The organism is Burkholderia sp. AU33423, assembly GCF_002223135.1.
Taxonomy (GTDB): domain Bacteria; phylum Pseudomonadota; class Gammaproteobacteria; order Burkholderiales; family Burkholderiaceae; genus Burkholderia; species Burkholderia lata_D.
In genome coordinates this window covers 1,704,253-1,760,490 of sequence record NZ_NKFH01000007.1, presented here as the reverse complement: position 1 = coordinate 1,760,490, position 56,238 = coordinate 1,704,253, and the positions used below count along the sequence as shown (strand labels likewise).

52 protein-coding genes and 1 riboswitch (2 of these 53 cut by a window edge) are annotated in these 56,238 nt (G+C 67.2%); of the genes, 24 read left to right on the top strand and 28 right to left on the bottom strand.

Translation table 11 applies throughout. The annotated features are described in order from the left end of the window. On the bottom strand, window positions 1-1,479 hold the 5' portion of the coding sequence (locus CFB50_RS26470; protein WP_089447731.1) for a TonB-dependent receptor domain-containing protein. It extends 450 nt beyond the left edge of the window; only the first 1,479 of its 1,929 coding nucleotides appear in the window; the start codon lies at window positions 1,477-1,479; its stop codon lies off the left edge, out of view. 342 nt (window positions 1,480-1,821) lie between these two features. After that, window positions 1,822-2,014, bottom strand: a riboswitch (cobalamin riboswitch). A gap of 89 nt (window positions 2,015-2,103) precedes the next feature. Further along, complete coding sequence (locus CFB50_RS26465) at window positions 2,104-3,162, bottom strand: AraC family transcriptional regulator (RefSeq protein ID WP_089447730.1); 1,059 nt, start codon at window positions 3,160-3,162, stop codon at window positions 2,104-2,106. A 167-nt stretch (window positions 3,163-3,329) separates the two neighbouring features. Here CFB50_RS26465 and CFB50_RS26460 point away from each other — a divergent pair, with 167 nt between their 5' ends. The 5 genes from CFB50_RS26460 to CFB50_RS26440 are packed head-to-tail and all read left to right on the top strand — an operon-like array spanning window position 3,330 to window position 7,075. Next, complete coding sequence (locus CFB50_RS26460; RefSeq protein WP_089447729.1) at window positions 3,330-3,674, top strand: hypothetical protein; 345 nt, start codon at window positions 3,330-3,332, stop codon at window positions 3,672-3,674. Continuing rightward, on the top strand, window positions 3,664-4,296 hold the full coding sequence (locus tag CFB50_RS26455) for a Dabb family protein (RefSeq protein ID WP_089447728.1): 633 nt from the start codon (window positions 3,664-3,666) through the stop codon (window positions 4,294-4,296). Before CFB50_RS26460 ends, CFB50_RS26455 begins: the two co-directional genes overlap by 11 nt. A gap of 49 nt (window positions 4,297-4,345) precedes the next feature. Beyond that, window positions 4,346-5,338, top strand: coding sequence for an NADP-dependent oxidoreductase (locus tag CFB50_RS26450; RefSeq protein WP_089447727.1), 993 nt, complete (start codon window positions 4,346-4,348; stop codon window positions 5,336-5,338). A 31-nt stretch (window positions 5,339-5,369) separates the two neighbouring features. After that, window positions 5,370-6,245 carry an SDR family NAD(P)-dependent oxidoreductase gene (locus tag CFB50_RS26445; RefSeq protein ID WP_089447726.1) on the top strand — a complete coding sequence of 292 codons (876 nt, stop codon included), beginning with the start codon at window positions 5,370-5,372 and terminating at the stop codon, window positions 6,243-6,245. Between the two features lie 5 nt (window positions 6,246-6,250). Continuing rightward, window positions 6,251-7,075 carry an SDR family NAD(P)-dependent oxidoreductase gene (locus tag CFB50_RS26440; RefSeq protein WP_089447725.1) on the top strand — a complete coding sequence of 275 codons (825 nt, stop codon included), beginning with the start codon at window positions 6,251-6,253 and terminating at the stop codon, window positions 7,073-7,075. Window positions 7,076-7,110: 35 nt separating this feature from the next. Here CFB50_RS26440 and CFB50_RS26435 read toward each other — a convergent pair whose 3' ends face one another. From CFB50_RS26435 to CFB50_RS26420, 4 genes are all read right to left on the bottom strand, one after another. Further along, the gene (locus CFB50_RS26435; RefSeq protein ID WP_089447724.1) at window positions 7,111-7,359 is read right to left on the bottom strand and encodes a hypothetical protein; all 249 of its coding nucleotides are present in this window, start codon (window positions 7,357-7,359) and stop codon (window positions 7,111-7,113) included. 117 nt (window positions 7,360-7,476) lie between these two features. Continuing rightward, entirely contained in the window at window positions 7,477-8,451 is a 975-nt protein-coding gene (locus CFB50_RS26430; protein ID WP_089447723.1) for a threo-3-hydroxy-L-aspartate ammonia-lyase, read from the bottom strand. Between the two features lie 61 nt (window positions 8,452-8,512). Then, window positions 8,513-9,151 carry a helix-turn-helix transcriptional regulator gene (locus tag CFB50_RS26425; RefSeq protein WP_069251654.1) on the bottom strand — a complete coding sequence of 213 codons (639 nt, stop codon included), beginning with the start codon at window positions 9,149-9,151 and terminating at the stop codon, window positions 8,513-8,515. 63 nt (window positions 9,152-9,214) lie between these two features. Then, window positions 9,215-9,718 carry a YbaK/prolyl-tRNA synthetase associated domain-containing protein gene (locus CFB50_RS26420; protein ID WP_089447722.1) on the bottom strand — a complete coding sequence of 168 codons (504 nt, stop codon included), beginning with the start codon at window positions 9,716-9,718 and terminating at the stop codon, window positions 9,215-9,217. Between the two features lie 514 nt (window positions 9,719-10,232). Between CFB50_RS26420 and CFB50_RS26415 the strand changes: the two genes are divergently transcribed. The 4 genes from CFB50_RS26415 to CFB50_RS26400 all read left to right on the top strand — a co-directional run bounded on the left by CFB50_RS26415 (window position 10,233) and on the right by CFB50_RS26400 (window position 14,241). Further along, on the top strand, window positions 10,233-10,820 hold the full coding sequence (locus CFB50_RS26415) for a TetR/AcrR family transcriptional regulator (RefSeq protein WP_143750964.1): 588 nt from the start codon (window positions 10,233-10,235) through the stop codon (window positions 10,818-10,820). Between the two features lie 239 nt (window positions 10,821-11,059). Beyond that, on the top strand, window positions 11,060-11,911 hold the full coding sequence (locus CFB50_RS26410; protein WP_089447720.1) for a hypothetical protein: 852 nt from the start codon (window positions 11,060-11,062) through the stop codon (window positions 11,909-11,911). A 286-nt stretch (window positions 11,912-12,197) separates the two neighbouring features. Next, window positions 12,198-13,199, top strand: a complete 1,002-nt coding sequence (locus tag CFB50_RS26405; RefSeq protein WP_306427281.1) for a proline dehydrogenase family protein — start codon at window positions 12,198-12,200, stop codon at window positions 13,197-13,199. A gap of 133 nt (window positions 13,200-13,332) precedes the next feature. After that, window positions 13,333-14,241: an alpha/beta hydrolase gene (locus tag CFB50_RS26400; protein WP_089447718.1), complete on the top strand. Its 909-nt coding sequence runs from the start codon at window positions 13,333-13,335 to the stop codon at window positions 14,239-14,241. Between the two features lie 174 nt (window positions 14,242-14,415). On the opposite strand, the gene CFB50_RS26395 is transcribed toward CFB50_RS26400, so the two are convergent. Then, entirely contained in the window at window positions 14,416-14,835 is a 420-nt protein-coding gene (locus CFB50_RS26395; protein ID WP_089447717.1) for an NUDIX hydrolase, read from the bottom strand. A gap of 214 nt (window positions 14,836-15,049) precedes the next feature. Between CFB50_RS26395 and CFB50_RS26390 the strand changes: the two genes are divergently transcribed. Genes CFB50_RS26390 through CFB50_RS26380 form a run of 3 tightly spaced genes read left to right on the top strand, consistent with a single transcriptional unit; the run spans window position 15,050 to window position 16,761 of the window. After that, window positions 15,050-15,814: an alpha/beta fold hydrolase gene (locus CFB50_RS26390; RefSeq protein WP_089447716.1), complete on the top strand. Its 765-nt coding sequence runs from the start codon at window positions 15,050-15,052 to the stop codon at window positions 15,812-15,814. A 13-nt stretch (window positions 15,815-15,827) separates the two neighbouring features. Further along, entirely contained in the window at window positions 15,828-16,388 is a 561-nt protein-coding gene (locus CFB50_RS26385; protein ID WP_089447715.1) for a GNAT family N-acetyltransferase, read from the top strand. A 7-nt stretch (window positions 16,389-16,395) separates the two neighbouring features. Further along, window positions 16,396-16,761 carry a hypothetical protein gene (locus tag CFB50_RS26380; RefSeq protein ID WP_089447714.1) on the top strand — a complete coding sequence of 122 codons (366 nt, stop codon included), beginning with the start codon at window positions 16,396-16,398 and terminating at the stop codon, window positions 16,759-16,761. A gap of 202 nt (window positions 16,762-16,963) precedes the next feature. Here CFB50_RS26380 and CFB50_RS26375 read toward each other — a convergent pair whose 3' ends face one another. Both CFB50_RS26375 and CFB50_RS26370 read right to left on the bottom strand, forming a co-directional pair. After that, a complete protein-coding gene (locus CFB50_RS26375; protein WP_089447713.1) occupies window positions 16,964-17,680 on the bottom strand; it encodes an EthD domain-containing protein in 717 nt (238 codons plus the stop codon). Between the two features lie 50 nt (window positions 17,681-17,730). Beyond that, window positions 17,731-18,243, bottom strand: a complete 513-nt coding sequence (locus tag CFB50_RS26370; protein ID WP_089447712.1) for a nuclear transport factor 2 family protein — start codon at window positions 18,241-18,243, stop codon at window positions 17,731-17,733. Window positions 18,244-18,455: 212 nt separating this feature from the next. On the opposite strand from CFB50_RS26370, the gene CFB50_RS26365 reads away from it, so the two are divergent. The 5 genes from CFB50_RS26365 (at window position 18,456) to CFB50_RS26340 (ending at window position 23,920) form a co-directional block, all read left to right on the top strand. Next, window positions 18,456-18,956: a nuclear transport factor 2 family protein gene (locus CFB50_RS26365; RefSeq protein WP_089447711.1), complete on the top strand. Its 501-nt coding sequence runs from the start codon at window positions 18,456-18,458 to the stop codon at window positions 18,954-18,956. A 55-nt stretch (window positions 18,957-19,011) separates the two neighbouring features. After that, complete coding sequence (locus tag CFB50_RS26360; RefSeq protein WP_069251647.1) at window positions 19,012-19,878, top strand: SDR family NAD(P)-dependent oxidoreductase; 867 nt, start codon at window positions 19,012-19,014, stop codon at window positions 19,876-19,878. 9 nt (window positions 19,879-19,887) lie between these two features. Next, complete coding sequence (locus CFB50_RS26355) at window positions 19,888-20,643, top strand: SDR family NAD(P)-dependent oxidoreductase (RefSeq protein ID WP_089447710.1); 756 nt, start codon at window positions 19,888-19,890, stop codon at window positions 20,641-20,643. 109 nt (window positions 20,644-20,752) lie between these two features. Beyond that, window positions 20,753-21,529 (top strand): glucose 1-dehydrogenase, encoded by a 777-nt coding sequence (locus CFB50_RS26350; protein ID WP_089447709.1) that lies wholly within the window; start codon window positions 20,753-20,755, stop codon window positions 21,527-21,529. A 525-nt stretch (window positions 21,530-22,054) separates the two neighbouring features. Further along, window positions 22,055-23,920, top strand: coding sequence for a phosphoenolpyruvate carboxykinase (GTP) (locus CFB50_RS26340; protein WP_089447708.1), 1,866 nt, complete (start codon window positions 22,055-22,057; stop codon window positions 23,918-23,920). Window positions 23,921-24,016: 96 nt separating this feature from the next. On the opposite strand, the gene CFB50_RS26335 is transcribed toward CFB50_RS26340, so the two are convergent. Genes CFB50_RS26335 through CFB50_RS26315 form a run of 5 tightly spaced genes read right to left on the bottom strand, consistent with a single transcriptional unit; the run spans window position 24,017 to window position 27,934 of the window. After that, window positions 24,017-24,925, bottom strand: coding sequence for an NAD-dependent epimerase/dehydratase family protein (locus tag CFB50_RS26335; protein ID WP_089447707.1), 909 nt, complete (start codon window positions 24,923-24,925; stop codon window positions 24,017-24,019). Between the two features lie 58 nt (window positions 24,926-24,983). Beyond that, entirely contained in the window at window positions 24,984-25,820 is an 837-nt protein-coding gene (locus CFB50_RS26330; RefSeq protein ID WP_089447706.1) for an SDR family NAD(P)-dependent oxidoreductase, read from the bottom strand. A gap of 37 nt (window positions 25,821-25,857) precedes the next feature. Then, the gene (locus CFB50_RS26325) at window positions 25,858-26,616 is read right to left on the bottom strand and encodes an SDR family oxidoreductase (RefSeq protein ID WP_089447705.1); all 759 of its coding nucleotides are present in this window, start codon (window positions 26,614-26,616) and stop codon (window positions 25,858-25,860) included. A gap of 40 nt (window positions 26,617-26,656) precedes the next feature. Next, window positions 26,657-27,514, bottom strand: a complete 858-nt coding sequence (locus tag CFB50_RS26320; protein WP_089447704.1) for an SDR family NAD(P)-dependent oxidoreductase — start codon at window positions 27,512-27,514, stop codon at window positions 26,657-26,659. 3 nt (window positions 27,515-27,517) lie between these two features. Continuing rightward, window positions 27,518-27,934: a nuclear transport factor 2 family protein gene (locus tag CFB50_RS26315; protein WP_089448422.1), complete on the bottom strand. Its 417-nt coding sequence runs from the start codon at window positions 27,932-27,934 to the stop codon at window positions 27,518-27,520. Between the two features lie 461 nt (window positions 27,935-28,395). Here CFB50_RS26315 and CFB50_RS26310 point away from each other — a divergent pair, with 461 nt between their 5' ends. Together CFB50_RS26310 and CFB50_RS26305 are read left to right on the top strand one after the other, a co-directional pair. Then, window positions 28,396-28,605 (top strand): hypothetical protein, encoded by a 210-nt coding sequence (locus CFB50_RS26310; RefSeq protein ID WP_089447703.1) that lies wholly within the window; start codon window positions 28,396-28,398, stop codon window positions 28,603-28,605. Window positions 28,606-28,924: 319 nt separating this feature from the next. Continuing rightward, a complete protein-coding gene (locus tag CFB50_RS26305) occupies window positions 28,925-30,421 on the top strand; it encodes an FAD-dependent oxidoreductase (protein ID WP_089447702.1) in 1,497 nt (498 codons plus the stop codon). Between the two features lie 101 nt (window positions 30,422-30,522). On the opposite strand, the gene CFB50_RS26300 is transcribed toward CFB50_RS26305, so the two are convergent. Further along, complete coding sequence (locus CFB50_RS26300) at window positions 30,523-32,187, bottom strand: acid phosphatase (RefSeq protein WP_089447701.1); 1,665 nt, start codon at window positions 32,185-32,187, stop codon at window positions 30,523-30,525. A gap of 481 nt (window positions 32,188-32,668) precedes the next feature. Between CFB50_RS26300 and ftsH the strand changes: the two genes are divergently transcribed. Both ftsH and CFB50_RS26285 read left to right on the top strand, forming a co-directional pair. Continuing rightward, window positions 32,669-34,651: an ATP-dependent zinc metalloprotease FtsH gene (gene ftsH / locus CFB50_RS26290; protein ID WP_089447700.1), complete on the top strand. Its 1,983-nt coding sequence runs from the start codon at window positions 32,669-32,671 to the stop codon at window positions 34,649-34,651. 87 nt (window positions 34,652-34,738) lie between these two features. Further along, window positions 34,739-35,206 (top strand): OsmC family protein, encoded by a 468-nt coding sequence (locus CFB50_RS26285; RefSeq protein WP_069251636.1) that lies wholly within the window; start codon window positions 34,739-34,741, stop codon window positions 35,204-35,206. A gap of 16 nt (window positions 35,207-35,222) precedes the next feature. Here the strand turns inward: CFB50_RS26285 and otsA are convergent, their stop codons facing one another. From otsA to CFB50_RS26265, 3 genes are all read right to left on the bottom strand, one after another. After that, window positions 35,223-36,629: an alpha,alpha-trehalose-phosphate synthase (UDP-forming) gene (gene otsA / locus CFB50_RS26280; protein ID WP_069251635.1), complete on the bottom strand. Its 1,407-nt coding sequence runs from the start codon at window positions 36,627-36,629 to the stop codon at window positions 35,223-35,225. Between the two features lie 666 nt (window positions 36,630-37,295). Then, window positions 37,296-38,915 carry a methyl-accepting chemotaxis protein gene (locus CFB50_RS26270; protein WP_089447698.1) on the bottom strand — a complete coding sequence of 540 codons (1,620 nt, stop codon included), beginning with the start codon at window positions 38,913-38,915 and terminating at the stop codon, window positions 37,296-37,298. Window positions 38,916-39,382: 467 nt separating this feature from the next. Further along, window positions 39,383-41,461, bottom strand: a complete 2,079-nt coding sequence (locus CFB50_RS26265) for a TonB-dependent receptor (protein WP_256979276.1) — start codon at window positions 41,459-41,461, stop codon at window positions 39,383-39,385. Window positions 41,462-42,039: 578 nt separating this feature from the next. Here CFB50_RS26265 and adhP point away from each other — a divergent pair. Then, window positions 42,040-43,068 (top strand): alcohol dehydrogenase AdhP, encoded by a 1,029-nt coding sequence (adhP, locus tag CFB50_RS26260; RefSeq protein WP_089447696.1) that lies wholly within the window; start codon window positions 42,040-42,042, stop codon window positions 43,066-43,068. 69 nt (window positions 43,069-43,137) lie between these two features. Here adhP and CFB50_RS26255 read toward each other — a convergent pair whose 3' ends face one another. The 3 genes from CFB50_RS26255 to CFB50_RS26240 all read right to left on the bottom strand — a co-directional run bounded on the left by CFB50_RS26255 (window position 43,138) and on the right by CFB50_RS26240 (window position 46,386). Next, on the bottom strand, window positions 43,138-44,583 hold the full coding sequence (locus CFB50_RS26255; protein WP_089447695.1) for a sialidase family protein: 1,446 nt from the start codon (window positions 44,581-44,583) through the stop codon (window positions 43,138-43,140). A gap of 457 nt (window positions 44,584-45,040) precedes the next feature. Next, window positions 45,041-45,472: a MarR family winged helix-turn-helix transcriptional regulator gene (locus CFB50_RS26245; RefSeq protein WP_059240503.1), complete on the bottom strand. Its 432-nt coding sequence runs from the start codon at window positions 45,470-45,472 to the stop codon at window positions 45,041-45,043. Next, window positions 45,469-46,386, bottom strand: coding sequence for an alpha/beta hydrolase family protein (locus CFB50_RS26240; protein ID WP_089447694.1), 918 nt, complete (start codon window positions 46,384-46,386; stop codon window positions 45,469-45,471). The genes CFB50_RS26245 and CFB50_RS26240 overlap by 4 nt, the downstream gene beginning before the upstream one ends. A gap of 301 nt (window positions 46,387-46,687) precedes the next feature. On the opposite strand from CFB50_RS26240, the gene CFB50_RS26235 reads away from it, so the two are divergent. Both CFB50_RS26235 and CFB50_RS26230 read left to right on the top strand, forming a co-directional pair. Continuing rightward, on the top strand, window positions 46,688-47,653 hold the full coding sequence (locus CFB50_RS26235) for an ABC transporter substrate-binding protein (RefSeq protein ID WP_179254228.1): 966 nt from the start codon (window positions 46,688-46,690) through the stop codon (window positions 47,651-47,653). Between the two features lie 52 nt (window positions 47,654-47,705). Next, window positions 47,706-48,800 (top strand): LLM class flavin-dependent oxidoreductase, encoded by a 1,095-nt coding sequence (locus tag CFB50_RS26230; protein ID WP_089447692.1) that lies wholly within the window; start codon window positions 47,706-47,708, stop codon window positions 48,798-48,800. Window positions 48,801-48,899: 99 nt separating this feature from the next. On the opposite strand, the gene CFB50_RS26225 is transcribed toward CFB50_RS26230, so the two are convergent. The 7 genes from CFB50_RS26225 to CFB50_RS26195 form a co-directional block, all read right to left on the bottom strand. Further along, window positions 48,900-49,832: an ABC transporter substrate-binding protein gene (locus CFB50_RS26225; RefSeq protein ID WP_089447691.1), complete on the bottom strand. Its 933-nt coding sequence runs from the start codon at window positions 49,830-49,832 to the stop codon at window positions 48,900-48,902. A 34-nt stretch (window positions 49,833-49,866) separates the two neighbouring features. Continuing rightward, window positions 49,867-51,657, bottom strand: coding sequence for an amino acid ABC transporter permease/ATP-binding protein (locus tag CFB50_RS40445; protein WP_089447690.1), 1,791 nt, complete (start codon window positions 51,655-51,657; stop codon window positions 49,867-49,869). A 64-nt stretch (window positions 51,658-51,721) separates the two neighbouring features. Further along, window positions 51,722-53,074: an LLM class flavin-dependent oxidoreductase gene (locus tag CFB50_RS26215; RefSeq protein ID WP_069251626.1), complete on the bottom strand. Its 1,353-nt coding sequence runs from the start codon at window positions 53,072-53,074 to the stop codon at window positions 51,722-51,724. A gap of 7 nt (window positions 53,075-53,081) precedes the next feature. Further along, on the bottom strand, window positions 53,082-54,131 hold the full coding sequence (locus tag CFB50_RS26210; RefSeq protein ID WP_089447689.1) for an LLM class flavin-dependent oxidoreductase: 1,050 nt from the start codon (window positions 54,129-54,131) through the stop codon (window positions 53,082-53,084). 52 nt (window positions 54,132-54,183) lie between these two features. Next, entirely contained in the window at window positions 54,184-55,131 is a 948-nt protein-coding gene (locus CFB50_RS26205) for an ABC transporter substrate-binding protein (RefSeq protein ID WP_089447688.1), read from the bottom strand. A 55-nt stretch (window positions 55,132-55,186) separates the two neighbouring features. Then, a complete protein-coding gene (locus CFB50_RS26200) occupies window positions 55,187-55,747 on the bottom strand; it encodes a GNAT family N-acetyltransferase (protein ID WP_089447687.1) in 561 nt (186 codons plus the stop codon). Window positions 55,748-56,130: 383 nt separating this feature from the next. Next, on the bottom strand, window positions 56,131-56,238 hold the 3' portion of the coding sequence (locus CFB50_RS26195) for a hypothetical protein (protein WP_089447686.1). The gene runs 99 nt beyond the window's last position; the window shows 108 of its 207 coding nt (coding positions 100-207); the start codon falls outside the window, past its right edge; it ends in the stop codon at window positions 56,131-56,133.

Below are 56,238 nucleotides of genomic sequence, written 5' to 3'. Positions count from 1 at the left end.
GTACGCGATCAGGTTGCTGACGCGCGTATCGTAGATCGCGGCCGTGAACGTACCGTACGACGTGTTCGCATCGACCGCAGCCTCGACCGACGTGCTGCGTTCCGGGCTGAGGTTCGGATTGCCGTAGCCGGGGTAGTACAGGTCGTTGAACGACGGCAGCTTGAACGCATTGCCGTACGACACACGCGCCGTGTACACCGGCGTGATCGCCCACGACAGCGCCGCGTTACCCGTATTCACGGATTGCCCGGCGATGATTTCATGACGCCCCGCGAGGAACATCGTCACGCTGCCGAGCGTTGCCGACTGGTGCAGCGAGAACGCGGAATCGTTGCGCGTCGGCACGCCGTTCGGAATGTCGACCGGCAGGAATGCCTGCTCGCGCGTGAAGTCGTATGCGAGCTTGGTTTCGCCCGACAGCGGCAGCCCGAACAGATGGAATCCGCGCGCCTGATGCGTCAGCGACGTCGACGTGCTGATGCGCTGCGAATTGATCTGGTCGGTCGGGATGGTCGGATCGCTCGCGTAGATGAACCCGCGATCGTTCGCATAACCGAACGACTGGTCGAACTGCGTGTCCGGCGTGATATCGAGGTGGAACGCGATACCGGTCGTCAGCTGATGATCGAGCTGGCGGTTCGCAAAGCCGCGGTTGTCGTAGGACAGATCGGACCGGTGATACAGCGCGAACGTCGAGATCGACCAGTTGTCGCGCGCGTAGCCGAGGCGCGCGTCGAGATCCTGCGCGTGGTACGGGTTGCGGCCCGCCTCATGCCCGTACGCGAACGGCCGCGTCGCGTCGATGCCGGCCGTGTTGTACGAGTGCAGGCCGAGCGAGTAGGTGAGCCCGCCGAGCGCGGCGAGCGGCCCGGTCGACGGCACCGTGCCCGACGTGCGCAGCTGCGTGTCGAACGTCTTGTTCGACCCGCCGCCGAACGACACGGTGGTCTGGTTCGGCTGGTTGGCCGCGCGGCGCGTGAAGAGCTGCACGACGCCGCCCATCGCATTGGCGCCGAACGACGCGGCGGCCGGCCCCGAGATCACTTCGACACGTTCGAACGCTTCGGTCGGCAGGTCCGCCCACGGCGCGATGCCGGTGGTCGGCGAGCCGATCCGGATGCCGTCGATGAACACGGCGACCTGGCTGGCCGACGAGCCGCGGATGCTGACCGACGCGGACGAGCCGGGCCCGCCGTTCTGCGAGACGGTCACGCCGGGCAGCGTTGCGAGCGCCTGCGTGATGCTCGGGTCGCTCGGCGACAACCGGTCGAGATCGGTGCGCGTGAGCACCTGGGTCGTCGCATAGCGCTGGTCGAACGACTCGGGCAGGCGGCGTGTGTCGGTCACGTTGATCGTCTGCAGGTCGGCGCCTTCGGCGGCCGGGGCCGGTTGCGCAACCGAGGTGTCGCCGGCTGCGTGGGCGAGCGGCGAGAGAAGCGCGGTCGCGGCGGACGTGGCAAGGAGGTGTCGAATCTTCATGAGGCTGTCGTTGTGGTCGGGCTGCGCATGCGTCGATCGTGGGCGGGCGGCGGGCAGCGCCGGTTTTGTTATCGGTGAGCGGGTTATCGCGCGACCGGGCCGAGCGGGCCGCGGTCGCGAGCATCGGCGCGGCACATGCCGGCGGACGCGATCAATACGGAGCGGCGCGCGCGAGCAGGCGGGCCGTGCATGCCGGCGGCGTGCCGGCGCGACGCTTCCGGTGAGGAAGCGGATGCGGTAACAGTGGACATCGGGCGGATCCTGAGGTCGGGCCGTCCATGCAACGGGCGACCGCCAATAGCGGTGCCTGGCGCGCCGGGACACCCCGCCCGGTGCGGCTGCTTGGACCTCGGGTCGATGGCAGGTCTCCTGGCTCGCGGGTCGTCATTCGTGCCGGCCTTCCCGGTTTCCCAGTGGCATGCAGTGGCACGGATTCGCCGCTCACAGTTGCGGGGGCAGCCGCAGACTCGAGGCGCGGCCTCTCCTGCGTTCCCTTTTGATCCCATCCCTGGGAACGATCAGCGCGCAAGGGTAATGGCGTGCGCTCCGGCGCGTCAATTGTCGGGCCGTGCGGGGATGCGAAAAAACGTCATCGGCGCGCAAAAACTTTCGAAATCCTTTCCTTCATGCGTCGATGGCGCGTTTCATGTCTGACGAAATGGCGTGGTTTGCTGCCATGCAATCGCGCCGAAACCGGCTCGGGGCGACACCCGTCCACCTGACGAACGCGCGACGGAATGCTTCCTCGCCGCCGAACCCGAGATGCGCGGCGATCCGTGCGACCGGCCAGTCCGACTCGCGCAGGCAGCGTTGCGCGGCCTCGGCGAGACACTGCTCCCGCAGCACGTGATAACCGCTGCCTTCGGCGACCAGCCGCCGCCGCAACGTCGCCTCGCTGACGCCGAGCCACGCGGCCAGCTCGGCGAGTGCCGGCAACGCCTGCTCGTGCGCGAGCGCCGCATCGAGAAAGCCACGCACCTGCTGCGCCCACGACACGACGGCCGGCGCCGCATCGATCAGGCGAAACGGAAAATCGACGAGAAACGCGTCGAGCTCGGCCGGCTGCCGGGTCACGCGGCACGCGAGCCGTGCGGCATCGAACGCGAAGCCGTAGGTCTGACGGCCGACCTCGACGGGCGCGTTGAACAACCCGAGCAGCGGCATCGCGTCGTCGCGGCGCGGATGGCCGAGCCAGACGTCGGTCGGCCGCAGCGGCTGCCCGATCAGCCAGCCGAACAGCTGCAGATAGCAGAACAACCCCGTCAGGTCGACGAGGCACGCGGCCGGGCTGCGTGTGCGGCGCAGCGAATCCATCCGGAACGTCGCGCGCCCGTCGCGCACGGAGAGCGACAGCGCGCCGGCGCGCGGGGTCAGCATCTCGCCGAATTCGCGCGCACAGCGGATTGCGTCGGCCAGCGTCGCGCAGCTCAGCAGGCAGCGGCACATCAGGTCGACTTCGCGCTTGCGCATCGGCGGGTGGCCGTCGCCGCGCGCGACCTGGGCCTCGAGGCGTTCGATCGCGTCGCGGTACAGCGCGACGAAATCGCCCGGCGTCGCTGCCGGTGGCGGCGGCTGTGCATCACGGTCGGCCGGCGGCGCGCCGCTGCGCGTGAGTTCGCTCAGCAGGCGCGCACCGAAGCCCGGCAGGATACGGCTGCGGGCCGGGATGGCGCGCTGTTTCATGAGTTTCCCGATCTGATCGTTGCGACAGGGGGCGGTGAGCGGGCCGGTAGGGGTCTGCGAACCGTCGCCACGCAAGAATGCTATCCACGCCGCCCGCCTTCGGCCTCGCCGGAACGGCGTAGGCCGGCTGCGCATCCTTGTCACGAACGACCACGGACGACACGCGAATGATCCAGATCGTAGATGAAATCACGCTCGCGCCCGAGCGCATTCCCGACGTGCTTGCACTGCTGCGCGACCGTTACCTGCCGGGCCACGCGGCGCGCGGGCTGACGGCGGCCGGCCGCTGGGTGTCGCCGCCCGTCGCGGTGCCGGGGCAGCCGAGCACGCTGTGGCTGACCTGGCACGTGGCAGACGCGCCGGCCTATTACCGGATGCGCGCGCTGACGGATGCCGACGTGGTCGGATTCTGGATGGCCGTCGACGCGCTGTGCGACGTGCGCCGCCGCCATGTGATGACGGATGCCGATGCGCCGCTGCACGCGCTGGCGGAGGTCGAGCATGCGGCATGACACGGCACAGGTATTCGTGTCCGCGGATTGCCATGCCGGCGCGATCGAGCATGCATTGCACGAAGCCGCGCACACGCTGGCTGGCCCGAAGCGGGTGGCATTGGCACGCAATCTGGACGGCAGCTGGGGCGCGGGAGACTACACGCTCGACGTGCTGCGTGACGCTTCGGCGGCCGACGGCGCGGCGGATTTTGCGGCGCTCGCTCAACTGCCGGGAATCGAGCGCATCGACAGCGCCGAATGCCGCGCGATCGGCGGCGGCCTGCGCGAACCGGCGCTGCGCGACGGCGTGTGGCGCACGCTGATGCTGCGCGTGCGGCCGCAGACCAGCCCAGCTCAGATCGCTGCGCTCGAACGCGAACTGCTGCAGATGCCCGCGTTCATGCCCGGCATCCGCAACTGGCGGCTGAGCCGGATCGAGACGCCCGGCGCGTGGACGCATGTTTGGCAGCAGGAATTCGCGCACGTCGGCGATCTACTCGGCGAGTACCTGATGCATCCCTATCACTGGGGCTGGGTCGATCGCCGGTTCGATGCTGAAAGCCCCGACTGGACGGTCGATGCGATCTCGCATGCGTTCTGTCCGCTCGCGTCGAGCCTGCTGGCCGACACGGCGGCGTGACGCGCAGCCCACATCAAGCCGACAACAAACAAGCCCTGGAGACACGAAGATGCGAGCCCTGTTGATCGACCGCGTCGGTCATTCCGACGCCTTGCGGATGGCTGACGTGCCGGCACCGACGCCGGGCCCCTGCGACGTGCTGATCCGCGTGGCCTACGCGGGCGTCAATCCCGCCGACTGGAAATGCCGCGAAGGCTACCTCGGCGCATTCATGCAATACACGTTTCCGTTCGTGATCGGCTTCGACGCGGCGGGTGTGGTCGAAGCGGTCGGCGACGGCGTCGACGGTTTCGAACCCGGCATGCGCGTGTTCGCGCAGACCGACGTCGGCGCGGGGCGCTGGGGTGCATACGCGGAATACGTCGCGGTGCGTCACGACTCGGTCGTGCGCGTGCCCGATGTGGTGAGCCTGGCGGAAGCCGCCACGGTGCCGACGCCCGCGCTCGCCGCGTGGGCCGGCCTGTTCGACGACGGCGGGCTGCAGGCGGGCCAGACCGTGCTGGTGCACGGCGGTGCCGGCGCGGTCGGCACGTTCGCGATCCAGCTTGCCGTGCAGGCCGGTGCGCGCGTCGCGGCGACGTGTTCGGCACGCAACCGCGGGACGGTCGAATCGCTGGGCGCGGCGGCCAGCATCGACTATCGCGCGCACGACGTCGCCGCGGCCCTGCACGCATGGGCGCCCGGCGGCGTCGACCTCGTGCTCGACGCGGTCGGCGGCGACACGCTGCCCGATGCGCTCGACCTGCTGGCGCCGGGCGGCACGCTGGTGAACATCATGACGCTCGCGGCCGGCGATGCGGAGCGGCTCGCCGCGACGGCCGCCGAAGCCGCACGACGCGGCCTGCGCACCGCGATGACCTACAGTCGGATGCCGAGCGGCGGCACGCTCGGCCGGATCGCGGCGCAACTGGAAAAGCGCGTGCTGCGCGTGCCGCGTTTCGACCGTTTCCCGCTCGAACAGGCGGCCCGCGCACTCGATCTCGTTCAAACGGGCGAGGCGAAAACGAAGCTGGTGCTTCATGTTGCGGATATCGCCCGCTGAGCGGCCCGCACGCACATCACAGGAGACAACGATGACGAATACCCGAACCGGCGTACTGGCCGGTAAGTGCGCGCTCGTGACGGGCGCAAGCCGTGGTATTGGCCGTGCGATCGCACAGCGTCTCGCGTCCGAAGGCGCGACCGTCGTCGTGACGGCGCGCAGCCTCACGCAATCGGCGACGACCGCCGGCACGCTCGCCGAAACCGTTGCGCTGATCGAGCAGGCCGGCGGCCGCGCCATTGCGCTTGCGGCGGACCTGTCGAACGCGGCAGAGCGCGATGCGCTCGTTGGGCGCGCGGCGCAAGCCGCCGGCGGCCTCGACATCCTCGTCAACAACGCGGGCGTGGCCGACTACGCGTGCGTCGACACGATGCCGATGACGATGTTCGACACGACGATCGAACACTATCTGCGCATCCCGTTCGCGCTGGCACAGGCCGCGATCCCGCTGATGCGCGCCCGCGGCGCCGGCTGGATCATGAACGTCGGCTCGGTGACGGCGCTGCCGCCGCTGAGGCCGTTCGACGATTTCTCGCGTGCGGGCGGCGCGACCGTCTATGCGGCGGTGAAGGCGGCGCTGTCGCGCTTCACGCAGGGGCTCGCAGCCGAACTCGAAGCCGACGGCATCGCGGTGAATCTCGTCGCGCCGAGCACGGCGATTCGCACGCCGGGCGCCGCGCGCTACATCCCCGAAGGCTATCCGACCGAGGATGTCGCGTATCTCGCCGAGACCGCGCTCGCACTGTGCAGCCTGCCGGCGCGCGAACGCACGGGCCTCGTCACGCACAGCCTGCATTTTCCGCTCGCGCAGCAACTCGCGGTGCGCTCGCTCGACGGCCGCACGGTGCTGCCGCCGCCGGTGATCCCCGCGTATGCGCATCCCCACATCGACCCGACAGGACTTTGATTGACATGACGAATTCGATTCGCTTCGACGGCGGCACCGCCGTGATCACCGGCGCGGCCAGCGGCATCGGCAGCGGGCTCGCACGCCACGCCGCCGGGCTCGGCATGCGCGTCGTGCTGGCCGATCTCGACCCGGCGAAGCTCGACGCATTCGCCGCGACGCTGGACACCGACGTCCTGTGCGTGCCGACCGACGTCAGCCGGCCGGAAGCCGTCGACGCGCTGGCGGAAGCGGCCTGGCAGCGTTTTGGCGGCGTCGACTTGCTGTTCAACAACGCGGGCGTAATGGCGACCGGCTTCAGCTGGGAAATCACGCCGGAACGCTTCGAGCGCAGCTTCGCGATCAACGTGCACGGCGTGCTGAACGGCATCCGCAGCTTCGTGCCGCGGATGCTCGAACGCAACGTGCCGGCGCGTGTCGTGAATACCGCGTCGGTCGGCGGGTTCCTGCCGAGCCCGCTGATGTCGCCTTATTCGGCGACGAAATTCGCGGTGGTCGCGCTGACCGAATCGCTGTACGGAGAACTGAAGATGTTGGGCGCGCCGGTCGGCGTGTCGTTGCTCGCGCCGGGCCCCGTGCAGTCGGGCATCTTCAACGACCCGTTCGGCGCGGCGCACGCCCGGCCCGAGGTGCGCGGCTTCGTCGATACGATGCGCTCGATGCTGAACGCGCACGGGCTCACGCCCGACGCGTTCGCCGCGCGGGTGTTCGACGGCATCCGGGCAGGGCGCTACTGGCTGATTCCGCAACCGGAGACGATCGACGGCGCGCTGCAGCGGCGCACCGACGACATCCTCGCTGCACGCGATCCGTCGCTGCCGGCGTTCTGACGGCCAGGCGCGGCTGCCACGCCCGGCGCGTGCCGTCACATGTGCGAGCCGGAATGCGTGCGGCCGCTCGGGTCGCCGCCGCGATCGGGCGGCGTATTGTTCTGATCGATCTTCGCGAGCACGAAGCCGGCGTGCGGCAACGCGCCGGGCGAGCGGTGCGTCGCGTGCGCGACGGCGTCGTGCGGCGACGCGGCGGGGAAACCGGATGACGTCACGCCCGGTTGAGCGAACGCCGAAAGGGAAGCAGCCGCCAGGGCGGCGGCGACGATCGCGTGCGATTTCATGGTGGCTCCTTCACGACTGACTGCGGGACAACGTAATCAGTCTAGGGCGCGAAACTTAACGCGACGTGAAGGAGTGATGCGGCGCGGATGACGGAATATTCATGCGCGCCGCGACGTTCATGCCGGCGCCGACACCAGTGCGCAGAAGTTCTCGAGATCGACGTTGCCGCCGCTGATCACGACGCCCACGCGCTTGCCCTGCAGCGCGTCCTTCATCCGTCGCACGGCGGCGAATGACAGGCAGCCGGTCGGCTCGACCACCATCTTCATACGCGTGGCGAAGAAGCGCATGCAGTCGATCAGTTCCGCGTCCGTCGCGGTCAGGATGTCGTCGACGTCGCGTCGGATGATCGGGAACGTCAGGTTGCCGAGGTGCTGCGTCTGCGCCCCGTCGGCGATCGTGCGCGGCGTGTCGATATGCACGATCGCGCCGGAGCGGAACGATTGCTGGCCGTCGTTGCCGGCTTCCGGCTCGACGCCGTAAAGCGTCGCGTGCGGCGACAGCGCGCGCGTGGCGAGCGCGGTGCCCGACAGCAGGCCGCCGCCGCCGAGCGGCGTGAATACCGCATCGAGCGGACCGACTTCGTCGAACAGTTCCTTGGCCGCCGTGCCCTGGCCGGCGATCACGTCCGGGTGGTCGTAGGGCGGGATCAGCGTGAGCCCGTGCCGCGCCGCGAGTTCGCGCCCGATCTGCTCGCGATCCTCGGTGTAGCGGTCGTAGGTCACGACCTTGCCGCCGTAGCCGCGCGTCGCGGCCATCTTTGCGGCCGGCGCATCCTGCGGCATCACGATCGTCGCGGGAATGCCGAGCATGCGCGCCGACAGCGCGATCGCCTGCGCATGGTTGCCCGACGAGAACGCGACGACGCCGTTGCGGCGCTGCGCCGCGTCGAAGCGCGACAGCGCGTTGAATGCGCCGCGGAACTTGAATGCGCCCATGCGCTGCAGGTTCTCGCACTTGAAGAACACTTGCGCGCCGAGCGCTTCGTCGATCGTCCGCGAGGTCATCACCGGTGTGCGGTGCGCATGGCCTTCGAGTCGGGCGGCGGCGGCGGCAACGTCGTCGTAGGTGGGGAGAGTCGGAGCGTTCATGGGTGGTCCGGTGGTCGTAGGAATCGGTCAGCGGGAAAGCGGCGCGGGTATCGCGCTTGCGTCATTTCGCATCGTTGTAGACGGTCGCGCGCGAGACGCCGAGATGCTGCGACACGATCTCCATCGCGCGGCGTACTTCGAGGAAACCGTCGGCCTTCAGCGTCTGCATCAGCTCGCGGCGCTGGTCGGTCTTCAGTTCGCGCGGCGTCGTCGCGAGACGCATCGCGAACGCGTCGATGCGCTGGCGGATCGCGTCCGCGCCGGCCGGGTCGAGCGTTTCCGCGACGGCTTCGCCGTCCGTGCTGCAGAACTGGTTCAGCATGCCCTGGAAGCCGCGGAACAGCGTGACGTCGGCATTCAGGCACAGCGCGGCCACATAGCGGCCGGTCGAATCCTTGATGCCGATCGACGTGCTTTTCGCGGTGCGGCCGTCGGCGAAGCGGTTCGGGTAGTTCGCGAGCACTGGCGGGAAATCGTCGTCCGCGATGCGGGCGAGGCCGAGTTCGGTCGCGGGATCGCCGACTGCGCGCCCCGACAGGTTGTTGTGGATCGCGAGGATCGCGTGCTTCGGCGTGCGCAGGTCGTGAACCACGACCTCGGTGAACGGCGCGAACATCGCACCGAGCCCTTCGGCGATGCGCTGCACCTGTTCTATCAGCGACGCCTGTTCGGACAGCACGAGTTTCTGGGTGGTGGTCATGATGGTTTCGCGGTCAGGTTTCGGGTCGATGCGACGGCTGCGGGGGAAGGGGCAACCGGCGCGTTACTCGCCGTCCGCCGCTTCCGGCCGCGTGATGTCGGCGAGCAGCGGCTGCGCGATCCGCACGTAGTCGGACGCGTCGAGCACGACGGAGCGGTCGAGGCGGCCCGCGTTGAAGGCGATCTCGGTGTTGCGCTCGATCAGGGCGGGATCGACGACGAGAGTCACGCTGGCGTCGAACACGAACGGCGGCACGGCGCCCATCACGCAGCGCGTGACGGTGGCCGCGAGGTCGGGCGACGCGAGGGTGGCCTTGCGGCGGCCGACCGCATCGGCGACCTTGCGGAAATCGATCTTCAGGTGGCCGGGAATCACCGCGAGCGCGGTGGTGTCGCCGCCATCCTTGAACGTGCAGAGCATCGCCTTCGCGCCCTGTTCGGGGCGCGTGCCGCGCAGCGCGGCGATGGCGTCGGATTTCCCTTCGGCCGGATGCTCCAGCACACGGAACCGCGCGCCGGACGTGTTCAGCAGATCGCAAAGCGTGTCGAAAACGGGATAGTCGCTCATGTCGCTCCGGGCAGATGAGGCCAGGGATCGAGGCGCGCGCGGGTTCGTATGCTTCAGCGTGCCGGTCGATGGATCGTCCAAGTATAGACGTTTCGTCATGGGCGTGGCAAAGGGGCGGAGGGCGAGGAGTGAACGGCGTTCGATCGCCTCGACAAAAATATGTCGCTCGACCCGTTTTGTGACGGGTATCGAGCCAGTCATGTGTGCGCCCGCCAATCGATATCGACGCCTCTCCCCGGATTTCCAATCCTGCGTAGAATGTCGGCCGTCAGGTTCGGCCTTTTGGCCCCTGTAGTGGAACCGACATGGCTCCATGACAGGTCTCAACGGTTTTGCACAATCCGGTCGACCAACCTATTTCTCCGCTCCACGTCTATCGAGCGGACACGGCGGGGCGGCATGCGACCGGGCATGAGCGACGCCGAAGCGTCATCAGTACCATCGCCCCGGGCATGCGCTCACGGGGCAGCAGGAGGAATTCTTGAAGAGGGCGGCTCTCGATAACGGACGCGTCTTGACCGAACGCGGCAAGAACGCGGTGAACAAAATCATGGCCTGTGCGATCGAGATCTTCGTGGACGAAGGCTACGGCGGGCTGACCATGCGAAAGGTCGCGGCAAAGGCGGGATTGGCGCTGTCGAACCTGCAGCACTACTTTCCCACGCGCGAAGACATCTTCGCGGCCATCCTTACCGTGACGAGGGAGGCATACGCCAATACGTACGACGGCGTGCACGCGGACACGTCGCTGACACCCGAGGGCCGTCTGGAGAAAGTGGTCCGACTGTTGCTCGAAGACGGAAAGCAGCCCAGGACTCAAAGCCTGTTCGTGAACTTCTGGGCACTGGCCCAAACGCAGGAGTTCGCGCGGAAGATGCTCGAGGAGGGGTATGAATTTCAACGCGGTGTGATCGCCGGCCTCATCGAAGCCGTGAACCCGGCGCTGCCACAAGCGGTGCGCATCCGGCGCGCGGCACTCGTTACGGCGCAGATCGAGGGGCTTATCGTGTTGATACCGCAAAGGAATCGGTTCCCGTCGGATATCAAGGGAATCGAGGACGATGCGGTGATGGCTATTCTGGCTTTGGCCAAGGCGCCTTGAGCTGGATTGCAGCAGGCTTGGTGTTGATGCGGATTGGGGCGCTCTAGAAGACGGAAATGCTCCACGGCCAAGGCTGGTCGAGGCGTTGTGCCATTCCACGCCGATCCACGAGATGCGGTTCGACGTATTCGGTATGTGCCCGAGTGACCGGCACCCCTCCAGTCGAGTGCAGAGACATCGATCCGACGAGGCTTGCCTGCAACTGGCTGCACAGTGGATCTACGGGGAGTACACAGGCAATGTTGTTCAGCATGCGGGAAATGCGACGATATCAAGGTATCCGAAAAGACAAGAAACGCTATTTCCGTGTACAAACGGTGCTGGCGTTCATATTGGCGTTGGTTGCAAATTGCCCGTTTGCGGCAAGCGACGTGAACGACGGCGATCAGCAGCAAGCTGCGTTGCGTACCCTGATGGGCAAGGATCCCGCGCCGGCGGATAGCGTCAAGGGTGTCGCGTTGTCGCCATGGGCGCATGGGCCATCGGCTTCAGGGCCGCTGTGGGTCGTCTCCGCATTGGTGCAGCGCTCGACCGATAACGACGACGCGGAGTTGTGGACGGGTGTCCTGACCCGTGACGGGCAACGGTTCCACCTGCTCGCAAGCGATAGAAGCGAGCACGTCGATACGTCGCCGCTGTTGTGGAGCGCATCCCTGACCATGGACGTGATTCCGTACCGAATCAATGCGCAGGAAACCGCCTTTGGTGTTCGCTTCAACAATAACTACACATCGACCGCGCATAGCGATTCGATCGAGATACTGAGCCTGTATCGCTTTGCCGATGCTCGTGTGATGCCGATCTTCACCGCCATGACCGACTGGTCGACCTATGACAGGGACGCGGCTGCGGAGTGTGTAGCGGAGAAGGCGGGCAAAGGCAAAAATCAGGGCGACGCACAGCAGGACGCGTGTGATGCGGAAAACACGACGGAGGTTCACTACGTGCTGTCGTTCAGCCCTCACATGACCAACGGGCATTACGACCTCGTTGTGCGTCCGAAGGGCAAGGCCGCGTCGGGCAAATCCACGCGGTTTACCTGGAACGGGAAGACTTATCAGCCGCGGCGCTTCACAGGCGACGGGCACTGAAATGCCACTCAGGATCGGATGAAACTGTCGCCCGCTGCGTGACGGCTCGTTGTGGACGAACGATTGACCGCCTTCGGTTCGGCTCACGTCCGCTGTTCGTGTGCTCGTGCTACGATTCGCGATGCCTGAGTGACCTGGCCGAAAGCCGGCATTGACCCACCCGTAGCGAACCGCAACAGATCCCACTCGAATCATGTACGCAGCTGCCTGGCCTCCCTCGAAAACGCACTGAAAACCAGCCGCGATGCAGTGATTGCATCGACCTTGGTATTCGTCCCGGACTGTGGTGAACAACAGTCCGGTGATGTCGTTCGAATTGACTGATCGTGTCTGTATTCGTGCGACTGCGTTTTCCAGAGACCACAACATGCGTATTTTCAATACGATGGCGGCTCATGCCATCCCGCTCGTTCCCCGTTCGCTGATCCGCAGGATCTCCCGCCGCTATATCGCCGGCGAAACGCTTTGCGAGGCGCGTACGCGCATCCGGGCGCTCCACGCAGCAGGCTTCCGAACCACTGTCGACGTGTTGGGCGAGACGGCGTCATCGCCTGAACAGGCAGAGTCGATGACCCGCGATTATCTCGATCTCATCGATGCGCTCGGATCTGAGCATGAACCCGCCGAGCTTTCGATCAAATTGACTGCACTCGGCTTGCATCTCGACGAAGCCGCATGCCTGGCACGCGTCTCGGCGATACTGCGATCGGCAGCCGCACACGGGATCAGCACATGCATGGACATGGAAGACATCCGCTGCACCCGGAAAACGCTCGATGCGTTCTCGAAGTTCGAAGCCGAAGGCTATGCGATCGGAATCGCACTGCAAGCATATTTGAAGCGCACGAGCGATGACATCGTTCCGCTGCTTGAGCGCAAAAGCCGCATGCGTATCTGCAAGGGAATTTATGCGGAAGCGAACGAGCATCTCGTCGACGGTGCGTTAAGGGATCGGGCGGCGATCACTGCGCACTTCATCCGGCACGTATCGACTGCAATACAGGCGGGATCGTTCGTGAGCATTGCCACCCACGATGCACAGTTGATCGATGTGCTGACCGGCTGGCTGCAACGCGAGCGGATCGACAGGTCGAGGTTCGAATTCCAGATGTTGCTGGGCGTGTGCGAGCCGGCGCGCGACGCATTGCTTGCGCAGGGATTCAATGTGCGCGTCTATGTGCCGTACGGCCAGGACTGGTATGGCTACAGCACCCGGCGAATCAAGGAGAATCCGCGCATCGCCGGATATATTCTGGCCGCGATGATACGTAACGATCGGATGCGTTAGCCACCGCGGCACGATCGACAGGTTGGGACCAGCCAGATCGGTGGTCCCGCTTGGTTGTCGATCGAGGCCGCCCATAAAGCGATGCGCCATCGCAATGGGTATCGCATTTCATTCGAGGGATTCTTTACAAAGCATGCAGACGGAAATCGAAGCACCGGGCCCAGCCGGCCCGCTGAAAGGCACACTCTTGTCTCCGGACACCGGTGACGCCCCGGTGGTGTTGATCGTGCCAGGCTCCGGCTCGACCGACAGAAATGGCAACGCATCGAACTGGGTTCAGGCGTCGACTTACCGATTGCTTGCGGAAGGATTGCTCGATGAAGGTATCGCGTCGGTTCGAATCGACAAGCGCGGCCTGTATGGCAGCGCGTCGGCAATACCGGATGCCGATGACGTCACGATCGACGCGTACGCGGCCGACGTCTGTTCGTGGGTAGCCGCGATCCGCGCGCAGACGGGGGCTTCCTGCGTATGGGTGTTGGGGCATAGCGAGGGCGGATTGGTGGCATTGCTGGCTGCACGGCAATTGGCCGACATTGCCGGCCTGATCCTGGTATCCACGGCGGGACGCCCGCTCGCGCCCGTAATGAGGGAACAACTGCAATCGAACCCGGCCAATGCGCCAATCCTGGACAATGCACTCTCGATCCTCGACTCGCTGGAAGCCGGGAAACGCGTAGACGCAGCCGGGATCGATCCAGCACTCATGCCGTTGTTCAGGCCGCAAGTCCAGCGCTTCCTGATGAGCGAATTGACCATCGATCCGGCAGCGCTGCTGGCTGGTTATACGAAGCCCGTGCTGATCGTGCAAGGATCGCGGGATATCCAGATTGCCGTACAGGACGCGGAACGTCTGAAGGATGCCAATCCGCGGGCCGAAATGGCGCTGATCGCCGACGCCAATCATGTGCTCAAGACGATCCGCACGTCGGCGCTGCAAGACAACCTCGCCGCTTATTCGGACCCGGATCTGCCGCTGGCGGACGGCGTCGTGGCGGCGATTTCGGCGTTCGTGCACACATCGACAGCGAGCCGGCGCTAGTCCCGGTCGAATCCTGTTCGTCACGGGGCCGGTCACGGTCAGATGACGCCGAGCGTTTGCTGCCGTGAACCGAGCGTGGCCGCTTCAGTTCGCGTCGGCCGAACGCATCGAGCAGGCGTCGGCCAGCAGGCGACGCTCGCCGGACCAGCGCCAATCGCCGGAAATCGTGCGTCGTCAACGCCGCAGATAATCCGTGACGCGCGCCTGCAAATGCGTGATCGCATCGGTGAGCCGCAGATACGCGTCGACATCCATCAGCGTCCATTCCTGGCCTTCGTTGCCGAAACGGATCGCGGCGATTTCCGCATCGCTCAGCCAACTGGCGAAGAACCAGTGCGGCAGGCGGTCCGGCCGGTTCGACGGATAGACCCGGGACCAGCCGATCCGGCTGCCCGGTATCGTCAGTCCGAATTCCTCATGGAGCTCACGCAACGCGCACGCTTCGGGCGTTTCGTTACCTTCCCGGCCTCCGCCGGGCAGGTCCCACAGGCCGGGAAACGGTATGTCGGGTTTGTCGTCGCGTCGATAGACGAGGATTTCCCGGTCCTTGAAGAGCGCGATCTTCGAACCACTGAAGGGGGCAAGCGATTCCATGCGTGATCCATATCGTGGAAGCGGGGCTGTCAGTGTAGATTCTCGGGTATCCATGCGTACGCTCGATTTAATATAAGCATCCGTCTGGCGCGATGGCGACGACAGGGCGCGCCGCTATTGCTCCCGCTCGTCAGCTTGAAACCGGCCAGCGACGAATTCGGCTATCCGGCCGGCGGGGGCAGCTGATGCCGCAGTCAATGGTTGACCATCGAAAATGAAGACTTTTGCGATCAAGAACGGCCCATGGGGTCTCCGGTATCACGATCTCCCCGGGGCAGGGGTGCCGACGCTCTTCGTTCACGGCATAGGGTGCGCGTCCTCCTGTGACTATCCGAGCGTTGTGGCGGCGCCTGCCTTGGCCAGGCATCGGAAGGTGCTGGTCGATTTGCTTGGATTCGGGTTCAGCGATCGCCCCGCGGATTTTTCCTACAGCATGCAGGACCATGCCAAAACGATCGTGGCACTGGCCGATCATTTGGGGCTGTCATCACTCAACCTGTTCGGGCACAGCATGGGCGGAGCTGTAGCCATTGCTGCGTCGGCGCTGCTGGGTGAGCGGGTGCGGCATCTCGTGCTGGGCGAGCCGAATCTGGAGCCGGGTGGTGGCTTTTTCAGCAGAAAAATTGCGGCGATGACGGAAGGGACGTATGTGCAAACCGGGCACGCAGGCCTGATAGCCGAATCCGCCGCCGGGGGCAGCGATATCTGGGCCGCTTCACTGTCGGCCAGTGCTCCGTATGCCGTTCACCGAAGTGCGGTATCGCTCATCGAGGGCAGTGATCCCAGTTGGCGTGAACAGCTCTATGCGATGCAGATGCCGAGAACGGTTGTGTTTGGCGAGCGCTCGCTGCCCGACGTCGATACCGAACGTCTTCCCGCCGAAGGGGTGAGCGTTGCGATCGTGGAAAACGCGGGACATTCGATGGCCTGGGAGAATCCGATGGGGCTCGCTTCGGTGATCGCGCAGGCGCTCGAGTAACCGGAAAATCGGCATGAGCCCGGGTTCGGCGATTGTCCGCAGAAAGAACGAGATGAACGTGATGTTATCGATCAGAACAGCGAGGCAGGAAGACGCTGCGGGTATTGCCGTGCTTGGTGCGCATGTGTGGGTGCATACCTATGCAGCGGCAGGCGTATCCGAGGTCATTGCCCGGTATGTGTTGAGTACCTTTACGTGCGAACGGATCCTGGCTCTGGTGAACGATCCCGGCATCGTTCTGCTGGTTGCCGAGGCAGACCGAAATCTTGCCGGATATATCGTCATCCGCCTGGATTCGCACCACGCGGACGTTCCCGTCGAGATTGAAACGCTCTACGTCCAGCCGTCCTTTTCCGGCCGTGGAATCGGATCGTCACTACTGACTCATGCGAGCGGCATGGCAGAGGAAAGAACCGGAAATCGCTCGTTCTGGCTCAGCGTCAATTCGCAAAACGAGCCGGCAATCGCTTTCTACCATTCCCGTGGAATGACGCAGGAGGGGATAGCGTACTTTGAGCTGGACGGGATCCGGCACGAGAACAAGATCATGGTGGCAAGGGAGGCCATCGCTTAAACGAACCATGACAAGCCCGATTCGATTCCGCGTCCGACCGGTATTTCACGGCAGCGAGCTTCTGGTCGAGGTACTTGACGACCACCGCGCAGTGGATTTTCCAAACGTCGCTGCGATTCTGCAAGATGCGCTGCATGCTGTCCAGGTCCCGCATCCGGACGGCCTTGATGACCCTGTAGTCGCATTGTCCCAGGATCGCTACTTCAGCTATTGGACATATGCGCGGGGCCACTACGAAATAGACGACGATATCTGGTCGCTGTTTGTCACCGCGACGATCGACAACGCGCGCATCGTCATGGACATCGAAAGCGCACTGCTGTCGACGGGGAAGTTCGTCAAAGAAGAGGTGGATTTCAGTCAGTTCGAGTGAGTTGAAGAGGGCCGGGATAGCTTGCGCAACAACGACGAATAACGACTCCCGGTGGTCGGCAGGGATCGCTTCAGGTTGATCAACTCCAACCACGTCAATCCGTGAAGCGGCAAAGCACAAGCCGGCGACGCACCCAAGCGCTCCGCCGGCTTGCAATGAAACGAACACGGCAATCAATCCCCATGAAGGCGATCGCCTGGGCTTATCCCCGCACAGCCTTCACCACATACTGACTCGTCGGCACCACATCGATCTTGTCGAAATCGATGAAGCGCCCGCAGCTGTCCATCATCTCCGCCACGTTCCGCTGAAACTTCTCGTCATCGCCGACCGCATCGAAGAACGCATGCGGATCGGTCATCGCCGCAGCGGGAAAGCACTCCTCGACGATCGCGTCGTACCCCGGCGCCGCATGCGTGAGCGCACGCACGACGACGTTCTGCACGTACAGAAAGTTGTCCTGCGTATCGATCGCGACGCGCATGTGATGTCCGTGCCACACGTCTAGCCACGCTTCGTGCGTCAGCCGTGGTGGCCGCTTCAAAAACGCGAGCTGCGAAAAACCCGTCGTCCGCTCGCCCGGCCGTGCCGGAAAGCGCGTATTCGGAATCGGCTGCGACTCGGTGACGAGATACGCCGCCATGTGCGGGACCACGGCGCGCACCGCGTCGTCGAACGGCTGACGGAACATCGCGTTCGCGCTATCGACCCACACCGCGACGATCCCGTCGATGCCCGGGTGCGTGTTGGTCTGCTTCAGGCCGGCGGCCGGCGCGACATCCGCATCCGCGACGTTCACCTGCACGCCGTGCGCACCGAGCGACAGCAGCTTGTCGGCAAGCTGCGCCCGCACCGTGCGGCTCCACTGTTCGGGCGCGGCCTGCGTATCGCGCCACAACACGTAAATGACTTTCTCCATTGCTCCGGCTCCGGGGGGAATGACGGGATCGGCGGCGGTGCCGCCGGGGTTCAGGAAGCGGTTTCAGGCGATCCGGCCGCCTGGTGCGCGCCCGGTGCGAACCGGTTCGCGGTCAGCGTGAACGACGGCGGAATCGGCGACGTGACGGTTTCGAACAGCCGCTCGTGGCGCGTCGCGTGAATGCGCCACACGCCATCGCGTTTCACGTACTGGTCGTCATAGAACGCGGTGCCGTGCAGCAGGTAGTTATCCTCGAGATTGATCGCGTGATCCTCGAGAAACCACACGCCGCACGCGTGATCGGCCGAGATCAGCGTGAGCTCGGGGTGATGGCCGTGATGCATCGTCAGGAAGGTCGGCTTGCCGATCAGCGCGCGCAGGCTCGACACGAACGCGTCGCGGCCGTCGTACGCATAGCGGCCGCCATACAGCCGCGCCTCGCAGTCTTCGGTCAGGCAATCGGCGAGCAGCGCCCAGTCGTGCGTGTCGACCGCGCGGAAATACCGGTACTTCAATTGTCGGATCTGCTCGTACTCATGGAGCGTGCGGGTCGTGTCGTCCATCGCCGGGTCTCGTGGTGGTGTCGTTCGATGGTAGGAACGAAGCCCCCTGCATCACATCGTCTGTTCGGACGAACGCCGTTGCCGCACGTAAACGGCGCTGCCGAAACGAATCACGGATTTCATCCGAACGGGTGATGGCCGACGCATCGCGCGGCGGTAACGTGGCATCGACGCGGCGTTCGAACCGCGCCGGCACCGAACAAGGAGACAGGATGACCCTCATCGAATCGCTGGAAGCGCGCGTGCGCCGGCTCGAGGACGCCGACGCGATCCGCCGGCTGAAGGCGCGCTACTTCACCTGCTGCGACCGCAAGGATCCGGAAGGGATGCGCGACTGCTTCGCACCCGGCCCCGTGCAGATCGACTACGGCCGGATCGGCACGTTCGACACACGCGACGCGCTCGTCGACGTCTTCGCGCAACTCGGCTGCCATCCGCACATCGTCGAGATGCACCACGGCGTGAATCCCGAGATCGATGTGCTCGACGCTACGCATGCACGCGGCACGTGGGGCCTGCACTACCAGATGATCGACACGAACGCGCGCACGCTGACGCAGCTCGGCGCGTACTACGACGACGAATACCGGAAGGTCGACGGCGAATGGAAGATCGCGGGCACGCGCTGCGTCGTCACGTCGACGCTGTCGGCCCGCTACGAAGGCGACGCGCCGGGCGTGCTGTTCGCCGGCGCGCAGCCGCCGGCCGCGTGACGCACGCGAACGCCATTGACGTGGCGCCCAGCATATTCCACAGGAGACATCGAACATGACACAGAACCACGATGCGCCGGTCGCCGTCGTGACGGGCGCATCGCGCGGCGCGGGCAAGGGCATCGCGCGCGCGCTCGGCGCGGCCGGCATGACCGTTTATGTGACGGGCCGCTCGCAGAACGAAGGCGATGCGCCGCTGCCCGGCACGATCCACGAAACCGCACGCGAGATCGATGCGCTCGGCGGCCGCGGGATCGCGGTGGCCTGCGATCACGCGGACGACGCACAGGTGAAGGCGCTGTTCGAACGTGTCGAACGCGAAAGCGGGCGGCTCGACATCCTCGTCAACAACGCGACCTACCTGCACGATCAACTGATCCTGCCGGGCCCGTTCTGGGAGAAGTCGCTCGATCTCGTCAACATCCTCGATGTCGGGCTGCGCTCGGCCTATGTCGCGAGCTGGCACGCGGCGCGGCTGATGGCGCAGCGCCGCAGCGGGCTGATCGCGTTCACGTCGTCGTTCGGCGCGAGCTGCTATATGCACGGTGCGGCGTACGGCGCGCAGAAGTCCGGCGTCGACAAGTTCGCAAAGGACATGGCCGTCGACCTGAAGCCGTTCGACGTCGCGGCCGTGTCGATCTGGATGGGCCCGCTGCGCACCGAGCGCACGACGCGCGTGTGGGAAGAACACCCGGATCTGTACAAGGAATTCTCGCTCGTCGCGGAAAGCCCCGAATTCACGGGGCGCGTGATTCACGCGATTCACGGCGATCCGCAGCGCATGGCGCTGTCGGGGCAGGTGCTCGTCGGCGCGGAAGCCGCGCTGCGGTACGGCATCGCCGATCTCGACGGCAAGCAGCCGCCGTCCTATCGCGAACTGCTCGGCGGGCCCGTGCAGGCGCATCCGGCGATCGTCGCCTGAGGAGCACGCATGGGCATCCTGACAGGCAAGGTCGCGCTCGTGACGGGCGCGGGGCAAGGCGTCGGCCAGGGCGTCGCGCAGGCGCTCGCGGCGGAAGGGGCGCACGTCGCGGTGGTCGGTCGCACCCTCGACAAACTGCTCGCGACCTGCGAGGCGATCCGCGCGCGCGGCGGCGTGGCGGAGCCGTTCGTCTGCGACGTGATGGACGCGGAGCAGATCGAGCAATGCGTCGACCGCGTCGTCGCGCGGTTCGGTGGCGTGCAGATCCTGATCAACAACGCGCAGGTCGTACCGCTCGGCCGTTTGCTCGACGTGACCGATGCGAGTTTCCTGGCGGGGCTCGAATCGGGACCGATCGCGACGCTGCGCATGATGCGCGCGTGTCATCCGCATCTGAAGGGGGACGGCGTGATCGTCAATTTCGCGTCGTCGGCCGCGGTGCGCTGGGATGCGTCCGGCTACGGCGCGTATGCGGCAACCAAGGAGGCGATCCGTGCGCTGACGCGCGCGGCGGCCTGCGAATGGGGCGTGGACGGCATCCGTGTGAACGCGGTCGCGCCGCATGCGTTGTCGCCGGGCCTGAAAGGCTGGGTCGACGCGAATCCGCAGGAAGCCGCAGCGTTTTTCCGCACGATTCCGCTCGGCCGCGTCGGCGACTGCGAGCAGGACATCGGGCGCGCGATCGTGTTTCTGGCGAGCCGCGATGCGGCATACCTGACGGGCGCGACGCTGCCGCTCGACGGCGGGCAGGCTTACTGGGGCTGACGGCGGGGGCCGACGGCGCGCGGCGCTTGCTGCGTGCCAATCATGAACCGGCAAGCACGCGCACGCATGCGCACGGCAGCCGGCAAACCGGAATCGAAGCGAGGACGACATGGGTCGACTGGAAGGAAAGGTAGCGATCGTCACGGGCGGTGCGCGTGGCATGGGCGCGGCGACGTGCAGGCTGTTCGTCGCGGAGGGCGCGCGCGTCGTGATCGGCGACGTGCTCGGCGCGGAAGGCGAAGCGCTCGCGCGCGAGCTCGGCGACGCAGCGCGCTTCATGCGGCTCGACGTCGCCGACGAAGCGAGCTGGGTGCGCGTGACCGAAGCGACGATGGAACAGTTCGGCCGTATCGACGTACTGGTCAACAATGCAGCCGTGCTGGCCTTTGGCGGCATCACCGAACTGTCGAAACGCGATTTCGAGCGCGCGGTGTCGATCAACCTCGTCGGGACGTTCGTCGGCATCCGGACCATCGCGCCGCGCATGATCGCGCAGAAGAGCGGGTCGATCGTCAACATCTCGTCGGTGGACGGGCTGCGCGGCGTGAACGCGCTGGCCGCGTACGTGTCGAGCAAGTGGGGCGTGCGCGGGTTGACGAAGGTCGCGGCGCTCGAACTCGGCCATCAGGGCGTGCGCGTGAATTCGATCCATCCGGGCGGCGTGAACACCGCGATGTCGAATCCGACCGGCGCGCCGCTCGAGGAAATCAACAAACACTATGCGAACGTGCCGCTGCAACGCGTCGGCCTGCCCGACGAAATCGCGCGCGCGACGCTGTTCCTCGCGAGCGACGAAGCGTCGTATTGCAACGGCGCCGAGCTGGCCGTCGACGGCGGGATGGCGGCGGGCGCGTATTACCCCGGATTGCCGGGCGCACCGTTTTGAGCAGGGGCGCTTGCCGTGCGCTCACATCAGATGTTTGTGTACGCAACCTAATTCGGGGTTTCCCGCAGTAGCGAAAACGCGAATTCGCACAGCGTGCGTTCGCGTTTGCCAGGCGCGGGAGCGGCAGGCCAATTTTGCCGCCCCCGCAAAACCCTTGCCGGACGGCCGTTCCGGCCAATTCGTCCCCAAAACGCGCGCAATGCCGCTGTAAAAAGGCCTCATAGGCAACCGGCGTGCCGGCTCGCCGACATAGTTGTTTCTTGTTGCAACGCAACGTTTGCCGAATAACGGCGATGGTATGCTGGCCATCATGGAGTTGTACGGCAGGTTGCTTGTATGGCGAAACTCGCGTTCGCACCAACTAAAGAGACATCACCTTCTCTCGCATGCATCGCGGCATCGACGCGCGCTCCGCTCGCGCGTCCCGTCCTGCGTGCCGCCGCACCCTGCGCTCCAATCGCATACCCCATCTCGCGGGCTCGCCCCGCAACCCCCATCCCCGCCCAATAATCTGGAGACATCCTCATGTCGCAAAACACTTTGGCCGAAGCAACACACGGCCCACTGATCGCTCCGCCGGCTTTCGTCAAACATCGCAAGCTGATCGACTGGGTGTCGCGCATCGCGGCGCTCACGGAGCCCGAGCGCGTCGTGTGGTGTGACGGTTCGCAGGAGGAATACGACGCGCTGTGCCAGGCGATGGTCGACCAGGGCACGCTCACGCGCCTGAACCCGGCGAAGCGCCCGAACTCGTATCTCGCGCAATCCGATCCGTCCGACGTCGCGCGCGTCGAGGATCGCACGTTCATCTGCGCGGCCTCGCGCGACGACGTCGGCCCGACCAACAACTGGATCGAACCCGCCGAAATGCGCGAGACGCTCAACGGCCTGTTCCGCGGCTCGATGCGCGGCCGCACGCTGTATGTCGTGCCGTTTTCGATGGGCCCGCTCGGCTCGCCGATCGCGCACGTCGGCGTCGAACTGTCCGACAGCCCGTACGTCGCCGTGAACATGCGGATCATGACGCGCATGGGTCGTGAGGTGTACGACGTGCTCGGCGAGGACGGCGAGTTCGTGCCGTGCGTGCACAGCGTCGGCCATCCGCTCGAAGCCGGCCAGCAGGACGTGCCGTGGCCGTGCAACCCGGTCAAGTACATCGTGCATTTCCCCGAAACGCGCGAGATCTGGAGCTTCGGCTCGGGCTACGGCGGCAACGCGCTGCTCGGCAAGAAGTGTTTCGCGCTGCGTATCGCGTCGACGATGGGCCGCGACCAGGGCTGGCTCGCCGAGCACATGCTGATCCTCGGCGTGACGTCGCCCGCCGGCAAGAAGTATCACGTCGCGGCTGCGTTCCCGTCCGCGTGCGGCAAGACCAACTTCGCGATGCTGATTCCGCCGCAGGGCTTCGACGGCTGGAAGGTCACGACGATCGGCGACGACATCGCATGGCTGAAGCCGGGCCGCGACGGCCGACTGTATGCGATCAACCCTGAAGCCGGCTTCTTCGGCGTCGCGCCGGGCACCGGCGTGAAGACCAACCCGAACGCGATCTCGACGCTCACCGAAAACGTGATCTTCACGAACGTCGCGCTGACGGAAGACGGCGACGTGTGGTGGGAAGGGCTGACCGACACGCCGCCCGCGAAGCTGACCGACTGGCAGGGCAACCCGTGGACGCCGGAAATCGGCAAGGAAACGGGCCGCAAGGCCGCGCATCCGAATTCGCGCTTCACGGCGCCGGCCGCGCAGTGCCCGTCGATCGACGACGACTGGGAGAATCCGGCCGGCGTGCCGATCGACGCATTCATCTTCGGTGGCCGCCGTTCGACGACCGTGCCGCTGGTGACCGAGGCGCGCGACTGGGTCGAAGGCGTGTACATGGCCGCGACGATGGGCTCGGAAACCACCGCGGCGGCGGTCGGCCAGCAGGGTGTCGTGCGCCGCGATCCGTTCGCGATGCTGCCGTTCTGTGGCTACAACGTCAGCGATTATTTCGCGCACTGGTTGAAACTCGGCAAGCAGCTCGAAGGCGCGGGCGCGAAACTGCCGAAGATCTACTGCGTGAACTGGTTCCGCAAGGACGCGAACGGCAAGTTCGTGTGGCCGGGCTTCGGCGAGAACATGCGCGTGCTGAAGTGGATGCTCGATCGCCTCGAAGGCACCGGTGGCGGCGGCGAGCATGCGTTCGGCGTGTCGCCCGCGTATGAGGACCTGCACTGGGACGGCCTCGATTTCACGCGCGATCAGTTCGACGCGGTGACGTCGATGAACACTGATGAATGGCGCGAGGAGCTGAAGCTGCACGCGGAGCTGTTCGATACGCTGAAGCTGCGCCTGCCGGCCGAAATGACCGACACGATGAAGAAGATCGAGCAGCGCATCGGCGCCTGACGATTCGCATCGACGTAGTCCCCCGACGTCCCGCCGCCGGCATGCATCGCCGGCGGCGGGACGTTTTTGCATCGGCTCTGCACACGCGCCGTTCGCTTACTGCGCGCGGCAATGCGCGACGACCTCGTCCACCGCACGCTGCACGTCGCCGCGCCGGTAGCGCAGCAGCGCGCTGTCGGCCGGATCGGGCTCGTACGACACGACATTGCCGCGCCCCGTGTAGATCGCCATGTCGGGCAGCAGTGGATGCTCCTGGTCGAGCGACGGTACGTCCTGCGGATTGCCGGCCGCGCGGAAGAAGGCCGCGAAGTAATCGGCGAAGCTGAGATTCTCGTCGCCGACGAGGTAGGCCTTGCCCGCTTCGCCGCGCTGCAGCGCCCCCCAGATCGCTTCCGACAGCGATTGCGTCGAGATGAAGTTGCTGCCGCCGGCCGGCCCGAACACGGGCAGCCCCGCGAACTGGCCCTGCGCATAGCCAGTGTACGCCGCGAACATCTCGTTGCGCAGCCCCGGTACCGATCCGACGACGAACGGCGCGTTGACGCTGCATACGGCGAACGACGGCGTCGCGAGCGCGCGTACGCGTTCGTCGGCGAGATGGCGCGACCGTACGTACGGCACCGTGTCGACGAGCGCCGGCGCGACCTGCGGATAGAAGCTGCCGACCAGCACCGCACGCTTCACGCCCGCGTCGCGCGCAAGCGCGAAGAAGCGCGGCACCGCGTCGACGTTCGCGCGTTCCCAGTGCGCGGCTTCGTCGGTGCCGGGCGGCAGGTGGCGGATGTCGTTGCCGGCAGCGAACACCACAGCGTCGAACGACGCGAGATCGTCGCGCGTGAAATTGCCGGCCACGTAGTCGCGCAGCAGCACGTCGAACTGCGCGAGCGCGCTGCCGGGCGCGGGCGGCTTGCGCGCGGCGAGCGTGACGTGGTTGCCCTGCGCGTGCAGGTGCAGGGCGGCATGGCCGCCGATGAGGCCGGTGCCGCCGACGATCAGGATCTTCATGATGTCTCCCGTAGCGGCGCAACCGCGCCGCGTGAATTGAACAGGCGAGCGGTGCCGCTCAGAAATTGAAGCCGTTGCCCGTGACGACGGGCAGGTTGGTCCAGAAGCCGTTCGGGTCGCGATACCAGCCGGCCGCCGCGAGCGCGCCGCCATCGACATGCAGCGTCGTGCCGGTGACCCACGCGGCGAGCGGGCTCGCGAGGAACAGCGCGGCGCCCGCGACATCGCCGGCCGCGCCGAAGCGCCCGAGCGGGATCCAGCGTGGGATATGGCCGTGATGCTCGGCCGCGACCATCGCGCTGACCGGCACTTGCGGCGTCTCGGTGGTTTCGGGGGCGATCTGGTTCACGCGAATGCCGGCCGGCCCGAGTTCGACGGAAAGGCTCTTCGTGAAACCGGTCAGCGCGGCCTTGAACGACGCGTACACGGTGCAGTTCGGAATCGCGCGGAAGCCTTCGATCGACGACACGCCGACGATGCTGCTGCCCGCGCCGCGCTTGCGCAGCAACGGCAGCATCGCGCGCGTGACGATGAAGACCTGGCGCAGGTTCACGTCGAACAGCCGCGCGATGTCGTCGTCGGTGCAGTCGTCGAACGGTTTCGCGATCTGCAGGAAATCGCCGACATTGTTGACGAGCACGTCGAGTCCGCCGAAGCGAGCGTCGACGGTTCGCGCGAATGCATCGACCTCGTCGCGGCGCGTGACGTCCACGGTGCCGACGAGCGCATCGACGCCCGCCGCTTCGAGCGTCTGGCGCACGTCCTGCGCGCGGGCAGGGTCGATCTCGGCCACCGCGACGCGCGCGCCGGCCGCGCCGAACGCTTCCGCGCACGCACGGCCGATGCCCGCGCCGCCGCCGGTGACCAGCACGGTCTTGCCGGTGAATGAAATCATCGATGGACTCCTTTGAACGGGAAAGCCGTGAGCCGCGTCACAGCGACGACACCAGTTGCGCGTTGTCGATCCGCAGCTCCGCACCGTTCACGAAACGCGATTCGTCGGACGCGAGGAACAGCACGAGATTCGCGACGTCCTGCGGGTCGCACATGCGCGCCATCGGATCGCTGCCGATGCCGAGTGCGGCCGGGTCGAGATCGGGCATCAGCGCCTGTGTCATCGGCGTCCAGATCCCGTCCGGATGGATCGAATTGCAGCGGATCCGGTAGCCGCTGCGCTTGCAGTGCACGGCGACGCTGCGCGCGAGCGCCGTCACCGCGCCTTTCGACCCGGTGTACGCGCACATCATCGGCAGCCCGCCGAGCGCGGCGACCGACGACATCATCACGATCGAGCCCGGCGTGTCGTTGCCCTTCATCGCGCCGATCGCATATTTGCAGCCGAGGAAATAGCCATCGGCATTGGTGCGCATCACGCGCCGCCACGTGTCGAGGCTCGTGTCCTCGATCGAGCCGACCGGGCAGATCGCCGCGTTGTTGACGAGCACGTCGAGGCGGCCGAAGCGGTCGAGCGTCGATGCGATCGCGTGCTGCCAACCTGCTTCGTCGGCGATGTCGTGGCGAACGAACAGCGCCGTGTCGCCGATCTCGCGGGCGAGCGCACGGCCTGCATCCTCGTCGATGTCGGTCAGCACGACACGCGCGCCTTCGGCGGCGAGCAGCAGCGCATCCGCGCGGCCGACGCCGCTTGCCACGCCGGTGACCAGCGCGACCTTGTTTGCGACTCGATTCATGGTCGGTCGGATTCCTTTGACGTTGAAAAAGGGCAGGCACTCATGCGGCGCCCGGCGCGCGGCCGGCCTTGATCGCGTCGAGCGCGGCCGTGCCGTAGAGCTGCGCGATCGTGTCGTCGACGCGCGGGTTGGTGCGCAGCTCGTGGCCGCCGTCGACCGCGAAGCTCTGGCCGGTGACCCACCCCGACTCGGGGCCGGCGAGATAGCGCACCGCATGCGCGATCGCTTCGGGTTCGCCCAGCGTGCCGAGCGGGATCTGTTCGAGAAAGCTGTCGACGAGCGCGCGGTTGTCGAACATCGGCGCGGTGGCTTCGGAGCGCGTGAGGCCCGGGCGCACCGCGTTCACGCGGATCTTCGCGCCGGCCAGTTCCTCGGCCGCGCCGCGCACGAGCGCTTCGAGCGCGGCCTTCGCGGTGCAGTACGCGGATAGCCACCGGAAATTGATCTGCGCGGCCGTCGACGAAATGCAGACGATCGCGCCGCCGCCGCTGTCGGCGAGCCGCGGCGCCGCATGACGGATCGCGGCGAACGCGCTGTGCAGGTTCAGGTCGATTTCGGCGCGGAACGTGTCGGCGTCGTGCAGCAGCAGCGGCCGGAAGCCCGCCCCGCCGACCGTCGGCACGACGATGTCGAGGCGATGGTCGATTGCCCAGGCGCAGTCGAGCGCGGCCTGCAGGTCGGCTTCGTCGCAGGCGTCGCCCGCATGGATCGCGACGCGGCTGCCGGGCACGGCGTCGGTCAGTTGCCGCTGCGTGCGTTCGAGCGCGTCGCGGCGGCGGCCCATCAGCACGACGGCCGCGCCGTCGGCGACGAGCGCGTGCGCACAGGCCGCGCCGATGCCGCCGGCGCCACCCGTCACGAGTGCCGTGCGGCCGGCGAGGGGAGCAGAGGTGCGCATCGTTCAGCCCTCCAGCGGCAGGTCTTGCGCCCAGTCGACGTGCAGCGTGCGCGCAGCGAAGCGCCACGTGTCGCCGTCGAGCACACAGCGGTCGCGATAGCGCAGCCCCCAGTCGAGCTTGCGCTTCACGCCGTCGCGCACGTAGACGTGGCAGGCGACACCATAGGTCTCGACGTCGGCCTCGTCGCCGTCGAGCGTGACGAGCTGGTTGTGCACGTGGTGCTGGGTCGCTTCGTAGCGCTCGATCACGCGCATGCCCGCGACGATCGCGTCGCGGTCGTCGAAGCGGAAGCCGGGGCCGGCCAGGGTGGCATCGGGGGTGAAGAGCGTGGTGAGGCGAGGCCAGTCGCGCCGGTCGACGGCTTGCGCGTAGCGGCACGCAAGTTCGTACAGCGCGTGGCGGGGATTGGAATCGGTCATGCGTGGGCTCCCGTGGAAGAACGGAACGCGTCGGCCGCGCGAGGCGGGGCGACGCGGCGGCATTGCGACGTCGACGCGCAGGTTCGCATCGCGCAGGCCGGGATTCATCGTCCATACGGAGCAGGGCGAGGGTCGGGGAAAACACCGGGGCCAGCTGCCCTGCTTCACGTGAGGGCGCATGGATGGTGCGGCGCAGCGGCTGGTGCGCGAGATGCGTCTGACGGTTGGCGCGGCCGGCCGCGACAGGCGCGCGGCGTGCCGCGTTTCATCCGCGTGGGCGAAGCCGTGGCGCGCGATGTTGCGATGCGTCAGGCCGCGCATCGTCCGGTCAGCGTTTGCCCCTAGTCGAAACGGACGATGGCCGGCGGCCGGGCGCTGGCTACCGTGCAGTCATCCGGTGCCGCATGCGATGCACGCCGGACACGAACCGCACCAGCGGACAACCGGAGGGGACGACGATCATGAGACTGACGACTCGCAAGCTGTGCGTATTGGCGATAGGCACGTTCGCTGCCATGGCGCTGGCGCGATACGGCGCCGATCAGGTCCCGTCGCCGCCGTATGCGGCCGGCATCCTGCAATGCCGCTCGGTCGACGCGAACGGTTTGCCGACCGGTTGCGTGCCGATCGATCCGGCGCACTTCGGTTTCGCCGCGATGCGCGGCATGTGACACCGGCGCGGCCGCGCGCCGCGCCGACCGGCCGGACGTCGTCGCGCGGCGGTTCATTGCCCGCATTCGCCGAAATCGCCGCGCAGTCGTCGTGCGTTGGCCAGGCTGGCGCGGCGCGTCCGGCTTCGCGCGATTCGACTGCCGTTGCGTCCGGCAGGGCACGCGACCTGCATTGGCGCCGCCGCGTGCCAGTACCGGCAACGCGGTATCGCGGTAACGCCATCGTGACGTGACGGCGCAGCGACGTCCGCTTCAGGGCCGCGAACCCTCGCCACACCCACCGCTTTCCGCAGATTTCCCAAACGTTGACCCATTCCTCATGTCATCCGACTATTCCCTGACTTACCCCCTGAATACCCGCGACGTGCATCGCTGGGATGCCGAACACGATGTCGTGATCGTCGGCTTCGGCGCGGCCGGCGCCTGCGCGGCGATCGAAGCTGCGAGCGCCGGCGCCGACACGCTGATCGTCGAGCGCGCGTCGAGCTACGGCGGCACGAGCGCGCTGTCGGGCGGCGAGATCTACCTCGGCGGCAGCGGCGGCACGCCCGCGCAGCGGCAGGCCGGCTTCACCGACGACACCGAGGATCTGTACCGCTACCTGATGCTGGCCGGCGGCCGCGACGCCGACGACGCGAAAGTGCGCCTCTACGCGAACGAAAGCCTGGCGCATCACGACTGGCTCGTCGCGCAGGGCCTCACGTACAAGAACACGTTCGTCGCCGAGCGGATCGTCGAACCGGAAACCGACGATTGCCTGATCTGGTCGGGCAGCGAGGAAGCCTGGCCGTTCAGCGAGGCCGCGAAGCCGTGCCCGCGCGGGCACACCCCGCAATGGCCGGGCTGGGGCGGCGGGCAGATGCTGATGCGCGTGCTGGCCGAACGCGTGGCGGCGCTCGGCGTCGCGACGCGCTACGACACGCGCGCGCTTGCATTGATCGTGGATGACGGCGGCGCGGTGCGCGGCGTCGTGCTGCGCGCCTATGGCGAGACGGCATTCGTACGGGCGCGTCGCGCGGTGATCCTGTGCGCGGGCGGCTTCGCGATGAACCGCGAGATGGTGCGCCGGCATGCGCCGCAGTTCCTGCGCTCGGACGAACCGATCGGCAGCCCCGGCGATGACGGCTCGGGCATCCTGCTCGGCCAGAGCGCGGGCGGCGCGGCGATTCACATGGATCAAGGCTTCGTCAGCCTGCCGTTCTATGCGCCGGAATCGCTGATCAAGGGGATCTTCGTGAACGCGCGCGGGCAGCGCTTCATCAACGAGGACGGCTATCACGGCCGCACGGGCCATCACGCGTTCCACCAGGCCGACGACCGGATCTACCTGCTCGTCGACCAGGCCACCTACCAGGAGCCGCCCGCGATCGCGCGAATCGGCATCGCGGCGGCCGGCGAAACGTGGGAGGAAGTCGAACGCGACCTGCAGATGCCGTCCGGCACGCTGACGGCGACCGTCGACGTCTACAACCGCCATGCGGCCGACGGTGTCGATCCGTTGTTCCACAAGGCGAAGAAGTGGCTGCAGCCGCTCATCGAGCCGCCGTTCGTCGCGCTCGATTGCCGGATCGACTACGCGTTCTACCCGCACTTCACGCTCGGCGGGCTCGACACGCTGCCGACCGGGCAGGTGGTCGATGCGGCGCGCGCGCCGGTGCCGGGGCTCTATGCGGCGGGCCGTACGACCTGCGGGCTGCCGCGCTGGGGCGCCGGGTACAGCTCGGGGCTGTCGCTGGCCGACGCGACGTTCTTCGGCCGGCAGGCCGGGCGTCACGCCGCGCAAGCGGGATGCGACGCAGTGCGCCGCGCCGCTTAGCGTTTTCAGGCGCGAAATGAACGACGCCCCGGGCAATCACATCGCCCGGGGCGTCGTCGTTTCAAGCAGCCGAGCGACCAAGCAGTCAGGCCAGTCGCCCCTTAGCCGAGATCGAGCGCATTCGTCAGATCACCCGGCGGCGTCGCGCCGCGCGCGGCGAACGCCTTGTTGCGCGCGACCACGCCGTCGAGCGGCGCGAGCCCGTGCACGCGGCTGATGAAGCGCAGGATCGAGTTCGTGTCGTACAGCGTGTGATCGACGAATCCCTTCTTCGCGAACGGCGAGATCACGAGCGCGGGAATCCGCGAACCCGGGCCCCAGCGGTCGCCTTCCGGCGGCGCGACGTGATCCCACCAGCCGCCGTTCTCGTCGTGCGTCATCACGATCACGGTGTTGTCCCATTGCGGCCCGCGCCGGATATGGTCGATCACGGTCGCGATGTGACGGTCGCCCGATTCGATGTCCGCGTAGCCCGCGTGCATGTTCAGGTTGCCCTGCGGCTTGTAGAACGTGACGGCCGGCAGGCGGCCCGCGTCGATGTCGGCGATGAAGTGGTTGGTCGCCGGGTCGTCGCCGAGCCCCGCGTCGCGCAGGTGCTTGCGGCGCGCTTCGGTGCCCGGCGCGTAGTTCACGAAGTAGTTGAACGGCTGATGGTGGTACTGGAAATCGGGCACGGTGCCCGTGTCGCGATGCTCGAGCGCGTACTGCCATGCGCCGCTGTACCACGCCCAGTCGACGTTCTTCTCCGACAGGCGATCGCCGATCGTCGCATAGCCCTGCGGCGGCATCACGCGATGGTCGGCCGGATCCGCATACGCGGCGTTGCCCGGATCGGGCGGCGGCACGTAGCTCGGCTGGTACGGCGGCGCCATCGTGTTCACGCCGTAGCCGTCCGGCGTCAGCGGGCCGTCGGCCACGAACTTCGGCGGGCCGTCGAGCGCGGACGCGGGCGAATCGTCGGCAAGCTTCAGGCGCGTACCGGCGGGATCGTCGCCTTCGACCTTCGACAGCAGTTTCGCCGCATGCGGATGCTTGTGCGCATCCGGATACAGCGGCGGCTGCGCGGAGATCAGGAACATGTGGTTCATCCACGACCCGCCGAAGGCCGCCATGAAGAAGTTGTCGCACAGCGTGTATTGGCGCGCGAGATTCCACAGCCGCAGCGTGTCGGCCGAGTTGCGATAGTGGCCCATCACGAGGCCGCCCGAATCGGCCCACGCGGCGAACTGGTTGTTGCGGCCGGCCGCGATCTGCATCTGGTTCTGGTAGAAGCGGTGCCACAGGTCGCGCGTGATCACGCCGTTCGGCAGCGCGTTGCCCTGTGCGTCCTTGATCAGGAACGGCGCGTTCGGCAGCTTGTCGATGTCGCGCTCGGCGATCGCGTAGCGCTTGCCGTCCACTTCCTGTGCCTGCGGCACGAGCCCGCCCCAGATCTTCGGCAGCACGGGCAGCGGCGTCTTGCCGTCGCGATCGAGCTGCTGCGCGTGCTCGGGCCGCACCTCGCTCAGCGGATGGCGCACGCCCGGGAAATCGCCGTACAGGTTCGCGAAGCTGCGGTTTTCCGCATAGATCACGACGATGTGGCGCACGCGCTGGCGCAACGCTTCGTCGATGCGCAGGTCGGCGGCCGAACGCGGCGCGCTGCCCGCCGTGGTTTCACAGCCGCTGAGCGCGACACCCGCACCGAGCGCGGCGAGGCCGCCGAGCATTCGGCGGCGGTCGGGATCGGCGGGAGGGTCGTCAGGGCGATCGGGGGTGTCGTTCACGTCGTGGGTTCCTCGAATGGGCGGGTGGACGGGGGCGTGATGCGCGGCGGCGTCGCACAGGCTGCCGCGCCGCGGGATGGAAAGCAACGGCCCGCGTGGCATACGGGCAGGCGCGATGCGTCTGTCACAAAAATGTCACGAACGCGACTATAACGCGCCAACGGCGGCGAATGAAAGGTGTTTGTCGGACGATTTGAGTCACGCCTCGGGCGATGCGCGACGCCCGCGCGAGAGCTAGACTGGAATCAGGGGCGGCGCATTGCAGCGTGCCGCCCGGGCGAGGATTGCCCGGCGGCGCCGGCTCACGGCGTCGTCGCGGTGCCATTGATGCGATGAACGACTCGATGAAGCGAGGCGACGATGGCGCGCATGAATACCGCGTCCGCATGGCCGCCGATGGCGCGCGCCGGCTGCGCGCGTGCCCGCACCCGTCTGCCGTGCCGCGCAACGCAAGCGTAGCGCGCACGCCCGGCCCGACGCCATGGACAAGAAATTCGACTACCCGGGATTGCTGATCGCGGCGGGTTTCTTCGTGCTGTTCGCCGCGCAGTTGCTGATGCTGCGCCCGACGTCGGCGCCGATCGCGTACAGCGATTTCCACCAGCTCGTCGCCGCACGGCTCGTCGACGATCTCGAAGTCGGCCCCGTCTCGATCTCGGGCACGCTGAAGATGCCGCAGGCCGGCACGATGCTGCCGGCGTCCGAAGCCGCGGCCGTGCGGCAGGCCGGCGCGCCGTGGCGCTTCACGACCAACCGCGTGACCGACGAGCACCTGACCGACACGCTGACCGCCGCCGGCATCCGCTATCACGGTGCGCCCGACACGAGCTGGGTCGCATCGCTTGCGTCGTGGCTGCTGCCGCTCGTGCTGTTCGTGTTCATCTGGAACATGATGCTGCGCAGGCGCGGCGGGCTGCAGGATTTCACCGGGATGGGCAAGAGCCGGGCGCGGGTGTACGTGCAGCAGGAAACCGGCATCACGTTCGACGATATCGCGGGCATCGACGAAGCGAAGGCCGAACTGCAGCAGCTCGTCGCATTCCTGCGCAACCCCGACCGCTACCAGCGGCTCGGCGGCAAGATTCCGAAGGGCGTGCTCGTGGTCGGCGCGCCGGGCACCGGCAAGACGCTGCTCGCGCGCGCGGTGGCCGGCGAGGCGGCCGTGCCGTTCTTCTCGATCAGCGGCTCGGCGTTCGTCGAGATGTTCGTCGGTGTCGGCGCGGCGCGCGTGCGCGACCTGTTCGAGCAGGCGCAGCAGAAGGCGCCGTGCATCGTGTTCGTCGACGAACTCGATGCGCTCGGCAAGGTGCGCGGCGTCGGCCCGATGTCGGGCAACGACGAACGCGAGCAGACGCTCAACCAGTTGCTCGTCGAGATGGACGGCTTCCAGGCCGGCTCCGGCGTGATCATCATGGCCGCGACGAACCGGCCCGAGATCCTCGATCCCGCGCTGCTGCGGCCGGGCCGCTTCGATCGTCACATCGCGATCGACCGGCCCGACGTGAATGGCCGACGGCAGATCCTCGGCGTGCACGTGAAGCGCGTGAAGCTTGCGGCCGACGTCGATCTTGGCGAACTTGCGTCGCGCACGCCGGGCTTTGTCGGCGCGGATCTCGCGAACGTCGTCAACGAGGCGGCGCTGCATGCGGCCGAACTCGGCAAGCCGGCGATCGGCATGGCCGATTTCGACGAGGCGATCGACCGCGCGTTGACGGGCCTCGAGCGCAAGAGCCGCGTGATGAACGCGCAGGAGAAGGTGACCATCGCGTATCACGAGGCCGGTCATGCGCTCGTCGCGGAAAGCCGCACGCATTGCGATCCAGTGAAGAAGGTGTCGATCATTCCGCGCGGTGTCGCGGCGCTCGGCTATACGCAGCAGGTACCGACCGAGGATCGCTACGTATTGCGCCGAAGCGAGCTGCTCGACCGGATCGATGCGCTGCTCGGCGGCCGCGCGGCCGAAGAACTCGTGTTCGGCGACGTGTCGACGGGCGCGCAGAACGATCTCGAGCGCGCGACCGCGATGGCGCGCCACATGGTCATGCAGTACGGGATGAGCGAGAAGATCGGGCTCGCGACGTTCGACGACGGCGATGCGCGCCAGGGCATACCGGGCGCCTGGCATGCGGGCGACGGGCGCTGCAGCGAGCACACCGCGCGGATGATCGACGACGAGGTGCGCACGCTGCTGGCCGACGCCCATGCACGAGTCGCGGCGACGCTCGGCGAACGCCGCGAGGCGCTCGAACGCATCGCGCGCAGGCTGCTGCAATGCGAGGTGCTCGAACGTGATGCGCTGCAGGCGCTAATCGACGGGCGTACCGAACCGTCCTCCGCAACGGCGTCGGTGTCGGCTCCGGACGATACAGCCGGCGCACGCGGCGGCGCGGTCGAAACGGAGCAGGCGTCCGCGGTCGAGCGCGATTTCGTCGCGTACGGGCCGCCACGCGAACCCGATCGCTGAATGAAGACGCCATGAACCTGCGAGCGGCGCGCGTCGAAGCGACGGCGTGCCGTCATTCCTTTCCCCGTTGATCTCCACGGAGTCGCCATGAGCGAGGCGCACGTATCGGTCGATGTCGCGCAGCAGGCGCGTTTCTGTTTCGAAGTGGTATTTGCCGGCACGACGCTGGCGCCGGTGCTCACGGACGAACCGCCGCCGCACGGCGGCGGACGCGGGCCGAACCCGATCCGGTTATTGGCCGCGGCCGTTGCAACCTGTCTCGCGGCGAGCCTGCAGTTCGCGCTGGAAAAACAGCATGTCGATCCGCAGCCGATTGCCGCGCATATCGACGTCGACATGGTGCAGAACGAAGCGGGCAGGGTGCGCGTGGGCGCGATGTCGGTACGGCTGTCGATCGGCAAGACGTGGGCCGATCTCGCGGTCGCGACGCGCGTGCTCGATCAGTTCGACGCGTATTGCGTACTGACGGAGAGCCTGCGCGAAGGCATTCCGGTTGCGGTCGACCTGCGCGACGTGAACGGCGCGGCGCTCGAATACGCGGCGACGGACGCGTGAGCGTGCGTCAGGTGGGTCAGGACTCAGCCGCGGCCGCGACTTCGGCCGCCTCGGCGAGCGCGTCGAGAAAGCGCGTGCGCCACCAGTGCACGTCGGTCTTGCGCACGATCGCCATCAGCGCCGCGTGACGCTGGCGACGCTCTTCGAGCGGCATCGTGAGTGCGCGCTGGATCGCCTGCGCGGTGCCTTGCGTGTCGTACGGATTGACGAGCAGCGCAGGCTTCAACTGTTCGGCCGCGCCGGCGAAACGCGACAGCACGAGTACGCCCGGATCGGCGGCGTCCTGCGCGGCGAGAAATTCCTTTGCGACGAGGTTCATCCCGTCGCGCAGCGGCGTGACGAGCGCAACGCGGCTCGCGCGGTAGAGGCCCGGCAAGCGCTTGCGTGCGACGGTGCGGTGAATGTAGCGCATCGGCATCCATTCGAGTTCGCCGTAGTCGCCGTTGATCGCGCCGCACAGGCTGTCCATCTCGCGCCGCAAGTCGTCGTAAGCGCCGAGATCCTCGCGGCTCGGCGCGGCGATCTGGATCAGCGTCGCGCGATTGCGGTTCTCCGGATATTGTTCGAGCAGCTGGCGGAACGCATGCACACGCTGCGGCAGCCCCTTCGTGTAGTCGAGCCGGTCGACGCCGACCAGCAACTGGCGGCGCGAATATTCGTCGCGCATCCGGTCGAACATGTCGAGCCCGTCGCGATCGCGCGCGAGCGATTCGAACTCGTCGACGTTGATGCCGATCGGGAATGCGCCGGCCGACAGCGTGCGGCCGAACGCGCGCAGGCGGCCGTCGGGCAGCCGCGCGGCGCCGGCTTCCGCTTCGACGTAATGCTCGAAGTGAAGCAGATCCGACTCGGTCTGGAAGCCGACGAGATCGTAGGCGAACAGCGAACGCATCAGCCATTCGTGTTCCGGGATCGCGGCCATGATCGGCGGCGGCGGCATCGGGATGTGCAGGAAGAAGCCGATCGGGTTCGTGCAGCCCATCGCGCGCAACTCGGCGGCGAGCGGAATCAGCTGGTAGTCGTGGACCCAGATGGTGTCGTCGGGGCGCAGCAGCGTGCGCAGCTTGCGCGCGAACAACTGGTTCACGCGCCGGTAGCCGTCGGCGAAGCGGCGGTCGAACTGCGCGAGGTCGAGCCGGTAGTGAAACACCGGCCACAGCACGTTGTTCGAATAACCGAGGTAGTACGCGTCGTAATCCTGCGGATCGAGATCGATCGTCGCGAGCTGGATGCCGCCGACGTTCTGGATCTGCACCTCGTCGCCGTGCGCAGGCTGGTCGTCGCTGCCGCGCAGCCTCCCGCTCCAGCCGAACCAGACGCCGCCGGATTCCTGAAGGCTGTCCTTCACGGCGACGGCGAGCCCGCCGGCCGCGGCTTTACGGGGATCTGCAATACGATTGGATACGACGACGAGTCGGCTCACCTGCTCTCCTGACGATTGTTGGGGGAAAGGTTCGTGCGGCCGTGGCGCGAGAAGCAGACGCCGCCGTCGTTGCGCGGTGCGCGCAGCGACAGGGCCGCACTGCGATCGGACGGGAGTCAGGGCACGCGATTCGCCGTCCGACCGGGGAGTGCTTTTTTAAGCATACTCGTCATTCGTTCGTTTTAAAAGTGTGCGTCGGCGAGCGACGCGCGTGCGAATGCAGCGTGATCTCCATGTCGCCGGTATGGCAACGTGAGAAACCCGAGCGGGATCGAAACTTGCGCAACGCTGCACGTTCAGCGTGCGCCGTGTGATGTGGAAGCGGGGACGTCGCGCGCGATCGAGCGTGGCGATGTGCATGTCATGACGTGTGCACGAGGCCCGCGCCGGTCGCTGGAAACGACCGGCGGCGCCGTGGCTGCGCCGACGCGCGAGCGACACCGAGCGACACGTCTGCGTGCCGCGCACGCGCGACGCGAATCGGCGCAGCGCGACGTCATGCATGCGAACCGGCCGCGCCGGACGGCGACGCTACGCAGATGCACCGCATGCCGCGTGCCGCGTGCGGCCGCGCTTCGCGCGGTGCGCGCAAGCGTGACGCAGGCGGATCGGCGGAACAGCAGGCGCATCGTCGTCACCTTGCGGTATCGGTTCCGCGGTCAGCGGTTACGCAGCAGCCGGTTGCCAGTGAGGTGCGGCGGGATCTTGCGCGTACGCGCCCGGCGACGCCACGTACGTGCCGGACGGCATCCGGAACGCGGCAACGGTTTCGGACAGCTCGCGGCCTTGCGCCTCGAGCGACTTCGATGCGGCCGCGGCCTGCTCGACGAGCGCCGCGTTCTGCTGGGTCGTCTCGTCCATCTGCGTGATCGTCAGGTTCACCTGGTCGATGCCGCGGCTCTGCTCGGCCGACGCGGCCGCGATCTCGCCCATGATGTCCGTCACGCGCGCGACGGCCTGCGTGACGTCCGACATCGTCTTGCCGGCTTCGCCCGCGAGTTCGGAACCGTCGCGGATCGTCTGCACCGACGCGGAGATCAGCTCCTTGATCTCCTTCGCCGCCGTCGACGAGCGCTGCGCGAGGCTGCGCACTTCGCTCGCGACCACCGCGAAGCCGCGGCCCTGTTCGCCCGCACGCGCGGCTTCGACGGCCGCGTTCAGCGCAAGGATGTTGGTCTGGAACGCGATGCCTTCGATGATGCCCGTGATGTCCGCGATCTTCGACGAGCTTTGGCCGATCTCCGTCATCGTGTCGACCACGCGGCCGACCACCGAGCTGCCGCGTTGCGCGACGTCCGACGCGTTCGCGGCGAGCGAGCTCGCCTGTTGCGCGTTCTCCGCGTTCAAGCGCACCGTCGACGTGAATTCCTCCATCGTCGCGGCGGTTTCCTGCAGCGATGCGGCCTGTTCCTCGGTGCGCTGGCTCAGGTCGAGGTTGCCCGACGCGATCTCGCCGACCGCATGCGCGATGCTGTTCGACGAATCGCGCACGCGGCCGACGATGCCGATCAGCCGCTCGTTCATCGTTCGCAGCGCGTCGAGCAGATCGCGCGTCTCGTCGTTGCCGCTCACGTGGATGCGGCTGCCGAGATCGCCGTTCGCGACCGTGCGCGCGACGTCCACGGCCGAGCCGATCGGCACCGTGATCTTGCGCGTCAGCCACAGGCCGCCGCATGCCGCGAGCGCGACGGCGATCAGGCAGATGCCGACCAGCAGGTTGCGTTCCATGGCATAGCGATCCGCGAATTGCTGCGCAATCGCGAGCTCGCGTTCATGCGTATAGGTAGCGTACGCGTCGGTTGCGCGCACCAGTTGCGCGAGCAACGGCCGGCAGTTGTCGTCGATGTCGGCGGTCGCCTCGTCTTTCTTGCCGGCCTGCGCGAGCCCGACGATGCGCAGCGCGACGGGCCCGTAGCTGGTTTCGATGCGCACGATGTCGGCCACCAGTTCACGTGCGCGATCGGAGGTGTCCGTCGCGTTCGCCATCAGGTCCTTGAGCTTCGCGAGGTGCGCCTGCACGTCCTTGTGCGCCTGGTTCACCTCGGCCAGTTCGAGCTCGAGGTCGGACGGTTTGGTCACGAGCACGAGATTGCGCGCGGCGATCGCGCGCCGGTCGACCGCGGTGCGGATGTGCGCGGAAACGGCCGCCCGCGCATTGATGCCGTTCATGTAGCGGGAAAACTCGGCGTTCGTAGCGGATAGCGCCTTGAGTCCCATGCCCGACACGATCACGACGACCGCGGCGAGCAGGCCGAAGCCGCCAAGGAGTTTTGTTTTGATGCTCATTCTGGCGATTTTCACAGTGTGCCTCTGTGCGTGTGGTTGACGAATTGGATTTATTGTTCGACCAGATACGGGCTCGTGCCGGAATTAACGGGTATGCGGGATGTTTCTTTACCCTTCGAAAACCCTGATATTAGTTTTTTTAGCGCTGGGATCGTTGCTGGGCGGGAACTCTTGATTTTGATCAAGAATCGGCGGAGTGCCCGTAATTAAAAGGTTTATACGTGGAATTTGAAACCAGTTTTCGTGGGTGAAACAATAGTCTTCGTTTTGCTAATATTTGTATGATGAATTCTTTTCGATTTATGGATGAATATCGGGATTTAGTTTGGATTCAATTGGGGAGGGAACCCGTGCGCGTTGTCGGCGAATGCCGACGCGATTGGCGGTAATGGCTGATCAACGGAAATTCGCGGCGCAGGGGGGCGCCGGAACGAGGCCCGCGGCGGGCGCCGCGGACCTTGAGAGGGTCAGAACGTGGTGCGCAACCCGGCCATCACGCTGCGGCCGCCTTCCGGTGCGAAGCCGCGCACGACCGACGTCGAGTAGCGGATCTCCTGGTTCGTCAGGTTGTCGCCGCGCAGGTATGCGAGCCAGTGCGTCGGGCCCATGCGGAACTTGTACGTCAGCATCACGCCAAGCGACGTGTAGCCGTCCGTCGAGAAGTCGTTGTCCGGCACGCGATGCTGCGACCATGCGTGCGTGACCTGCGCGCGCGCACCGAACGGGCCGTAACCGTAGTCGGCCGCGAGCGTTGCGCGCAGCGGCGCGATGCGCGGAAGCGGCTGGCCCGTGTCGACGTTGCGCGCGTGCGTGTAGTCGGCCGTCAGTTCGAGATCGACCGTATGGCCGCGCCGCGCGAACGCACGCCACTTGCCGTCCAGCTCGATGCCGTAGAACTCGGCGCGCACGCCGCGATAGATCGCTTCGTTCAGCGCGCCGTCGGTGCCGGGCGCGACGGGCTCGTCGTCGCCGTTCACGACGCGGCCCGTGTTGTACTCGGTCAGGTAGTTCGAGAAGCGGTTGTAGAACACGCCGACGCTGCCGCGGTTCGGCCCGCTCGCATAGCGCAGCGACAGGTCGGTCGACACCGCCTTTTCCTTCGACGCGTTCGGGTTGCCGATCAGGAACTGGCCGGTCGCATCGTGCGGGCCGTTCGAATATAGCTCGTAGAAGGTCGGCGCGCGTTCGGTGTATGCGACGTTGGCCGCCACCGACCACACGGGCGTCAGCGAGAACAGTGCGCCGGCCGACAGGCTGCCCGCGTTGAATTCACGCGGCTGCGCGCCCGCGAATTTCTCGACGCCGGCCGGATCGGGATCGACCTTCACGTGTTCGAAGCGGCCGCCGAGGCTCAGCTTCAGCGCCGGGACGACCTGCCATTCCTCGAGGCCGAACAGCGCGACGCTGTTGGTGCGCGTGGACGGCACGAGCAATTCGTCGCCGAGCGCGGAGAACGTGTTCTGGCCGAACTGCACGCCGATCGCGCCTTCGAACGGGCCGATCTTGCGATGCTGCGCTTCGATGCGCGCCTCGTAGCCGCGGTTGCGGAAGGTGGTCGCCGTCTCGCCGTTGTTGACTTCCTTGTGACGGTAGTCGGTGTACGCGAAATCGAATTTCAGCTTCGTGAACGGCCCGCTCAGGTTGCGCACCTCGGACGCGAGCGCGAGGCGCTCCTGGCGCATCCGCAGCCGCACGTCGCTTTCCGCGACGGAGCCGTAGTTCGATTCGTAGCCGCTGTACGACAGGCCCGCGAAGCCGTCCGCCCACGTGTACGACGCGCCGACCGCGCCGCCGTGCACGCGGCCGTCGCTGTTCGGTACGTTGCCGTACGGCTGCGGCGTGTCGAGGCCGTCGATCGCGCGTTGCTGGCTGCTGCGCGCGTAGCCGGGAATCCGCAGCTTGCTCGTCTCGCGATCGAATGCATCGACGTGGAACGCGAAGCGGCCGTTGCCGCCTTCGACCTGCGCGGCGCCCGCGCGCACGGAATTCGCGCCGCCGTAGCGCGCGTCGAGCGCACCCGTCACGCCCTGGATCGCTTCGCGCGGAATCCGGTTGTCGATCGTGTTGACCACACCGCCCACCGCATTGCCGCCGTACAGCAGCGCAGCCGGGCCGCGCACGATCTCGACGCGTTCGATCGACAGCGGGTCCTGCGGCACCGCATGGTCGTACGACAGCGACGAGGCGTCGTACGCCGCGACGCCGTTCTGCAGCAGCCGGATCCGGTCACCATCCATCCCGCGGATGATCGGGCGGCCGACCATCGGCCCGTAGGTGGTGGTCGACACGCCGGGCAGCCCGTTCAGCGTTTCGCCGAGCGAATCGGCCTGGCGGCGCGTCAGCGCATCGCCGGAAAGCTGGGCGGTCGGTGCGATCAGTTCGTTGTCGCCGAGCGGGTTCGCAGTCACGAAGATCGGGGCGAGCGCGGTGGTCGGCGGCGTGCCGGACACGGCGGGCGGTTCGGTCTGCGCGTGCGCGACGGCGGCGAACAGCATCAGCGAAAGGGACGAGAGCGGGCGAAGCGGTAGACGAGGGAGGTCGCGCATGGTCGGTGAATCGGTTGGAATCGGATCGGATAACGAGCGATGCAGGTCACGGCTGGATACGATATATTGTTGCGTCTACGGCGCGCAGTGACCCGTTGGAACATGGCTCGGCGAGGCTCGGCCACCCAAAGTGGAACGGCGTCAGGCGGACGAGCACGCGAAATGATATGTTATATCATTTCAAAATCCAAGCCGGATGGCGGGATCCTGTCGGGTTTCCGTCGGATGGGTGGAATGGTGGCGGGAGCGGAAATCGTCCGCGCGGTGTTCGGAGCGATCGCCTGAACCGGGTGATGCGATGCGCATGCCGACGCGTTGCCGATGCGCCGGCCAGGTGCGTGTTGCCCGCGTTCGGTGTCCGTCGAAGCTGCCCGCCGGACGCAGCCCTGCGCCGATCGATGCGGCAGGCGCGGACCTCCGCTCCTGAGTCAGGGCCAGTGCGATTCAGCGTCGCGCGACGGTGCGACGTCTTGTAGCGGTGGCCATCGCTGTGCATTGCCCGGGTGTTGATACGTATCAACGTCCTTCGATTCCGAAACCGGATACTGGATCGCTCTTCGACCAGGCAGGAGCGACCCATGACCCAAACCATGAAAGCGGCCGTCGTGCACGCATTCGGCGAACCGCTGCGCATCGAGGAAGTACCTGTGCCGACACCGGGGCCCGGCCAGATCCTCGTCAACATCAAGGCGTCGGGCGTGTGCCACACCGACCTGCACGCGGCCGACGGCGACTGGCCGGTCAAGCCGGCGTTGCCGTTCATTCCGGGCCATGAAGGCGTGGGCATCGTCGCGGCGGTCGGGGCGGGCGTCACGCACGTGCGCGAGGGCGATCGTGTGGGCGTGCCGTGGCTCTACACGGCCTGCGGCCATTGCGAGTACTGCCACACGGGCTGGGAAACGCTGTGCCACGGCCAGCAGAACACCGGCTATTCGGTGAACGGCAGCTACGCGGAATACGTGCTGGCCGATCCCGACTACGTCGGCCATTTGCCCGCGCAGGTTGCGTTCGACGAGATCGCGCCGATCCTGTGCGCGGGTGTCACCGTCTACAAGGGCATTCGCGTGACCGATACGCGCCCGGGCCAGTGGCTCGCGATTTCCGGTATCGGCGGCCTCGGGCACGTGGCCGTGCAGTATGCGCGCGCAATGGGTCTGCACGTCGCGGCCGTCGACATTTCACCCGACAAGCTCGCGCTGGCGCGGCAGCTCGGCGCGGAACTGACGATCGACGCGTCGATCGACGATCCGGCCAAGGTGATCCAGAAGGAGATCGGCGGTGCGCACGGCGTGCTCGTCACGGCCGTGTCGCGCAGCGCGTTCGCGCAGGCACTCGGGATGGTGCGGCGCGGCGGCACGGTGGCGCTCAACGGCTTGCCGCCGGGCGATTTCCCGTTGCCGATTTTCTCGACCGTGCTGAACGGCATCACCGTGCGCGGGTCGATCGTCGGTACGCGGCGCGACCTGCAGGAATCGCTCGACTTCGCAGCCGATGGCCTGGTGCGCGCGCATATCCATCGCGACCGGCTCGGCAACATCAACGACGTGTTCGCGAAGTTGCGCGAAGGCAAGGTCGACGGGCGCATCGTGCTGACCGACATGCATTGATGCCGTGAACACGCACACGCCGCCGCGCGACGAATCGCGTCGTGCGGCGGCGTGGCGGTCACGCAAGCGTCATGGTGCGAAGAACACGTCGGTGCGGTTCGTCAGGTTGCCCGCGTTGGTCTGGACGAAGAAGGGATGGAACGACGACGACGGAAGCACGTCGAGCCCCTGGTAGTCGCCGATGAAGAAACCTTCGGCATTGGGGGCGAGCTTCATGTCGAACGGGCCGCCGACACGCCGCTCGTCGCCGAACGTCGTGCCGCCGTCATGCGAGATCTTGCGCCAGAAGCCGGTCGGCAGCGTCGTGGTGTTGCCGGCCTGCAGGTCGCGGAAGTCGTAGTACGTGACCATCACGGCCCCCGTGTTGTCGACGCGCACCGACGGATTGAACGCAGGGCGTCCGGTCGGCGTGTTCAACTGTTGTGGCGCGCTCCAGGTCGCGCCGCCGTCCTTCGACGTCGATACCGCGATCTCGTCGTACGTGCCGCCGTTGAAGCGGCTGTCCTGCCACACGACGTACAGCTGCCCCGACGCGGGATCGATCGCGGGTTCCGGAATGATGTCGCCGGTGCGCACCGGTTCGCCGGTGACCGGATCCGTGACGCCGACCGTCTGCAGGCCGGCGATCACCTGCGGTTGCGTCCACGTTGCGCCGTCGTCGGTCGACTTGATGAACGCGACCTTGCCGGCCGCCTTGCTGAACGGCGGCTGGATCAGGTCGAAGAAATCGTAGAGCGTGCCGCTCCTCGGATCGACGACGATCTGGTTGCCGATCGTCTGCTGGCGTGAAGGCACGTTGACGATCACTTTCGGGGCGCTCCACGTCTTGCCGCCGTCGGTCGTCTTCGAAAACAGCGTCGGGCCGCGGTACGCCTTCGTGTGCAGGTTCGCATATGGGTTGCCGTTCGGCAGCTCGAGGCGGTCCCATACCGCATACGCCGTGCCGGCCTTTACCGGGTTCGCGGTCACCGATTCCTTGTCGTTGAAGAACTGCGTCGTCGGCTCGTCGTTCGCGATCAGCACCGCGGGGCTGCTCCAGGTCTGCCCGCCGTCGGTCGAAACCGACGCGGCAACCGCATTGCTGTTGTTCGACTGGTTGAACGAGATCGACACCGAGTACGCGGTACCGTCCGGCCCGAACGAGACCCACGGATCGGACGCGCGTTCGTACTTGAGCCCGCCGGGCGCGCAAGCGCTGAACGGCTGCGGCGTGCGCGCCCAGGTCGCGCCGCCGTCGAATGTGTAGCCGGCGACGAGCCCGTGGGCGCCGCCGTTCGACCAGCGGTCCTGCTGCCACACGCCGATCATGTTCATCGGGTTGGCAGGGTTGACCGATAGCCACGGCTCGACTTCGGCGTTCACGTAGTTGGTGCCAGGGCCGCCGATGGTGCAGGCGGCGAACGGGCTCGGGCCGGACACGACGACGGGATCGGCGTGCGCCGCGGCAGCGGCGGCCATCGCCATCGCGGCGGACAGGCGGGTGACAAGCGAGTAGGACACGATCATGCGTCGCATGGACTGCTCCTCGGTGACGTGCGGGTGCGATGGTGCGGCACGACGCGGCAGCGCGATCCGGCGCGCGGCGTCGTCTGCCGCGCATCAGGCCGATACGTGTCGCTCAGGATGCCGCTTCGGTCATCGCAATCCGCGTATGCTGGATGCCGCCAGCACTTCGGTTAAGACTCCTTTTCATTTTCATTGCTTGTCGGGTGTGTCTGCGATGTCGACCGGACGGGAAGGCTTGCCCGGGGAGGCGACGAATGCGTCGAGGTGGATTGCAATGTAGGCGATTCAAATGCCGCCCGGCAGGCAGTTTTTTGTAACAGTGCGTAGCCGGAAAGCGTTGCCGACAGAGGGCGGCGGGCACGCAAAAAATGCCGTCGAGACGGCATGAAAATCGAATCGAAAATGCGAATCGGAATCGCTTTCGATGGGGCGGGTGAGTGCCGGTGGCGATGCCGGAACGTGCCGCTCAGCGCTCCGCCGGAAACCGCTCCTGCAGCGCATGCAGCCAGCGCGCGACGACATCGAGTTCGTCGTCGGAAAACCCGTCGCACAGCTTGCCGTTGAGTTCGCGCAACAGCACGCGCGCACGTTTGAGCGCCGCGTGGCCTTCGTCGGTCAGGTACAGGCGCGTCGCGCGACCGTCGTCCGAATCGGCGTGGCGCGTAATGAGGCCGGCCTTCGCCATCCGGTCGGCAAGCCCCGTCATCGCGGACGGCGCAAGCTGCAGCGCGGCGCCGACTTCACCGATCAGCGCGCCATCCTGCTTCGCGAGACAGAACAGCGCGCCGGCCTGCGCGGCGCTCGCGCGCGTCTCGGTTTCCGCCTTGCGGTCGATCCAGCGCTGCACGCGCCGCTGGCCGATGTTCAACATGAAAAACAGTCGTCGGTCTTCGCTCAAGCTGGGTTCCCGGCTGCAATGGAAAGGGAGGGACGGCCCGCGGCGCGCGGCGTGTCGAGCGCCTGCGCGAGCCAGTCGGCCACGTCGGGCCACAGCACGGTGCCGGCGCGGCTGCGGAAGAAGCCCATGTGCCCGACCGGGCCGCTGCCCGCCGCGCGCGGATCGATCTGGCGGCGTTCGACCGACGCGCGGGTCAGATAGCTTACCAGCAGCCCGATCGCAGGCGGGTTCGCCCACGGGTCGTCGTCGAAGCCGAGCGCGAGGATCGGCAACTGCTGTTTCGCGTAACGCTCGGCCGCGCCGAGTGTCGGATCGTCGAAGAAATAGTGCGGCAGCGTCGTCCAGCGGCTCCATTCGCGGAACACGCCGGCCGGCATGTCCTCGCCGAGCCCCAGCCGCTTGCCGGGCACGTAGCCGAGCAGCGCCGACATCAGCGGGCCGAGCACACGCAGGATCAGCCGCACCTTCAGGCGTTCGGCCGCCTGCGTGATCAGCCGCGTGCTGCCCGCATGCGCGGCGACCAGCACGGCCGCGCGCAGGTGTGGCGTCGCGGCGGACAGCCCGATCGCGTGCCCGCCCACGCTATGCCCGACCGCCAGCAGCGGTAACCCTTCGTATGCCTGCCGCGCCCACGCGGTCGCGGCGCCCACATCGAGTTCCATCCAGTCGCGCATGCGGGCCTTCAGCGCACCCAGGCGCGCGGGGCGAGACGCACCGATGCCGCGATAGTTGTAAGTGAGCGCCGCGAAGCCGCGTTCGGTCAGGAAGCGCGCGAAGCCCGCATACAGCCGCTCCGGCACGGCCGTTGCCGGATGGATCAGCACCAGCGCGCGCGGCGGCGCGTCCGGCGACCACAGCGTGCCGTGCAGCGCGTAGCCGTCGGCGGCGGAAAACTCGATGGGTTCGGAGGTCATGGCCAGCCTCGTTCCAGGCAGTTATTTCGTATGCGAAATATAGTCCGTGATTTATTTCGTGCACGAAATATCTGTCGAGGATTCGTTCGAACCGGGTTCCCATGAGCGTGACCGGCGTCATCCGGCGGCGTCGGCTACGTCATAAAACATTTGCATCTTTCCATAGAAGAATATTGCGTTTGTTTCATGATGAAGATCGACGTATCTTCAGCGGTTCCATCCGTTCCGCCGGCCGTCGCGCACGGCGGAGCAAAGGGCGCCGCCATCGCGCGGCCGTCCGCCAACCTTCCGGGAGATCACGTTGCTGAGCCGAATCGTCACGGCACTCTTGCTGGCGCTTGCCGCGCAGCCGGGTATGGCCAAGGACACCGTCACGCTGCGCGTCGGTGAACAGAACTACTTCAACATCCAGGCGTCGATGGAGGCGTCCGGCGTGCTCAAGGACCTGCCTTACACGATCGAGTGGAAACATTTCCAGGCCGCGGCGCCCGTTGCCGAATCGCTGAACGGCAATGCGATCGACGTCGGTTTCCTCGGCGATTCCGCGCTGCTCACGCTGGCCGCGCGCGGTGCGCCGGTGAAGGTCGTCGCCGTGTCGCGGCAGAGCCTCGACGGCGTCGCGATCCTCGTACCGAAGAATTCACCGGTGCGCACCGTGGCCGACCTGCAAGGCAAGACCATCGCCGTATGGCGCGGCGCGTGGAGCCAGCAGCTCGTGCTGCGCGCGCTCGAACATGCGGGCTTGCGCGCGGATTCGGTCAAGTACGCGTACCTGATGCCGATCGATGCGACCAACGCGCTCGCGAACGGCTCGGTCGACGCCGTGTCGCTGTGGGAGCCGTTCGTCAGCACGCTCGCGTTGCGGCAGGGTGCGCGGCCCGTGGCGACCGCGCAGGGGCTGATGCCGGCGCTGAGCTTCGTCGCCGCGAACGAGCAGGCCGCCTCCGGCAAGCGCGCCGAGATCACCGATTTCCTGCGACGCGTCGTCGCCGCGCGCCAGTGGGTCGACAGCCATCCGCGCGAATACGCGGACCTGTGGGCGAAGCGCGCGAAGCTCGAACCCGACGTCGCGTACCGCTGGCTCAACAATGCGAAGCAGCGCGTCGGCCCGGTCGACGAGACGGCCGCGAAGGATGCGCAGAACACGGCCGATTTCCTGCACAAGGCCGGCGTGATTCCGGCGGCGTACGACACGTCGAAGCTGCTCGACCGCTCGTACGCGGGCGCGTTCGCGGCGCCTGCGCAGAAGACGGCCGCCGCGCAGTAAGCGTGCGGTTGTCATCCCGATTCCCGATCAAGTACCCCAAGGACACCCCGACATGCCAGTCGACATCATCGGCATGATCACCGCGACGCCCGGCGCGGAGGTCGACGTACCGGGCGGCGCGGCCGTCCAGCCCGACTACGTGCGCCGCTTCGCGCAGGCGCACGAGGCTGCCGGCTTCGACCAGATCCTGGTCGGCCATTTCAGCAACGTGGCGGACGGTTTCATCGTCGCGTCGTTCGCGGCCGCCGCGACTGAACGCATCCGCATCCTGCTCGCGCACCGGCCGGGCGTGATCGTGCCGTCGGCCGCCGCGCGGCAGATCGCGACGCTCGACGTATTCAGCGGCGGCCGGCTTGCGCTGAACGTCGTGTCGGGCGGCGACGATGCGGACCTGCAGCGCGACGGCGATTTCGTGCCGCACGATGCGCGCTACCGCCGCACCGGCGAATATCTCGACGTGCTGAAACGGATCTGGCAGGCCGACGCGCCGGTCGATCACGAGGGCGCGTTCTACCGGCTGCGCGGTGCGTCGCCGCTCGTGAAGGGCGCGCAGCGGCCGCACGTGCCGATCTATTTCGGCGGGTCGTCGCCGGCCGCGCTGGCGGTCGCGGGAGAGCATGCCGATGTCTACATGACGTGGGGCGAGCCGCTCGCGTCGGTGCGCGAGCAGATCGCTCGCGTTCGTGAAGCCGCTGTGCCATTCGGGCGTGTGCCGCGCATCAGCGTGTCGTTCCGGCCGATCGTCGCCGATACCGAGGCGGCCGCATGGGAGAAGGCCGAGGCGATCCGCGAGCGCGTGCGCGCGGCGCGGCTCGCGAACGGCCAGCCGATCGCCGGCCACGCGCCGCAGAACGCGGGTTCGCAACGGCTGATGGCGGCGGCCGCGCAGGGCGACGTGCTCGACGAGCGGCTGTGGATGGGCGTCGCGAACCTGACCGGCGCGCGCTGGAATTCGACCGCGCTGGTCGGCACGCCGGAACAGGTCGCGCGGGCGCTCGGCGCGTATTACCGCCTCGGTGTGTCGACGTTCCTGATTCGCGGGTTCGATCCGCTGGACGATGCGCTCGATTACGGGCGCGACCTGATTCCGGCGATTCATGCGCACGTCGCGGAACTCGACCGGTATCACGCAGCGGTGACGGCGTAGGCTCCTACAACAGCCAACGAGGTTGCTTCGACGCGCCCCGGTATTGCCATCGTGCAATGCCGGGGCGATGTCATGTCGGGCATCGCCAGATCGACGCCTTCAAAACGACGGCAACCCTGGCGGATTGGTTTCCGCACGCGCGATCGCCTCGCTCTGCAAACCCCAGCGCACGAGCGCCTGCCCGTAGCGGCCGCTGCCGATCAGCGCGTTCGTCGCCAGCGTCAGCGCGGGCGCGAGCCCGCTGCCGCGCCGCGTCGCGATCGCCACGTCGGCATTGGCCGGCCAGCCCGCATTGACGACGCCGACGCGGCGGATCTTGCCCGTGCGCGCGGCCTCGTATGCGAGCGACGCGTTCGGGTTCAGCTCCGCATCGGCGCGGCCCGACAGCAGCGCGACGCGCGACGCCGCATCGTCGTCGAAATAGAGCAGCTCGGCCGGCTTCAGCCCCTGCGCCACGTTGCGCTTGTTCCACTCGAGCAGGATGTGTTCCTGGCTCGTCCCCGCGCCGGTGATGATGCGCAGGCCGGCGATATCCTTCGGCTCGGCGAGCTTCGCGATCGGGCTGCCGGTGCGCACGTAGAAGCCGTGCAGCCCGAGCCGGTAGGTCGTGAAATCGTATTTCTCCTTGCGCTTCTCGGTCACGCCGACGTTCGAGATCACCGCGTCGTACTTGCCGGACGTCAGCCCGAGCGGCCAGTCGGCCCACGCGATCGGCAGCAGCACGAGCGTGCGGCCGAGTGCGTCGGCGACGAGCTGCGCATAGTCGGGATCGGCGCCGACCACGGTGCGTGCGTCGGTCGCGTAGGTCGACACGGGCGGCGCATGCGGTGAAATCGCGACCGTGAACGCGCCGTCGCGTACCCAGCGGTAGCCGGCTGCCGCACGGATCGCCGCGTCGTCGGGTTGCGCGCGCGGGCGGCCGGCCTGGCGCGGATCGAGGTCGGCCGTCGCGGCGGCCGCGTGCGCCGCGTGCCACGGCAGGCCCGCTGCCGCGACCAGCGCGGCGGTCATGAACTGGCGTCGATCGGTCATCGTGCGGCACCTCGCAGGTCGGGAGCGGCGTGCATCACAGCACCCGCGACAGGAACGCACGCGTACGCGGATGCGCCGGCGCGTCGAGCACGACGGCTGGCGGCCCGGCTTCGACGATGCGCCCGCGCTCCATGAACAGCACGTTGTCCGCGACTTCGCGCGCGAAGCCGATTTCGTGCGTGACGATCACGAGCGTCGTGCCCGAACGCGCGAGTTCCTTGATCACGTCGAGCACCTCGTTGACGAGCTCGGGATCGAGCGCCGACGTCGGCTCGTCGAACAGCAGCACCTTCGGGCGCAGCGCGAGCGCCCGCGCGATCGCGACGCGCTGCTGCTGGCCGCCGGACAACTGGCGCGGATACGCATCGGCCTTGTCCGCGAGGCCGACGCGCGCGAGCAGCGTGCGGGCGATGCGTTCGGCGGCGTCGCGCGTGATGCCGCCCACGACGACCGGCGCTTCGACCAGGTTCTCGAGCACGGTCAGGTGCGGGAACAGGTTGAAGTTCTGGAACACCATCCCGACGGCCGTGCGCCGCGTCAGCACGTCGCGCTCCTTCAGCTCGTAGAGCACGTCGCCGTCGCGGCGATAGCCGATCAGTTCGCCGTCGATGTCGATGAAGCCGTCGTCGACGCGTTCGAGATGGTTGATCGTGCGCAGCAGCGTCGACTTGCCCGAGCCCGACGGCCCGACGATCGCGGTCACGCTGCCGCGCGGCGCGACGAACGACACGTTGTCGAGCACGCGCTGCATGCCGAACTGCTTCGACACGCCATGCACGGCCACTTCGCCGCCGGCGCGCGGTGCGACGGCGGTCGCGGCGTCGCTATCGCCGTGAGCCTGCGCGACCGATGCCGCGTGACGGGACGTGACACGCCGCCACAGCACGCCGAGGCGCGCAAGTGCGAACGTGATGACGGACGGCGGCGGGTTGCGCAGCGCCCCGCGCGCATAGTGCCGCTCGACCTGCACCTGGATGGCCGACAGCACGGTCAGGATGATCAGGTACCAGACGGTGGCGACCATCAGCAGCGGAATCACTTCGAGATTGCGGCGATAGATCACCTGCACCGTGTAGAACAGCTCGGGCATCGCGAGCACGTAGACCATCGACGTGCCTTTCGCGAGCATGATCAGGTCGTTGAACGCGGTCGGCAGGATCGCGCGCATCGCCTGCGGCAGCACGATCCGCGTGGTCTGGCGGCCGCGCGGCAGCCCGAGTGCGGCGGCCGCTTCGAGCTGGCCCTGGTCGACCGCGAGAATGCCGCCGCGAATCACCTCCGCGGAAAACGCCGCGTGGTGCAGCGTGAGGCCGAGCACGGCCGCGAAGAACGGGCTGATCAGGTCGGTCGTCGGCGTGTCGAACCAGACGATGTCGGTGAACGGCACGCCGAGCCGGACATGCTCGTACAGGTAGCCGAGGTTGTTCAGGATCAGCAGCAGCACGATCAGCGGAATCGAGCGGAACAGCCACACGAAGGTCCACGCGCTCGCCGACAGCAGCCGCGAACGCGACAGCCGGGCCAGCGCGACGAACGCGCCGAGCACGAGGCCGAACACCGCGCCGAGCAGCGTCAGCACCAGCGTGCGCGCGAGCCCCGACAGCACCGGCGGCGACAGGAACCATTCGGCGAACACCGGCCAGCCCCATTGCGGGTTGCCGAGAATCGAATGCAGGACGATCGCGATTAGCGCGACGGCGAGCACGGTGCCGGCCGTGCGCGACCGGTGGCGCGCGGGCACGATCCGGAAACGCGTGCCGGCGTCGCGCGCGCCGGGGGAAGAGAGCGGCGGCAGCGCGCCGCCGAGGTGGGTCGTGTCGCTCATGTCGATGGAAATCCTCGAATCGGTCGGGCGGGCGCGCCGCGCACGGGCGGCGCGGCGGCGGGTGTCAGGCGTGCGCTTCGGCCGCCGTTTCGTGCGACGCGCCAGGCGCCGCGTGGCGGCTGGCCTTGCGCGGCAGCCCGAGGTGGTCGCGCAGCGTCGCACCGGGCAGGTCGCGGCTGTAGCGGCCGCGCGCCTCGAGCACCGGAATCACGAGTTCGACGAAATCTTCGACGCCCTGTGCCTGCACCGCGAAGCCGAGGATGAAGCCGTCGCCGGCGCCCGCGTCGTGCCAGCGGATCAGTTCGTCGGCGACGTGCTCGGCCGTGCCGATGAAGTTCGGGCGCGGCGTGGCGACCGCGAGCGCCGTCTCGCGCAGCGACAGGCCTTTCTGTTTCGCGTCGGCCTTGATCCGGTCGGTGGTCGAGCGGAAGCTGTTGCGGCCGAGCTCGCCGAGTTCCGGGAACGGCGCATCGAGCGCGTACTGCGTGAAATCGTGGTGATCGAAATAGCGGCCGAGATACGCGAGCGCCTCGTCGATCGTCAGCAGGTTGCGGATCGCCTGGTATTTGTCCTCGGCCTCGGCCGCGGTGCGGCCGACGATCGGCCCGATGCCGGGGAAGATCTTCACGTCGCTGCCTTGCCGGCCGTGCTCGATCGCGCTCTGCTTCACGCGCCGCGTGAACGCGGCCGTTTCGTCGAGCGACGGCGAATGCGTGAACACGGCATCCGCATACTTGCCCGCGAGCCCGATGCCGGTGTCCGACGAACCGGCCTGGAAGATCACCGGCTGCCCCTGCGGCGAGCGCTGGATGTTGAGCGGGCCGGCGACCTGGAAGAAGCGGCCGTGGTGGTCGAGCGTGTGGAGCTTGTCGCGGTCGAAGAAGCGGCCGGTCGCGCGGTCGCGCACGAAGGCGTCGTCGTCCCAGCTGTCCCACAGGCCCTGCACGACGTCGAGGTATTCGTCGGCGATCTCGTAGCGCAGTTCGTGATCGGGATGCGCCTTGCCGAAATTCTTCGCGGTGCCTTCGAGCGGCGTCGTCACGACGTTCCAGCCCGCGCGCCCGCCGCTGATCGCATCGAGTGACGCGAGCTGGCGCGCGACCGTGAACGGCTCGCTGTACGACGTCGAGATCGTGCCCGCGAGCCCGATCTTCTTCGTCGCGACCGCGAGCGCCGACAGCACGGTCAGTGGCTCGAAGCGGTTCAGGAAGTGCGGGATCGACTTCTCGTTGATGTAGAGGCCGTCGGCGACGAACGCGAACGCGATGCCGGCGGCTTCCGCCTTGCGCGCGATGCCGATCGCGAAATCGAGGTTGATGCTCGCGTCCGGCGGGTTGCTCGGGTGCCGCCATGCGTTCATGTGGCTGCCTGCGCCTTGCAGCATCAGGCCGAAGGGGATCGATCGTCGGGTCGTCATGGGAGCGTCACGCGTTCTGGTCAGGGGAAAGGGAGCGGTCGGCCGCGAGGGCCGCCTGCAACGGCGTGGCCGACAGCGCGCCGCCGAGCCATTCGACCGATGCGAGCCGCGCCGCGTAGTCGGTCACCGGCGAATCGATCACGAACGCATCGACGTCGAGCCGCCGGCTCAGTGCATCGAGCGCGCGGTGGATGCGCTCGGGCGTATCGGCCAGCACCGTCGGGCGCAACTCGTCGATCCGGTAGTCGGACGCGCCGCTCTGCCGCGCGAATTCGGCGGCCGCCTGCGCGCTGGCGAGATTGAAGCTCTGGCCGCCCGCGAACTGCAGCTTGAAGATCTTCAGCGGCCCGATCAGCCGCTCGGCCTCGTCGCGCGTCGGCGCGGCCACCGCGTACAGCGCGACCAGCGGACGGGTGCCGCCCGCGCTGCGGTACGCGTCCAGCGAGCGTTCGAGGTTCGCGTCGTCGCCGTTGAAATGCCCGGCGTAGCAGAAGCGCCAGCCGTTGCGCGCGGCGAGCGCGCCGCTGTCCGGCGAGCCGCCGAGCAGGATGCGTTCGGGCGCATGCGGCGGCACGGGCAGCGCGACGGCACCGGCGAGCGGGTGATCCTCGGCGACGCCCCAGCCGAGAAACGCGTCGAGTTCCGCCAACTGGCCCGCGAAGTCCGGCTTGCGCGCCTTGTCGTGGAACCACTGCAGCGCGCGCGTGGTCAGCGGCAACCCGCCGGGCGCCTTGCCGACACCGAGATCGACGCGGCCCGGCGCGAGCGCGGCCAGCACCTTGAAGGTTTCGGCGACCTTGAACGGGCTGTAGTGCTGCAGCATCACGCCGCCCGAGCCGACGCGGATGCGCGACGTGTGCGCGAGCAGGTGCGCGACGACGATCTCCGGCGCCGAGCTTGCAAAGGCCGGCGTGCCGTGATGTTCGGCGACCCAGAAGCGCTCGTAGCCGAGCTGTTCGGCACGCTGCGCGAGCGTCGTGGTGAAGCGCAGTGCGTCGGCGGCGTTCGCGCCGCCGGCGATCGGACTCTTGTCCAGCAACGAAAGCGAATAAGACATGGTGGGTGGCGTTCCTGCGTGAGCGTGAATGGACGGTGAGCGTGCGCGGCGTTCAGCTCTTCGGCAGCCCCGGCGGATTCGTGCGCGACTGGTCGATCGCTTCCGATGCGAGGTTCCAGCGGTCGAGCACCTGCTGGTAGCGGCCGTTCCTGATCAGCCCGTTCAGCGCGACGGTGAGCGGATCGGCGAGCCCGCTGCCGCGGCGCGTCGCGATCGCGATGTCGGCCGTGCGCGGCCAGCCGCCGCTGATCGCGCCGACGAGGCGCGTCTTGCCTTGCTGCGCGCTCTGGTACGCGAGCACCGAGTTCACGCTGAACACCGCATCGGCGCGGCCCGACTGCACAGCGACGATGCGCATTGCCTGGTCGTCGTAGTACTGGATCTGCACGGGTTTCAGCCCGTGCGCGACGTTCTCGCGATCCCACGCGAGCAGGATCTTTTCCTGGTTGGTGCCGGCGTCGGTCACGACACGCAGCCCCGCGACGTCCTTCGGCTCGCGGATCGCCTGGATCTTGCTGTCGTTGCGCACGTAGAAGCCGACCTGGTCCTTGCGGTAGGTCGAGAAATCGAACTTCTGCTTGCGCTCCTCGGTGACGGTGACGTTCGAGATCACCGCGTCGACTTTTCCGGATTCGAGTGCGAGCGGCCAGTCGGCCCACGCGAGCGCGACGATCTTCAGCTTGCGGCCGAGGCTGTCGGACACGAGCTGGCCGACGTCGGCGTCGAAGCCGATCACCGTGCGCGCGTCGGTCGCATACGAGCTGATCGGCGGAAGGCTCGGCGCAACGCCGATCGTCAGCGTGCCGGGTTCGGCGAACTTGAACGACGCGGGCACGGCGCGCTCGACGGCCGCATCGGCCACGCCGCGCGGGCGGCCACGTTGCTCGGGGCTCAGGTCGAACGTGGCGGCGGCCGCGGCTGCGGCAAACGCGGTCAGGCCGATCAGCGCGGCGGCCAGCGTGCGCACGGCACGGGAAGAAAGCGGTACGGCTCGTTGCATGAACGTGTCCTGTGGTGGCAAACGGAAATCGGAGGGAGGCTGGGGGCAGTCGCGGTCAGCGCGACAGCACCGGCTCGGGCACGGGCGCCCACAGGTCGGCCAGCGTCGACGTGCGCGACGGATCGCCGAGATCCTTGCCGAACCGCAGGTGGAAATACGCTTCCGGGTCGATGGACGAATCGAACAGCCGCGTATAGCCGGTGCGGTCGTACAGCGCCCATGCTTCGGGCTGGCGAAAACCGGTGGTCAGGTAGATGCGGCGATAGCCTTGCTGCGCGGCACGCAGTTCGAGCGCCTCGACGATGAGGCGGGCGAGGCCCTGGCGGCGCAGGTCCGAGCGGGTCCAGATGCGTTTGAGCTCGGCGGTCTGCGCGTCGTAGCGCTTGAACGCGCCGCCGCCGATCGTTTCGCCGTCGCGCAGCAGCAGCACGAACGCGCCTTCGGGCGGCGCGAACAGTTCGGCCGGGTAGCGCGCGAGCTCTTCGCGGGCGGACGCGTGGCTGTCGGGCCGATACGCGTGGTAACGGGTCGAATACTCGGCGATCAGCGCGTCGACCAGCGGTTGCGCGCGGACGTCGAGCGGCGTCGTGTCGATGATGCGGTCGGTCGTGGCCATGGGCATCGCGAAGGGCGCGCGATGCGGACGTTCCTGGCGGGGTGCGGGCACGCGGCCCGTCCGGTCTGTTCCGTTATCGCGACGCGGTTGTCGTGATGGCGGCGGCCGGTGCGTATCCTGCTGGGATGCAGATGGCGGGCCGCTGCCGTTTTGAACACGTTAGCGGCGCGGCCGGCAAAGGCGAACGAAGCAATTTCGATAAGGATTTCGCGGGAAGCGTCAGAAGGCTTGCAGCGGGAGTGGGGTGAGGCGATCGGCGTTGGCTGCGATCGGCGAAAGCCGCTCGCGCGTAGCCGAGGAAGTCGCGCAAATCCGTATACGTGGTGCGGACGCGCATGGACCATCTTGCGCCCGTCGATACATGCGATTGCGCCGGAGTCAGCTCACCCCTGAACGCTGAGCGCCTTCTCTATCGCTGCAATCAGTTTGAGCGCATCGCTGCGCCCGATCAGAAGCCCGCGGCTGGTGTACTCGCACCCGAATGCATAGAA

Coding starts and splice junctions, on each gene's coding strand:
- CFB50_RS26465 (WP_089447730.1), bottom strand. CDS start 3,162: ATGAAACAGCGCGCCATCCCGGCCCGCAGCCGTATCCTGCCGGGCTTC.
- CFB50_RS26460 (WP_089447729.1), top strand. CDS start 3,330: ATGATCCAGATCGTAGATGAAATCACGCTCGCGCCCGAGCGCATTCCC.
- CFB50_RS26455 (WP_089447728.1), top strand. CDS start 3,664: ATGCGGCATGACACGGCACAGGTATTCGTGTCCGCGGATTGCCATGCC.
- CFB50_RS26450 (WP_089447727.1), top strand. CDS start 4,346: ATGCGAGCCCTGTTGATCGACCGCGTCGGTCATTCCGACGCCTTGCGG.
- CFB50_RS26445 (WP_089447726.1), top strand. CDS start 5,370: ATGACGAATACCCGAACCGGCGTACTGGCCGGTAAGTGCGCGCTCGTG.
- CFB50_RS26440 (WP_089447725.1), top strand. CDS start 6,251: ATGACGAATTCGATTCGCTTCGACGGCGGCACCGCCGTGATCACCGGC.
- CFB50_RS26435 (WP_089447724.1), bottom strand. CDS start 7,359: ATGAAATCGCACGCGATCGTCGCCGCCGCCCTGGCGGCTGCTTCCCTT.
- CFB50_RS26430 (WP_089447723.1), bottom strand. CDS start 8,451: ATGAACGCTCCGACTCTCCCCACCTACGACGACGTTGCCGCCGCCGCC.
- CFB50_RS26425 (WP_069251654.1), bottom strand. CDS start 9,151: ATGACCACCACCCAGAAACTCGTGCTGTCCGAACAGGCGTCGCTGATA.
- CFB50_RS26420 (WP_089447722.1), bottom strand. CDS start 9,718: ATGAGCGACTATCCCGTTTTCGACACGCTTTGCGATCTGCTGAACACG.
- CFB50_RS26410 (WP_089447720.1), top strand. CDS start 11,060: ATGTTGTTCAGCATGCGGGAAATGCGACGATATCAAGGTATCCGAAAA.
- CFB50_RS26400 (WP_089447718.1), top strand. CDS start 13,333: ATGCAGACGGAAATCGAAGCACCGGGCCCAGCCGGCCCGCTGAAAGGC.
- CFB50_RS26395 (WP_089447717.1), bottom strand. CDS start 14,835: ATGGAATCGCTTGCCCCCTTCAGTGGTTCGAAGATCGCGCTCTTCAAG.
- CFB50_RS26390 (WP_089447716.1), top strand. CDS start 15,050: ATGAAGACTTTTGCGATCAAGAACGGCCCATGGGGTCTCCGGTATCAC.
- CFB50_RS26385 (WP_089447715.1), top strand. CDS start 15,828: ATGAGCCCGGGTTCGGCGATTGTCCGCAGAAAGAACGAGATGAACGTG.
- CFB50_RS26380 (WP_089447714.1), top strand. CDS start 16,396: ATGACAAGCCCGATTCGATTCCGCGTCCGACCGGTATTTCACGGCAGC.
- CFB50_RS26375 (WP_089447713.1), bottom strand. CDS start 17,680: ATGGAGAAAGTCATTTACGTGTTGTGGCGCGATACGCAGGCCGCGCCC.
- CFB50_RS26370 (WP_089447712.1), bottom strand. CDS start 18,243: ATGGACGACACGACCCGCACGCTCCATGAGTACGAGCAGATCCGACAA.
- CFB50_RS26365 (WP_089447711.1), top strand. CDS start 18,456: ATGACCCTCATCGAATCGCTGGAAGCGCGCGTGCGCCGGCTCGAGGAC.
- CFB50_RS26360 (WP_069251647.1), top strand. CDS start 19,012: ATGACACAGAACCACGATGCGCCGGTCGCCGTCGTGACGGGCGCATCG.
- CFB50_RS26355 (WP_089447710.1), top strand. CDS start 19,888: ATGGGCATCCTGACAGGCAAGGTCGCGCTCGTGACGGGCGCGGGGCAA.
- CFB50_RS26350 (WP_089447709.1), top strand. CDS start 20,753: ATGGGTCGACTGGAAGGAAAGGTAGCGATCGTCACGGGCGGTGCGCGT.
- CFB50_RS26340 (WP_089447708.1), top strand. CDS start 22,055: ATGTCGCAAAACACTTTGGCCGAAGCAACACACGGCCCACTGATCGCT.
- CFB50_RS26335 (WP_089447707.1), bottom strand. CDS start 24,925: ATGAAGATCCTGATCGTCGGCGGCACCGGCCTCATCGGCGGCCATGCC.
- CFB50_RS26330 (WP_089447706.1), bottom strand. CDS start 25,820: ATGATTTCATTCACCGGCAAGACCGTGCTGGTCACCGGCGGCGGCGCG.
- CFB50_RS26325 (WP_089447705.1), bottom strand. CDS start 26,616: ATGAATCGAGTCGCAAACAAGGTCGCGCTGGTCACCGGCGTGGCAAGC.
- CFB50_RS26320 (WP_089447704.1), bottom strand. CDS start 27,514: ATGCGCACCTCTGCTCCCCTCGCCGGCCGCACGGCACTCGTGACGGGT.
- CFB50_RS26315 (WP_089448422.1), bottom strand. CDS start 27,934: ATGACCGATTCCAATCCCCGCCACGCGCTGTACGAACTTGCGTGCCGC.
- CFB50_RS26310 (WP_089447703.1), top strand. CDS start 28,396: ATGAGACTGACGACTCGCAAGCTGTGCGTATTGGCGATAGGCACGTTC.
- CFB50_RS26305 (WP_089447702.1), top strand. CDS start 28,925: ATGTCATCCGACTATTCCCTGACTTACCCCCTGAATACCCGCGACGTG.
- ftsH (WP_089447700.1), top strand. CDS start 32,669: ATGGACAAGAAATTCGACTACCCGGGATTGCTGATCGCGGCGGGTTTC.
- CFB50_RS26285 (WP_069251636.1), top strand. CDS start 34,739: ATGAGCGAGGCGCACGTATCGGTCGATGTCGCGCAGCAGGCGCGTTTC.
- CFB50_RS26270 (WP_089447698.1), bottom strand. CDS start 38,915: ATGAGCATCAAAACAAAACTCCTTGGCGGCTTCGGCCTGCTCGCCGCG.
- CFB50_RS26265 (WP_256979276.1), bottom strand. CDS start 41,461: ATGCGCGACCTCCCTCGTCTACCGCTTCGCCCGCTCTCGTCCCTTTCG.
- adhP (WP_089447696.1), top strand. CDS start 42,040: ATGACCCAAACCATGAAAGCGGCCGTCGTGCACGCATTCGGCGAACCG.
- CFB50_RS26255 (WP_089447695.1), bottom strand. CDS start 44,583: ATGCGACGCATGATCGTGTCCTACTCGCTTGTCACCCGCCTGTCCGCC.
- CFB50_RS26240 (WP_089447694.1), bottom strand. CDS start 46,386: ATGACCTCCGAACCCATCGAGTTTTCCGCCGCCGACGGCTACGCGCTG.
- CFB50_RS26230 (WP_089447692.1), top strand. CDS start 47,706: ATGCCAGTCGACATCATCGGCATGATCACCGCGACGCCCGGCGCGGAG.
- CFB50_RS26225 (WP_089447691.1), bottom strand. CDS start 49,832: ATGACCGATCGACGCCAGTTCATGACCGCCGCGCTGGTCGCGGCAGCG.
- CFB50_RS40445 (WP_089447690.1), bottom strand. CDS start 51,657: ATGAGCGACACGACCCACCTCGGCGGCGCGCTGCCGCCGCTCTCTTCC.
- CFB50_RS26215 (WP_069251626.1), bottom strand. CDS start 53,074: ATGACGACCCGACGATCGATCCCCTTCGGCCTGATGCTGCAAGGCGCA.
- CFB50_RS26210 (WP_089447689.1), bottom strand. CDS start 54,131: ATGTCTTATTCGCTTTCGTTGCTGGACAAGAGTCCGATCGCCGGCGGC.
- CFB50_RS26205 (WP_089447688.1), bottom strand. CDS start 55,131: ATGCAACGAGCCGTACCGCTTTCTTCCCGTGCCGTGCGCACGCTGGCC.
- CFB50_RS26200 (WP_089447687.1), bottom strand. CDS start 55,747: ATGGCCACGACCGACCGCATCATCGACACGACGCCGCTCGACGTCCGC.